54 protein-coding genes (2 of these 54 cut by a window edge) are annotated in these 57,671 nt (G+C 39.6%); 35 read left to right on the top strand and 19 right to left on the bottom strand.

The features are described 5' to 3' along the window. Positions 1 to 872 carry the 3' portion of a D-alanyl-D-alanine carboxypeptidase/D-alanyl-D-alanine endopeptidase gene (gene dacB / locus AC1ECF_RS12400; RefSeq protein ID WP_480389740.1) on the top strand. It extends 607 nt beyond the left edge of the window, so 872 of the gene's 1,479 nt are visible here — the last part of the coding sequence; its start codon lies beyond the left edge, outside the window; the stop codon is at positions 870 to 872. A gap of 76 nt (positions 873 to 948) precedes the next feature. Here the strand turns inward: dacB and AC1ECF_RS12395 are convergent, their stop codons facing one another. Continuing rightward, positions 949 to 1,692 carry a polysaccharide deacetylase family protein gene (locus AC1ECF_RS12395; protein WP_480389739.1) on the bottom strand — a complete coding sequence of 248 codons (744 nt, stop codon included), beginning with the start codon at positions 1,690 to 1,692 and terminating at the stop codon, positions 949 to 951. Positions 1,693 to 1,790: 98 nt separating this feature from the next. Next, positions 1,791 to 2,696 carry an AEC family transporter gene (locus tag AC1ECF_RS12390; RefSeq protein ID WP_480389738.1) on the bottom strand — a complete coding sequence of 302 codons (906 nt, stop codon included), beginning with the start codon at positions 2,694 to 2,696 and terminating at the stop codon, positions 1,791 to 1,793. Between the two features lie 156 nt (positions 2,697 to 2,852). Here AC1ECF_RS12390 and AC1ECF_RS12385 point away from each other — a divergent pair, with 156 nt between their 5' ends. Next, positions 2,853 to 3,413 carry an NADPH-dependent FMN reductase gene (locus tag AC1ECF_RS12385; RefSeq protein ID WP_480389737.1) on the top strand — a complete coding sequence of 187 codons (561 nt, stop codon included), beginning with the start codon at positions 2,853 to 2,855 and terminating at the stop codon, positions 3,411 to 3,413. Between the two features lie 112 nt (positions 3,414 to 3,525). Here the strand turns inward: AC1ECF_RS12385 and AC1ECF_RS12380 are convergent, their stop codons facing one another. The 3 genes from AC1ECF_RS12380 to AC1ECF_RS12370 all read right to left on the bottom strand — a co-directional run bounded on the left by AC1ECF_RS12380 (position 3,526) and on the right by AC1ECF_RS12370 (position 6,680). After that, positions 3,526 to 3,846 carry a hypothetical protein gene (locus AC1ECF_RS12380; RefSeq protein WP_480389736.1) on the bottom strand — a complete coding sequence of 107 codons (321 nt, stop codon included), beginning with the start codon at positions 3,844 to 3,846 and terminating at the stop codon, positions 3,526 to 3,528. A gap of 170 nt (positions 3,847 to 4,016) precedes the next feature. Next, complete coding sequence (locus tag AC1ECF_RS12375; RefSeq protein ID WP_480389735.1) at positions 4,017 to 4,217, bottom strand: hypothetical protein; 201 nt, start codon at positions 4,215 to 4,217, stop codon at positions 4,017 to 4,019. A gap of 291 nt (positions 4,218 to 4,508) precedes the next feature. Further along, complete coding sequence (locus AC1ECF_RS12370; protein WP_480389734.1) at positions 4,509 to 6,680, bottom strand: beta-glucosidase family protein; 2,172 nt, start codon at positions 6,678 to 6,680, stop codon at positions 4,509 to 4,511. A 584-nt stretch (positions 6,681 to 7,264) separates the two neighbouring features. Between AC1ECF_RS12370 and AC1ECF_RS12365 the strand changes: the two genes are divergently transcribed. After that, positions 7,265 to 8,743: an aldehyde dehydrogenase family protein gene (locus AC1ECF_RS12365; RefSeq protein WP_480389733.1), complete on the top strand. Its 1,479-nt coding sequence runs from the start codon at positions 7,265 to 7,267 to the stop codon at positions 8,741 to 8,743. 16 nt (positions 8,744 to 8,759) lie between these two features. Beyond that, positions 8,760 to 9,929, top strand: coding sequence for a saccharopine dehydrogenase family protein (locus AC1ECF_RS12360; RefSeq protein ID WP_480389732.1), 1,170 nt, complete (start codon positions 8,760 to 8,762; stop codon positions 9,927 to 9,929). 210 nt (positions 9,930 to 10,139) lie between these two features. On the opposite strand, the gene AC1ECF_RS12355 is transcribed toward AC1ECF_RS12360, so the two are convergent. Continuing rightward, positions 10,140 to 11,456 carry a short-chain fatty acid transporter gene (locus tag AC1ECF_RS12355; RefSeq protein WP_480389731.1) on the bottom strand — a complete coding sequence of 439 codons (1,317 nt, stop codon included), beginning with the start codon at positions 11,454 to 11,456 and terminating at the stop codon, positions 10,140 to 10,142. Between the two features lie 174 nt (positions 11,457 to 11,630). Here AC1ECF_RS12355 and AC1ECF_RS12350 point away from each other — a divergent pair, with 174 nt between their 5' ends. The 3 genes from AC1ECF_RS12350 (at position 11,631) to AC1ECF_RS12340 (ending at position 15,165) form a co-directional block, all read left to right on the top strand. Continuing rightward, on the top strand, positions 11,631 to 13,793 hold the full coding sequence (locus AC1ECF_RS12350; RefSeq protein ID WP_480389730.1) for a beta-propeller domain-containing protein: 2,163 nt from the start codon (positions 11,631 to 11,633) through the stop codon (positions 13,791 to 13,793). A 169-nt stretch (positions 13,794 to 13,962) separates the two neighbouring features. Further along, positions 13,963 to 14,706 carry a threonine/serine exporter family protein gene (locus tag AC1ECF_RS12345; RefSeq protein WP_480389729.1) on the top strand — a complete coding sequence of 248 codons (744 nt, stop codon included), beginning with the start codon at positions 13,963 to 13,965 and terminating at the stop codon, positions 14,704 to 14,706. Positions 14,707 to 14,718: 12 nt separating this feature from the next. Further along, the gene (locus tag AC1ECF_RS12340) at positions 14,719 to 15,165 is read left to right on the top strand and encodes a threonine/serine exporter family protein (protein ID WP_480389728.1); all 447 of its coding nucleotides are present in this window, start codon (positions 14,719 to 14,721) and stop codon (positions 15,163 to 15,165) included. A 14-nt stretch (positions 15,166 to 15,179) separates the two neighbouring features. Here the strand turns inward: AC1ECF_RS12340 and AC1ECF_RS12335 are convergent, their stop codons facing one another. Next, positions 15,180 to 17,216, bottom strand: a complete 2,037-nt coding sequence (locus AC1ECF_RS12335) for an EAL domain-containing protein (RefSeq protein WP_480389727.1) — start codon at positions 17,214 to 17,216, stop codon at positions 15,180 to 15,182. Between the two features lie 143 nt (positions 17,217 to 17,359). Between AC1ECF_RS12335 and AC1ECF_RS12330 the strand changes: the two genes are divergently transcribed. The 4 genes from AC1ECF_RS12330 (at position 17,360) to AC1ECF_RS12315 (ending at position 22,855) form a co-directional block, all read left to right on the top strand. Continuing rightward, a complete protein-coding gene (locus tag AC1ECF_RS12330; RefSeq protein WP_480389726.1) occupies positions 17,360 to 18,289 on the top strand; it encodes a DMT family transporter in 930 nt (309 codons plus the stop codon). A gap of 154 nt (positions 18,290 to 18,443) precedes the next feature. After that, complete coding sequence (locus AC1ECF_RS12325; RefSeq protein WP_480389725.1) at positions 18,444 to 20,174, top strand: ABC transporter ATP-binding protein; 1,731 nt, start codon at positions 18,444 to 18,446, stop codon at positions 20,172 to 20,174. After that, positions 20,164 to 21,978, top strand: a complete 1,815-nt coding sequence (locus AC1ECF_RS12320; RefSeq protein ID WP_480389724.1) for an ABC transporter ATP-binding protein — start codon at positions 20,164 to 20,166, stop codon at positions 21,976 to 21,978. The genes AC1ECF_RS12325 and AC1ECF_RS12320 overlap by 11 nt, the downstream gene beginning before the upstream one ends. A 10-nt stretch (positions 21,979 to 21,988) precedes the next feature. Next, on the top strand, positions 21,989 to 22,855 hold the full coding sequence (locus tag AC1ECF_RS12315) for a GNAT family N-acetyltransferase (protein ID WP_480389723.1): 867 nt from the start codon (positions 21,989 to 21,991) through the stop codon (positions 22,853 to 22,855). Between the two features lie 412 nt (positions 22,856 to 23,267). Here AC1ECF_RS12315 and AC1ECF_RS12310 read toward each other — a convergent pair whose 3' ends face one another. After that, positions 23,268 to 23,678, bottom strand: a complete 411-nt coding sequence (locus AC1ECF_RS12310) for an RND transporter (RefSeq protein WP_480389722.1) — start codon at positions 23,676 to 23,678, stop codon at positions 23,268 to 23,270. Between the two features lie 308 nt (positions 23,679 to 23,986). On the opposite strand from AC1ECF_RS12310, the gene AC1ECF_RS12305 reads away from it, so the two are divergent. Continuing rightward, positions 23,987 to 24,706: a glycerophosphodiester phosphodiesterase gene (locus AC1ECF_RS12305; protein WP_480389721.1), complete on the top strand. Its 720-nt coding sequence runs from the start codon at positions 23,987 to 23,989 to the stop codon at positions 24,704 to 24,706. Positions 24,707 to 24,763: 57 nt separating this feature from the next. On the opposite strand, the gene AC1ECF_RS12300 is transcribed toward AC1ECF_RS12305, so the two are convergent. After that, on the bottom strand, positions 24,764 to 25,309 hold the full coding sequence (locus AC1ECF_RS12300) for an N-acetyltransferase family protein (RefSeq protein WP_480389720.1): 546 nt from the start codon (positions 25,307 to 25,309) through the stop codon (positions 24,764 to 24,766). Positions 25,310 to 25,506: 197 nt separating this feature from the next. Further along, a complete protein-coding gene (locus AC1ECF_RS12295; RefSeq protein ID WP_480389719.1) occupies positions 25,507 to 26,526 on the bottom strand; it encodes a DUF2804 domain-containing protein in 1,020 nt (339 codons plus the stop codon). Between the two features lie 119 nt (positions 26,527 to 26,645). Here AC1ECF_RS12295 and AC1ECF_RS12290 point away from each other — a divergent pair, with 119 nt between their 5' ends. Next, positions 26,646 to 27,137 (top strand): amidase domain-containing protein, encoded by a 492-nt coding sequence (locus AC1ECF_RS12290; protein ID WP_480389718.1) that lies wholly within the window; start codon positions 26,646 to 26,648, stop codon positions 27,135 to 27,137. Between the two features lie 71 nt (positions 27,138 to 27,208). On the opposite strand, the gene AC1ECF_RS12285 is transcribed toward AC1ECF_RS12290, so the two are convergent. After that, entirely contained in the window at positions 27,209 to 28,060 is an 852-nt protein-coding gene (locus AC1ECF_RS12285; protein WP_480389717.1) for a DegV family protein, read from the bottom strand. 62 nt (positions 28,061 to 28,122) lie between these two features. Beyond that, positions 28,123 to 28,698, bottom strand: a complete 576-nt coding sequence (locus AC1ECF_RS12280) for a glycerol-3-phosphate acyltransferase (RefSeq protein ID WP_480389716.1) — start codon at positions 28,696 to 28,698, stop codon at positions 28,123 to 28,125. 149 nt (positions 28,699 to 28,847) lie between these two features. Here AC1ECF_RS12280 and AC1ECF_RS12275 point away from each other — a divergent pair, with 149 nt between their 5' ends. After that, positions 28,848 to 29,420: a nitroreductase family protein gene (locus AC1ECF_RS12275; protein WP_480389715.1), complete on the top strand. Its 573-nt coding sequence runs from the start codon at positions 28,848 to 28,850 to the stop codon at positions 29,418 to 29,420. 95 nt (positions 29,421 to 29,515) lie between these two features. Here AC1ECF_RS12275 and AC1ECF_RS12270 read toward each other — a convergent pair whose 3' ends face one another. Beyond that, on the bottom strand, positions 29,516 to 30,913 hold the full coding sequence (locus AC1ECF_RS12270; RefSeq protein WP_480389714.1) for a dipeptidase: 1,398 nt from the start codon (positions 30,911 to 30,913) through the stop codon (positions 29,516 to 29,518). A 128-nt stretch (positions 30,914 to 31,041) separates the two neighbouring features. On the opposite strand from AC1ECF_RS12270, the gene AC1ECF_RS12265 reads away from it, so the two are divergent. From AC1ECF_RS12265 to AC1ECF_RS12255, 3 genes are all read left to right on the top strand, one after another. After that, on the top strand, positions 31,042 to 32,307 hold the full coding sequence (locus AC1ECF_RS12265; protein ID WP_480389713.1) for a hemolysin family protein: 1,266 nt from the start codon (positions 31,042 to 31,044) through the stop codon (positions 32,305 to 32,307). 125 nt (positions 32,308 to 32,432) lie between these two features. After that, entirely contained in the window at positions 32,433 to 32,981 is a 549-nt protein-coding gene (locus tag AC1ECF_RS12260; protein ID WP_480389712.1) for an RNA polymerase sigma factor, read from the top strand. Positions 32,982 to 33,161: 180 nt separating this feature from the next. After that, the gene (locus AC1ECF_RS12255) at positions 33,162 to 33,497 is read left to right on the top strand and encodes a hypothetical protein (RefSeq protein ID WP_480389711.1); all 336 of its coding nucleotides are present in this window, start codon (positions 33,162 to 33,164) and stop codon (positions 33,495 to 33,497) included. A 566-nt stretch (positions 33,498 to 34,063) separates the two neighbouring features. On the opposite strand, the gene AC1ECF_RS12250 is transcribed toward AC1ECF_RS12255, so the two are convergent. The 3 genes from AC1ECF_RS12250 to AC1ECF_RS12240 form a co-directional block, all read right to left on the bottom strand. Continuing rightward, a complete protein-coding gene (locus AC1ECF_RS12250) occupies positions 34,064 to 35,623 on the bottom strand; it encodes an ABC-F family ATP-binding cassette domain-containing protein (RefSeq protein WP_480389710.1) in 1,560 nt (519 codons plus the stop codon). Positions 35,624 to 35,726: 103 nt separating this feature from the next. Continuing rightward, positions 35,727 to 35,909: an SE1832 family protein gene (locus tag AC1ECF_RS12245; protein ID WP_480389709.1), complete on the bottom strand. Its 183-nt coding sequence runs from the start codon at positions 35,907 to 35,909 to the stop codon at positions 35,727 to 35,729. A gap of 47 nt (positions 35,910 to 35,956) precedes the next feature. Further along, positions 35,957 to 36,961 (bottom strand): hypothetical protein, encoded by a 1,005-nt coding sequence (locus AC1ECF_RS12240; protein WP_480389708.1) that lies wholly within the window; start codon positions 36,959 to 36,961, stop codon positions 35,957 to 35,959. 103 nt (positions 36,962 to 37,064) lie between these two features. On the opposite strand from AC1ECF_RS12240, the gene AC1ECF_RS12235 reads away from it, so the two are divergent. The 7 genes from AC1ECF_RS12235 to AC1ECF_RS12205 all read left to right on the top strand — a co-directional run bounded on the left by AC1ECF_RS12235 (position 37,065) and on the right by AC1ECF_RS12205 (position 42,744). Beyond that, a complete protein-coding gene (locus AC1ECF_RS12235) occupies positions 37,065 to 37,829 on the top strand; it encodes an NAD-dependent epimerase/dehydratase family protein (RefSeq protein ID WP_480389707.1) in 765 nt (254 codons plus the stop codon). Between the two features lie 109 nt (positions 37,830 to 37,938). Further along, a complete protein-coding gene (locus tag AC1ECF_RS12230) occupies positions 37,939 to 38,505 on the top strand; it encodes an NADPH-dependent FMN reductase (protein WP_480389706.1) in 567 nt (188 codons plus the stop codon). A gap of 172 nt (positions 38,506 to 38,677) precedes the next feature. After that, positions 38,678 to 38,971 (top strand): GRAM domain-containing protein, encoded by a 294-nt coding sequence (locus AC1ECF_RS12225; protein ID WP_480389705.1) that lies wholly within the window; start codon positions 38,678 to 38,680, stop codon positions 38,969 to 38,971. A 114-nt stretch (positions 38,972 to 39,085) separates the two neighbouring features. Further along, on the top strand, positions 39,086 to 39,403 hold the full coding sequence (locus AC1ECF_RS12220; RefSeq protein WP_480389704.1) for a hypothetical protein: 318 nt from the start codon (positions 39,086 to 39,088) through the stop codon (positions 39,401 to 39,403). A gap of 126 nt (positions 39,404 to 39,529) precedes the next feature. Continuing rightward, a complete protein-coding gene (locus AC1ECF_RS12215) occupies positions 39,530 to 40,048 on the top strand; it encodes a sigma-70 family RNA polymerase sigma factor (protein ID WP_480389703.1) in 519 nt (172 codons plus the stop codon). Then, entirely contained in the window at positions 40,041 to 41,339 is a 1,299-nt protein-coding gene (locus tag AC1ECF_RS12210) for a DUF4179 domain-containing protein (protein ID WP_480389702.1), read from the top strand. Before AC1ECF_RS12215 ends, AC1ECF_RS12210 begins: the two co-directional genes overlap by 8 nt. Before the next feature lie 106 nt (positions 41,340 to 41,445). Further along, a complete protein-coding gene (locus AC1ECF_RS12205; protein ID WP_480389701.1) occupies positions 41,446 to 42,744 on the top strand; it encodes an arsenic transporter in 1,299 nt (432 codons plus the stop codon). 14 nt (positions 42,745 to 42,758) lie between these two features. Here AC1ECF_RS12205 and AC1ECF_RS12200 read toward each other — a convergent pair whose 3' ends face one another. Both AC1ECF_RS12200 and AC1ECF_RS12195 read right to left on the bottom strand, forming a co-directional pair. After that, positions 42,759 to 43,826, bottom strand: coding sequence for a mechanosensitive ion channel family protein (locus AC1ECF_RS12200; RefSeq protein ID WP_480389700.1), 1,068 nt, complete (start codon positions 43,824 to 43,826; stop codon positions 42,759 to 42,761). Between the two features lie 65 nt (positions 43,827 to 43,891). After that, positions 43,892 to 44,452, bottom strand: coding sequence for a TetR-like C-terminal domain-containing protein (locus tag AC1ECF_RS12195; protein ID WP_480389699.1), 561 nt, complete (start codon positions 44,450 to 44,452; stop codon positions 43,892 to 43,894). A gap of 151 nt (positions 44,453 to 44,603) precedes the next feature. Between AC1ECF_RS12195 and AC1ECF_RS12190 the strand changes: the two genes are divergently transcribed. From AC1ECF_RS12190 to AC1ECF_RS12170, 5 genes are all read left to right on the top strand, one after another. Then, positions 44,604 to 45,362, top strand: a complete 759-nt coding sequence (locus AC1ECF_RS12190; RefSeq protein ID WP_480389698.1) for an SDR family oxidoreductase — start codon at positions 44,604 to 44,606, stop codon at positions 45,360 to 45,362. Positions 45,363 to 45,929: 567 nt separating this feature from the next. Beyond that, entirely contained in the window at positions 45,930 to 46,649 is a 720-nt protein-coding gene (locus AC1ECF_RS12185) for a PspA/IM30 family protein (RefSeq protein WP_480389697.1), read from the top strand. Positions 46,650 to 46,709: 60 nt separating this feature from the next. Further along, a complete protein-coding gene (locus AC1ECF_RS12180) occupies positions 46,710 to 47,738 on the top strand; it encodes a TFIIB-type zinc ribbon-containing protein (protein ID WP_480389696.1) in 1,029 nt (342 codons plus the stop codon). After that, positions 47,732 to 48,490: a TPM domain-containing protein gene (locus AC1ECF_RS12175; RefSeq protein ID WP_480389695.1), complete on the top strand. Its 759-nt coding sequence runs from the start codon at positions 47,732 to 47,734 to the stop codon at positions 48,488 to 48,490. Before AC1ECF_RS12180 ends, AC1ECF_RS12175 begins: the two co-directional genes overlap by 7 nt. Positions 48,491 to 48,526: 36 nt before the next feature. Further along, the gene (locus tag AC1ECF_RS12170; RefSeq protein WP_480389694.1) at positions 48,527 to 49,516 is read left to right on the top strand and encodes an SPFH domain-containing protein; all 990 of its coding nucleotides are present in this window, start codon (positions 48,527 to 48,529) and stop codon (positions 49,514 to 49,516) included. Between the two features lie 109 nt (positions 49,517 to 49,625). On the opposite strand, the gene AC1ECF_RS12165 is transcribed toward AC1ECF_RS12170, so the two are convergent. Further along, on the bottom strand, positions 49,626 to 51,821 hold the full coding sequence (locus AC1ECF_RS12165; protein ID WP_480389693.1) for a DNA topoisomerase III: 2,196 nt from the start codon (positions 51,819 to 51,821) through the stop codon (positions 49,626 to 49,628). A gap of 211 nt (positions 51,822 to 52,032) precedes the next feature. Between AC1ECF_RS12165 and AC1ECF_RS12160 the strand changes: the two genes are divergently transcribed. The 6 genes from AC1ECF_RS12160 to AC1ECF_RS12135 all read left to right on the top strand — a co-directional run. Beyond that, on the top strand, positions 52,033 to 52,713 hold the full coding sequence (locus tag AC1ECF_RS12160) for a response regulator transcription factor (RefSeq protein ID WP_480389692.1): 681 nt from the start codon (positions 52,033 to 52,035) through the stop codon (positions 52,711 to 52,713). Further along, the gene (locus tag AC1ECF_RS12155; protein ID WP_480389691.1) at positions 52,697 to 54,115 is read left to right on the top strand and encodes a sensor histidine kinase; all 1,419 of its coding nucleotides are present in this window, start codon (positions 52,697 to 52,699) and stop codon (positions 54,113 to 54,115) included. The genes AC1ECF_RS12160 and AC1ECF_RS12155 overlap by 17 nt, the downstream gene beginning before the upstream one ends. Positions 54,116 to 54,247: 132 nt before the next feature. Continuing rightward, on the top strand, positions 54,248 to 55,120 hold the full coding sequence (locus tag AC1ECF_RS12150) for a peptidylprolyl isomerase (RefSeq protein WP_480389690.1): 873 nt from the start codon (positions 54,248 to 54,250) through the stop codon (positions 55,118 to 55,120). A gap of 303 nt (positions 55,121 to 55,423) precedes the next feature. Continuing rightward, positions 55,424 to 55,753 (top strand): metal-sensing transcriptional repressor, encoded by a 330-nt coding sequence (locus AC1ECF_RS12145; RefSeq protein ID WP_480389689.1) that lies wholly within the window; start codon positions 55,424 to 55,426, stop codon positions 55,751 to 55,753. 15 nt (positions 55,754 to 55,768) lie between these two features. Then, positions 55,769 to 55,978 carry a copper chaperone CopZ gene (gene copZ / locus AC1ECF_RS12140; RefSeq protein ID WP_480389688.1) on the top strand — a complete coding sequence of 70 codons (210 nt, stop codon included), beginning with the start codon at positions 55,769 to 55,771 and terminating at the stop codon, positions 55,976 to 55,978. A gap of 1,042 nt (positions 55,979 to 57,020) precedes the next feature. Then, positions 57,021 to 57,671, top strand: the 5' portion of a protein-coding gene (locus tag AC1ECF_RS12135; RefSeq protein ID WP_480389687.1) for a heavy metal translocating P-type ATPase. 1,752 nt of this gene lie beyond the right edge of the window; only the first 651 of its 2,403 coding nucleotides appear in the window; it begins with the start codon at positions 57,021 to 57,023; its stop codon lies off the right edge, out of view.

The raw sequence follows: 57,671 nt of genomic DNA, 5'->3' as shown, positions 1-57,671 counted from the left end.
AAGCGAAGCCTTCTTCAAATGGCAAGCCCACGCAAGTAAAACTAACACCAAAAACAGGGGTGTTAAAGGTAAAAAATCTATCTAAAACAGTCCCAAGAGGCAGTAAAAACACACTGAAGATAACCAGGAAGGTTGGAACCAATCAAGTTATTATTACTGGAAACGCACCAATCGGAACAGCTGGAAAAAAAGAATGGATATCTGTCACGGATCCTACTATGTATGCTTTAGATATTTTTAAGCGTGCGTTAACGGACAAGGGGATAAAATTTGTTACATATCCGATTATTAGTCCTGGGAAGGCTCCGAAGAATGTAAAGGTGCTTGCTTCACGTCGGTCTATGCCTTTAAAGAACTTAATGATTCCATATATGAAGCTAAGTAATAATACACATGCAGAAGTGCTTGCTAAGGAAATGGGAAGAGTAAAGTATGGGAAGGGTAGCTGGGGTAGTGGTTTAAGAGTTATGAGGGAATATATCGATTCTATTGGTTTGGATAGTAAAAAGTGGAGCTTTGAAGATGCTTCTGGATTGTCATACTCTAATAAGCTTACTTCCAATGAATTATCCGAGTTTCTTTATTTAATTCAAAAGGAGCCGTGGTATAAAACTTATTACAAGAGTCTACCGATATCAGGAAACTCAAACAGATTAGCTGGCGGAACGCTTCGCTATCGCTTAAACGCAGCCCCAGCGGCAGGAAATGTATTTGCAAAGACAGGCAGTCTGAAAAATACAAAGGCTCTTTCTGGCTATGCCCAAACAAAAGATGGAGAAGTTCTAATCTTTACAATTCTTACGCAAGATAATAAGGCTACTACCATTCCTTCCATTGATAGGATAGTGACAGCAATTACAAACCATAGATAAAAAAATACAACGGACTGGATTACGACAATTTCCAGTCCGTTGTTTATTGTTCGGAGAATTCACTCATAATGGTGTGTTATTTTTCCTCTAAAGGATTTTGGTTGAACGATTGTATTTCTACTAGCTCTGAAACCGTAACGAAACGGTATCCTTGTGCTTTTAATTCAATTAAGATTTCTTTCAGCGCCTTGACCGTTTGTGTTCTATTTCCTCCTGCATCATGGAATAACACAATATCTCCAGGTGAGGCACCCTTCAGAACCTTATTTACAATCTTTTTCACTCCAGGAGTTTTCCAATCCTCTGTATCTAAATGCCAAGACCACAAAACTACTCGATAGCCTTCTTCAATGGCGGTATTAATGATTTGGTCATTGTAAGCTCCAGCAACAGGTCTATAAAAAACAGGATACGTTCCTGTTATACCCTGGATAATATCATTCGTTTTCTTTAGTTCTTCTCGAAGCTCTGATGGAGTTACATGTAAAGGGTGAGAATAGGTGTGATTTGCTATTTCATGCCCTTCCTCTCCCATTCGTAAAATGAGATCCGGGTACTTCTCTGCACTTTCTCCGATAACAAAGAAAGTTGCCTTTGCCTCGTACCTCTCTAATAAGTCTAATACCTGGGGAGTATACTTTTCATGGGGGCCATCATCGAATGTGAGCGCAATGACTTTTTCTTCCGTGTTAATCTCCCACATTACATACCCATGTTCCTCGTAATATGGACGGCCTTTATCTGTGGCAAAAGCTGTGTAAGCAACAAATAAAAGCGATACAAAGAAGACAGCTATCTTGAAGAACGTGGATAACTTCAAGTCTGTTACCTCCTACCTAAGCGGAAATTTTCCGCACATCTTTCTTGTATTGTTTACACCTAGGTTAGAATTATGCAATGGAATAAAGGTTTTTGGTTTCACACTCCTAAGAAATATAAAAGCATAGGAATGGATAGAATACTTATAATAGTTGTAACAAAAGTAGTGAAGGACACAAGATCTGGTTCTGTCCCAAATTGAAGAGAAAGCATCGTTGTATTGGCTGCGCTTGGCATGGAAGCCTGTATGATAAAAACTGTTTTCACTAAATCCGAGACTGGCATGAAATACATAATTACGCCGGCTAATAGTGGTGAAGCAGCCATTCTGATCAGTGTGGCAGCTGTGACAAAACGATAATCCACTTTTTTTCTAGATATAACAGCTAGCTGCATTCCAAGTACAAGCATAACCGTTGGAATAGAAGCATCAGCAGCTAAGCTAATTCCTTCCATAATAGGTTTAGGTAGTGCTACAGAAAAAAGCTGTAGGCAAATACCAAAAAGTGCTGCATAAAGTAAGGGCATTCTTAAAACCCTATGTAATGCTTCCTTTGAACCAGTAGTGTTCTCTCCACCTAAAGAGGCAAAAAAGATTCCTACTGTATTCATCATTAGTCCATGTATAACCATAATAATGACAGCATAATCAAACCCGGCAGCTCCTAATGCAAACAATACAACCGGAGCTCCGTAATTACCACTATTCGGAAACACGCTAGATAGTACTAAGGCCGAAAATTGTGTTCGATTACTAGCCATCGCTTTGCTAATAGACCAAACAACTAGAAGAAGAAGGATTGTTAGAAGTACACAGGATAGGAATATGTATAAATAATCTAAGTCTAACTCGTTTGTATAGAACGTCCGAAATGCAAGAAAAGGGGACATTAAATAAAGGGCAGCGGTAGAGATAGATTTAATATCAAAGCCGATTATTTTTTGTCCAACAAAACCTATGAAGAAGATAATAAACACGGGTAAAATAATCAAAAACATATCCATAGAAAGCACCTCCAACAACAAGTAATGTTTCGATATTCGTAATACATTGATCACCTAAAACTATAACACAACGAGAACTTTTTACTGAAATAATTTTTAAAAAAGGAAAATTTGGGTAAATAATGAATGGTGTAGAATTATGGGAGGTGGAAGAGGATGAAACTAAAAATAGCAATTGTAACAGGAAGTGTACGAAAGGGTAGGAATGCTGAGGCGGTAGCAAAATGGATGTTTGATTTTGCGAGGAAGAGAAATGATGCTGAATATGAGCTGGTGGATTTGTTAGATTATAAGCTTCCTTTATTAGGGATGGAGGTACCACCAGAACAAGAGGAAAAGGCAAACATAGCAATCAAAACCTGGTCAGATAAGATGGCTTCCTTTGATGGCTACATTTTTATCACCCCAGAATACAACCATGCAGTGGGTGGAGCATTAAAAAATGCATTGGATTATCTAAATATTGAGCTAAACAATAAAGCAGCTGGTTTAGTGGGATATGGAAGCTTAGGTGGCGTTAGAGCACATGAAAACATGCGTTTAATACTAGGAGAATTACAAGTGGCAGATGTAAGGACAGCGGTAACCTTCTCGCTTATGACTGACTTTGAAAATATGATTGTTTTTAAACCAGCAAGCTATCATGACGGAAACGCTAATACGATGCTAGACCAACTGCTTGCATGGAGTAAGGCGTTGAAAACTATTAGAAGCTGATTTTGGAGTAGACTTACGGATAACTAGTTTTACAAAAGAAAAAATGTGAAAGCGAGCATGCTTTCACATTTTTGCTGTAAACTTACTCGTCCTATTGGGACGGTAAGAGCCTTTACTTTTCTCCTAAATGAGTCCATTTTGTTGGGCTACCGAACTTAGGGCAGTTAGGGAATGTTTCACCGGCTTCTAACGTTTTTTCATCCCCGTCTTCATCTACATAACGACCAGATTCTTTTACTTCCTCACCTGATTCATGAAAATGACCCTCGACATGTCTCCAGAAGGTGATTACTTCCGTATCAGGACAGGAAGGGAACTTGTCTCGCTCGTAAAGCATCCTCTTATGTCCGGAGTCACACATGTACTCTCCTGTTTCTGCTACAACATCATCCGTTGTGTACGCATAAGAATTATAATGCTCGTTCATAGGCATAGTAGTTTACCTCCTTAAAAAGAAGTGATATAAGTATTTACCCCATCCTTTAACATGCAAACGTCCGATGTAGCAGAGAACGCCGTTTTCCAGAACTAAAAAGCACTTATAATTCTCATCAAACGATTGAATCATAAGTGCTCCTCATTAGATTTATTCCATCTCCTAGGTTAGAAGAAAAAATAATAAATCAGTACGATAATTCCTAGAAAAATAGAAAGCCATCCTACCACTAGTTGCTTAAAATGGTATGCTGCAACAAAGCCTAAAACGATAGCTGCAATTCCAAACCATAAAGGATAGAAAAAGAATCCGACGATAGCTAAAATAATCCCAAGAATACCTACCCAAAGTCCAGCATTATTAGTCATGGAAATCCCTCCTTTTATAAAGTACAGAACATATAAAATCGTTCTTAAGGTAAGTATATGAAACGGGCTAGTACAGACTATAAGCAATATGCATAGTATTTCAGCGAATTCTCATTTTTTGTTGTTTTTCATAAGAAATAGTTGTTTTTGGTCTAGCTGAAGCTTTCCCTGGGTATGACATAGGAAAAACAGGAAGATTACAAATGAAAAAAGGTTTCCCCTAAGTAAAACTTAAGGGAAACCCTGGATCATTATATAGCTGTGGAGGACATTGTTCCGCCTATGGTTCAATTATTCAACAACTATCGTTGCTTTGTAAGGAGTATCTTCACTAGATGTACCTAGGTATACAGTGTAATCACCAGGTCTCACCACGAAGTCGCGTTTATAGTAATCCCAAACACCCATTGGATGATTCGTAGCTGTTGGGTCAATTGTGATTGTAATCTCGCGTGACTCGTTAGGCTCAAGGTGCACTTTTTGGAACCCGACAAGACGCTTAGGTGGTTGTCCTTCAACAGGAATTCCTAGATATACCTGTACCACCTCTGCACCAGCCACTTTTCCTGTATTAGTTACAGTTACATTTACATGGATTGGAGATTTACCGTCTGTTTGTGTTGGTGTAACTGAGAATCCAGAAAGCTCAAAGGATGTGTAAGATAGACCATATCCAAACGGGAATAATGGTTTAATGCCTTGAGATTGGAACCAGCGGTAACCCATGTTAAGACCCTCTGAATATCGAATTACAGGGAAGCCATTGCCTTCGTCTGTACCTGGATAACGTTCACGGTTATTTGCATATAAAAGATCTCCCTCAGATGCTGCGTAGGTAGTTGGCACCTTACCAGATGGATTCACAACTCCAAAGAGTAAGTCGGCAACAACGTGGCCATCTTCCGTGCCTTGGTTCCATGCTTCAAGAACAGCTTTAGCTTTAGAAATCCATGGCATCATAACCGGGCTGCTGTCTTTCATGACAACAACTGTTTGTGGATTAATATCCAATAGTTCATCTACCATGCGATTTTGATCATTCAACATGTTCGGGCTTGGCAAATCAAAGCCTTCAGAGGCAACTAATCCAGCCATTAGGATAACCAAGTCCGCTTTAGAAGCAGCTTCTTTTGCTTCTTCCAAGTTAGAAAGATCTTGAGCAACAGTCACCTTGCTGACTGACGCACTCGAACCAAGACCTTTTAATACGTCCTGCATACCTTCTACTGGTGGTACCGTGTAGAGTGGAACAACCTTGGATGAACCTCCACCGCCATTGCATGCGTCGTCTACAAACTCTGATTGACCAATGATTACAATAGAGCTATAAGCTTTCGGGTCAAGTGGAAGCATCTCTCCATCATTCTTAAGGAGAACTGCAGCCTGTGAGCCGATTTTGCGAGAGATAGCACCATGAGCTTTAGCGTCAATTACACCAGGATTGTATGGACGTTCAAATTGACCGAAACGGAACATTTGCGTGTAACGACGTACCAATGCGCGGTTAACTGTTTCAATTTCAAGGCTAGTGTCTTGAAGTGCATTCTTGACATTCGTTTCGTTTAACCATTTAGCGTCTGGCATTTCGTGATCCATTCCTGCGTTCAATGAAGCAGCAGCTGAACGACATGACCAAAAATCAGATTGTACATAACCTTCGAAGCCCCATTCGTCACGAAGAATATCATTCAGAATATAGCGGTTTTCGGTTGCATATACACCACGGACACGGTTGTAAGCACTCATAATTGCTGCAATATCCCCGTCTTTTACTAACATTTCGAATGGAAGCAGGTATAACTCGCGTAGAACGTGCTCATCTACTTCCACATTTGTACGGAAACGCTCGTACTCTTGGTCATTCACTACATAATGCTTACCCATAGCAATAACATCGTGGTCTTGAATTGCCTTTGTTACCTCGACTCCCATCACACCAGAAAGGTATGGATCCTCTGAGAAGTATTCAAAGTTACGTCCTGCAATTGGTGTTCTGTGCAGACAAACCCCTGGTCCTTCTAGAACATGCTGACCTAAAGTAGCTGTCTCAGAGCCAATGATATTCCCGTATTCACGTGCTAGCTCTGGATCAAAGCCAGCAGCAAGACCAATTGTCATTGGTAGCGCAGTTGCAGGAGGACTTGGATGTCCATCTCCCATGCCTACTCCAACTGGACCGTTGGTAATACGGAAACGAGGGATTCCTAACTCCTCTATACCTTTTACATGGCGTTGTACTTGGAGCTGTGCCATGAGCTTATCTTGTTCCTCAGGTGTCATAGCATTCATTTCATCCATTGAAGGCATGTCATAGATGTTGATTGTCGCCATGGAACCGTGGAGTTGAGCGATTTTTTGTTCTAATGTCATAGCGGCTACAAGTTTTTCGGCACGCTCTCGTGGGGACAACGATTTGTCCATCCATGGAAATTGTTCCATATTCGTGTTTTGTTGATTGGTCATGTTGAACTCTCCTTGCGCAATATTTTTACAATTGTTGTTTCCTTTTAAATCTAAAGCGCTTACAAATATCCAAACGTTGATCATATCATTTGGTTGTGAATCATTTTTAAAATAATATTATTTTTCTCAACCATTTTCTCGTACTATTTTTCGGGGAATAGCACAAATTTGACTAGTTCCTTACGAGGCGTACTAAGTTAAATCGATTGAAATGGAGTTATTAGGTAAGGGGAGTATGCCTTCCGTATCTTCACTCCTGAAGGGGGTAAGGAATAAATTTTCATCAGTGAACATACTTTTTACCTGCACCCTTTATTTTGTCCACTAAATTAGAAAAGTAACCAGTTATTCTTGGTAATCCCCTATTTTAAAGTAATTAATTTGTTGCATTAACATTTAATAAACTTCTACTGCCTATCGGCTCTTCTAAGCTCATGACCTGTTCCATCATTATTCCCACTTTCCCTCATGGTAAGTATTTGGATTTTTCCTATTTTTTAGTTTTTAGGGAGGTTTTTTAAAATTTTTATCGAATGTAGTAACTATGCAAACGTTTTCATTTTTTTGAAAGAGAGGTAAATAGAATGAAGTTAACGAATTTTATTAATGGGAAATGGCAGGATGAAAGTAATGCCGGCTATACTGCCGTACTTAATCCTGCGAATGGGGAACAGCTTGCAGAGGTAAGGTTGTCCACGAGAGAAGATGTTAATCTAGCAGTTGAGGCGGCGGTTAAAGCTCAAAAGCATTGGGCATTGGTACCGGCACCTAAGCGTGCAGATTATTTATATGAGATAGGTCGAATTATGAAAGAGAGAAAAGAGCATCTGGCTCAGGTGCTTACTAAGGAAATGGGGAAGGTAATAGAGGAAGGCCGTGGGGAAGTCCAAGAAGGGATAGATATGGCATTCTATATGGCGGGTGAAGGAAGAAGGTTGTTTGGAGAAACAACACCCTCAGAGCTAGCAGATAAGTTTGCTATGAGCGTGCGAGCACCTATTGGAGTAGTTGGTTTAATCACTCCTTGGAACTTCCCAGTAGCAATCGCTACGTGGAAATCCTTCCCTGCCATCGTTGCGGGAAATGCCTTCATTTGGAAGCCAGCGACCGAAACACCAATGATGGCTTATGAAATGGCGAAAATTTTCGAAGAAGTAGGATTGCCTCCTGGAGTTGCAAATGTGGTATTTGGCTCTGGTTCCGAGGTAGGTACCTCTTTAATTGAGCATCCAGACGTCAAGGTTATCTCGTTCACTGGCTCAACCGATACGGGAAGCAAGGTTGCTGAGCTGGGTGGTAAGCATTTAAAGAAGGTTTCCTTAGAGATGGGCGGAAAAAATGCTGTAATTGTGATGGACGATGCGGATTTAAACCTTGCGGTAGAAGGCATTCTTTGGAGTGCATTTGGGACAGCAGGGCAGAGATGTACGGCATGCAGTAGAGTCATCGTGCATAAGGATATTAAGAAGGACCTGGAAAATATGCTCCTTGAGCAAATGGAGAAACTAACCATTGGTGATGGTCTAGACGAATCCGTTAAAGTCGGACCTGTTATCAACAAAGCTGCACTTGAAAAAATCCATGGCTATGTGAAAATTGGTCAGGACGAAGGAGCTAAGCTTTTAACTGGAGGAAAAATGCTGGACGAAGGTGATCTAAGTAAAGGCAACTACTATGCTCCTACCTTGTTTACAGACGTAAAACCGACAATGAGAATTGCGCAGGAAGAGATATTTGGACCGGTTGTTTCCATCATAGAGGTAAGTTCACTTGAAGAAGCAATTGAAGTAAATAATGGGGTGAAGTTCGGTCTCTCTAGCTCTATCTTTAGTCGTGATGTTAATAAAATTTTTAAAGCACAAAGAGACTTGGATACAGGAATTGTCTATGTGAACGCAGGAACAACAGGCGCAGAAATTCATCTTCCTTTTGGTGGAACAAAAGGAACTGGGAATGGACATAGAGATTCTGGTGTAGCAGCTCTTGATGTTTACACGGAGTGGAAGAGTATCTACGTTGACTTTAGTGGCAAGCTGCAGCGTGCACAAATAGATACCGAATAAAAAAGGGGATGAGAGAATGAAGGTAGCGGTGTTAGGTGCTGGATTAATGGGAAAAGAGGCTGCTCGTGATCTTATCATGAGTCCAAATGTGGAAAAAGTATTTTTATGTGATTTAGATGTAGGCCAGGCAAGTTTATTTAAGGAAAAAATGCAAAATGCCAAAATTGAGGTATTAAGACTTGATGCAAATGATGAGGACAACCTTTTGGAAGTTATGAAGCAAGCAGATGTGGTAATCAATGCTTTATTCTATACCTTTAACGAAAAGGTGGCTAAGCTGGCAATTGAAGCTGGTGTTCATTCTGTTGATCTAGGTGGGCATATTGGAGGAGCAACGGATGTTGTTCTATCCTTACATGAAAAGGCTATAGAAAAAGGGGTTACACTTGTTCCGGATCTAGGGGTGGCTCCAGGAATGATCAATATCCTATCTGGCTACGGAGCTAGTAAATTAGACGAGGTAACAGATATTCATCTATATGTTGGGGGGATTCCGGTAGAACCTGAAGGCCTCTTTAATTACAATATCGTATTTTCGTTAGAAGGAGTATTTGATCACTACACAGATCCTTCGCATGTTATCAGAGATGGAAAGTTGCAAGAGATAGAGTCTTTGACAGAAATTGAGCCTATATACTTTGAGGAATATGGTGAGCTGGAGGCTTTTCATACTGCAGGGGGCACATCTACCTTACCTAAATCTTTCCCTGATGTAAAAACGATGGAGTACAAGACGATTCGTTATAAAGGGCACGCAGAGAAATTTAAACTATTGGTAGACTTGGGCTTAACGAATAAAGAGACATCGGTGAATGTTGGTGGAAATCAAGTAAGCGCTCGAGAAGTGCTAAAAGAGGTGCTCACACCTATGCTTCTCCTTGGTGACAAAGAGGACGCAGTGCTATTAAGGGTCATTGTAAAAGGAGTAAAAGACGGAGAAGATACAGTCTATTCCTATGAGATGGCTACTAAAAAGGATCCACTATCCGGTGAAACAGCAATGGCGAGAGCAACAGCAAACACTATCTCTGTTGTAGCTCAAATGATTGGGAACGGCGTCATTGCAAAGCACGGAGTATATGCACCGGAATTAATTGTCCCTGGCGACCTTTATATTAAAGAGATGGCTGCAAGAGGTGTAGAAATAAAAGAAACTGTTGCTAGAGGGGAAATAGTGGGACTTTGAATCTACGCTGATATGGAAGAAAAAATGAAGGGGGGGTGTCCCATAAGTAAAAAACTTATGGGACACCCCCTTCCTTCTTTGACAGATATCTGCTTGTACCATTGCTCCTGCGGTGGTCGCATCAAAATGCCACCATCCTCGTCGCAAAGGGGCCGTCTCAAAATGATTTTTCAGACGGCCCCTTTTTTGAGGGGAATGAATGATATTTAATTAGAAAAAGAATAAACCTAGGCTGATAATTAAGCCACTTAAAAGCAGTACAAAAACACAATAGCCCATGATGTCCTTTGCCTTTAGACCAGCTATTGCTAGTGCTGGCAACGCCCAGAATGGTTGAATCATATTGGTCCAAGCATCACCCCAAGCTATAGCCATAGCAGTCTTTGCGTAGTCTAAATTTAACGTAGTTGCAGCCTCTAGCATAATTGGAGCTTGCACGGTCCATTGTCCCCCGCCAGAAGGGATGAAAAAGTTTACAATTCCCGCTGCATAAAAGGTAAAGAGGTAAAACGTATGCTCATTCGAGATGCCTACAAAAGCATCAGAAACTACTTTTGCAAGTCCGGAAAATTGCATCATACCCATAATTCCTGCATAAAAAGGGAACTGAACAACAATGTCCCCTACAGTTTTGGCAGCATTTTTCACTGCATTTAAGAAACTTCTTGGTGTTCCGTGGAATAAAATCCCTAAAGTAATAAAAATTAAGTTTACAATATTTAAATTCAAATCAAATCCTTTTGTAAGGAAGTGATTAATTAAGTATACCAATCCCAATAGAGCAACTAGTATAGTAAGCACATAGCTGTTTTCGAGTCTTTGCGCAGGGGTTGGTTTTTCATTTGTTTTTCCCTCAACAACTTCTTCTTCCAATAGAGAAGGGTCTATCGCAAATGTATCTTCCTTGCTAGGCATCATCCATCTGTTCAGTAATGGAACGGATATAAATAGAACAATTACGATGACTAAGTTGTATGTAGAGAATAAAGTTTCTGTTGTTGGAATAACTCCCATTACACCTGCAAATGGATGTCCCTCTGTTGCGATAGATAATGGAATAGAGCCTGCTAATCCTCCATGCCAGATAATCATCCCTGAATAGGCGCTTGCAATAAGTAAGCGATAATCAACATTTTTAACCTTTGAAGCAATTTCCTTTGCAAATAACGCTCCTAACACTAAACCAAATCCCCAGTTGATCCAGCAGCCTATTAAGGAAACAACAGAAACTAATAGAATTGCAGAGCCAGGTGATTTGGCTGTACTAGCCATGGCACTTAGAACCTTTTTGAACACTGGACTGTTCGCTAGCACGTGTCCAGCTAGTAGAACAACAACCATTTGCATAGTGAAAGATAGCAATCCCCAAAAGCCATCTCCCCAGTAAGTTACCATTTCAAGCGGTTTCGTATCCGTTAAAAATATTCCGAGTATAAATACAAGTAGTGTCAATAGTGCTACAAAAATATACGGATCCGGTAAAAATTTCTCCATCACTTTGTTTGAAAAACGAGTAAGAAACTTCATTTTTCGCCCCCCTTATATTGATATACATCCCCTCCTATTCTATGATAATAGAATATTAGAAAATTCTCTATGGAATGGAAGTATTTATTTAAAATGTTAACTGGGCATTGAAACCTATTTGCGAAGTTAGCTGTCTAATGTTATAACAAGAGAGTCAGAGAAAGGAAGAAGATTATGAAAAAATGGATTATATCTCTTATTGCGCTATGTCTCGTTGGCTCCATTGGGATGTTTTATGTGACCAAGCAAAATGTAGATGCGGAAGGGATTGTATTATCAAAAAAAGTATTTAGTGCTACGTTTTCTGAGCCTGTTAGTGAACAGGATCTCCAAAATGGAAATGTGTATTTACAAGATATTAATGGAAAAAATATAGATGCTAACTTTGTACTTTCGAAAGACGGCAAGTCTTTGGAAATAGCTGATTTAGAGGACGATAACTATGTCCTGTTTGTAAAGAAAAAATATGGTATGGGGAAGAGTAGATACACGTTTACTGTGACAAATGAAATTCCGACCATTAATACCACAGACGAGTTAACAGCATACTTTGAAAAAGTAAGAAAAGCGAACGCTGAAAAAAATAGCCCTATGAAGGAAACGGAAGAGGGAACAGAATCTAGTGATGTTGGATTAGACTACTCTACAATTAATAATCTAGTAGAGGGTGTAGAAGCAGCGGATGTTGCGAAAACAGATGGTAAGCATATATACACATTAACTCAAGGGAAAGTGTCTATTGTAAACATTGAAAACCCTAACGATATGCAAAAGATTTCTAGCATCAGCTTTGATCAGGACTTCTATCCAAGTCAGCTTCTTTTAAGCGAAGATGTATTAATGGTCATTGGACAGAAAACATATTATCAAACTGTCCTTGTAGAAGATGAGAATGAGGAAGAAAAAGATGCGCCAGAGGAAGAAGAGCCTGAAACAATAGAAGTACCTTTAAAGCCAATGACGGCAGTTTACTTCTATGATATCTCTAATCCAAAATATCCTAGTCATAAAAGGGAAATGGCATCGGAAGGTAATTTAAATGAAGTTCGATTGAAAGATAAGACGCTCTATTTAGTAACTAATTCTACTCCTAGCTATTGGGATATGGAGGAAAAAGAAGATGTAGAGCTTCGTCCATATGTTTTTGATTCTAAAAGAGGAAAGAAAGCGAAGATTCTTGGATATGGCAGTATTGCAATCTTACCTAATTCTTTAGAAGGCAACTATACGATAATTTCTGGTTTAAATATAGAAGAGTTAGAAGAGAATAAAGTGAATATAAAAAGCTTCCTAGGCAGTAGCAATCAGCTCTATATGTCGAAAGAAAACCTTTATCTAACCACTCATCTAAACAAGTTTGAGAAGAGTAATGCTGGATTACTAGCTAGCACTCCGGAGGGTGTAGAAACAGAGGTTTATAAATTTGCACTAGATAAGGACTCAGTAGAGTTTAAAGGTTCTCACCGTTTGGAAGGTACTGTTTTGAATGAGTACGCTATGGATGAATATAATGGCTATTTCCGGACAGTGACTAGCAAAGGTGTTGAATTAGGGAATGAGGAGTCTTCAGCAGACAGCCTAGCAGAACAAGCCCCTGGAGAACATTTAGAGAATCGATTATACGTTCTTGATAAGGACATGAAGCCGATAAGCTCTTTAACAGGATTGGCAAATGGGAAGAAAATCAACTCTGCTAGATTTATGGGAGATAGAGCATATATGGTGACCTCTAAAGAAACGGATCCCCTATATGCTGTTGACTTGGCAAATCCAAATTCCATTCAAATGCTTGGGGAGCTTAACATCCCAGGTTTTAATAATTATCTTCATTCATTAGACAAGGATCATGTAATCGGATTTGGATATGAGACAAACGTGAGCTCTAAAGAAGGGGCAGAACAAACTATTCAGCTGGGAGAAATGAAAGTTTCGTTATATGATATTACAGACTTCACGAATCCAGTGGAAGTTGACTCAGTTATAATTGGTGGTCGAGGTACGTATTCGGCAGTTCACCATGATTACCAAGCACTTTTCCTAGATGAGGAAAAGCAACTATATGGTTTCCCTGTATCTATTTACAGCCAGACTCAGGGGAAAAACTATCACGATTTTCAACAAGAGGGTGCTATTCTGTTTGAAATAACTCCACAAAATGGTATTTCCCTAAAAGCAGAGCTATGGAACCAGTGGAAAGATTCGCAGAAACAGCCAAATTGGGATATGATGATTCAACGAGTATTGACTGTCGGGGATACTATTTTTACGGTTGGAGCAAATAAGATAAATAGCTACCGATACAATGATTTTGAAAAGATAAGTGACGTAACTTACTAAATATCTGTACTGCAATCTCCGGAAGTTAAGATTGGCTTAACAGGGGAGATTGCAGTTTTTTATTACAAGGATTTTGACTCTTTTAATTTCTCCGTTTTTAGGGATGTAAATGGTATAGTTAGATAAAACTATTGGTAATTAAGTGTGTGGCAAAGAGGAGGCAAGTACCTTGAATAAGGACTTTGATTTGACGGTTGAGTGCTGTTTGCTAGCAGGAAAGCTAATGATGGAAAGTGGCGCGGAGACCTATCGAGCTGAGGATACAATGGATCGGATGGCTCTTTCGCAAAATCTAACTGAATCTCATAGCTTTGTTACTCCAACAGGAATAATTTTTAGTGGAGATAACGAGGTGCCGTCTAGACTTGTGAGAGTTAATTCAAGGACAACAGATTTAGAAAAAATAGCCCTTGTAAATGCAGTATCTCGAAAACTTTCCTCCAAGGAGATAGATATCCAGGTAGCATATAAGGAATTAAAAAAAATAGAGCTAGAACATAAGATGTACCCATTTTGGATTCAAATAATTGGTGCATCCGTTGCTTCAGGTGCCTTTCTATGGCTTTTCGGTACAGATTTAATAGACGTGCCACATGCTATGGTAGCTGGAGGTGTGGGATATGCGGTCTCCACTTTATTGGAAGAAAAAACAAGAGTAAAGTTTTTTGCGGAATTTTTTGCAGCACTGGTGATAAGCGTAATAGCAATTTTATCTGTTACCTATGGGTATGGAAAGCAAATCGACCATATAATTATTGGCTCTGTAATGCCGCTTGTTCCGGGCCTGCTTATCACGAATGCAGTTCGTGATTTAATGGCAGGTCATTTCGTTTCTGGACTCTCCAAAGGGGCAGAAGCATTTCTAACGGCGTTTGCAATAGGAGCGGGAGTAGCACTCATATTATCGATCTAGGGAGGAATGACAATGTCGTATCTTGGAGAAGCCATTCTTAGTTTTATAGCAGCAACGGCATTTGGGATAGTATTTAACGCTCCCAAAAAGTCTCTTCCATATTGTGGACTAGTAGGGATGACAGGTTGGCTTGTAAAAGAATATGTCTTAGAATTCTCCGGAGACCAAATCATTGCATCTTTTTCTGGAGCATTCACCATCGCATTTGTTGCACATATAATGGCAAGGAAATTTAAAATGCCAATGATTATATTTAGTGTTGCTGGTATTATTCCGCTTGTACCAGGAGGCTCGGCTTATAATGCAATGAGAAATGTAGTGGAGAAGGATTATGGTGTAGCTGTAGAATTTGCGGCAATTGCTTTGATGGTTTCTGGATCCATAGCGATGGGGTTAGTTTTTGCAGAAATTTTAACGCAGATTTGGAAAGAAATGTTGATGCGAATTAAAAAAACGTGAGTAGGGAGGGTACCCTAGCTCACGTTTTTTTGATCCTCTATTAATAATTTTTCTATATCTTCTACAGAGGCTGGCTGACTAATGTAATATCCTTGTACTGCATCGCACCCCATACTTTTTAGCAAATTGTACTGCTCACTAGTTTCAACGCCTTCAGCTACTACCAGTACGTCTAAAGATTGACCGAACTGAATGATGCCTTGTACGAGCTTTTGCAGCTTTTCTTTTTGTATCAGTGAGGAGACAAACGTTCTATCTATTTTTAGTTTTCCTATAGGCAATAGCTGCAAGTATCTTAAGGAAGCATAACCAGTTCCAAAATCATCTAATGTAAAACCAACACCTTCTTGCTGTAAAGCCTGCATTTGTTTAATAATTGCTTTCTCTGCCTCAGCCTCTAAAGCGAACTTTTCAGTAAATTCTATCTGAATCCATTCAGCCTCACATTGATGTTTTTGCAAAGCAGTGTGTATTGTTTTTACCATATCTTTATCCCTAAATTCACGAATGGAAGAGTTAAAGCTTACCTTGACATCAAGCCCCTTTTTCTGCCAAACAGCTGCCTGTTCACAAGACTTCTCAAGGATAAATGTTCCGATTTCATTGATAAGGCCAGTTTCCTCTGCAATTGGAATAAGCTCGTCTGGACTGACAACACCAAGCACTTCATCCTCCCAGCGTACTAAAGCCTCTACAGTAGTAATTTTTCCATTCTGTAGATTTCGCTGAGGCAAGTACATTACTTGGAAGTTATTGTGGTTTAGGGCCTCTAACAAACGCTTTTCAATTTGGGATTTCCTAGAGAGCTTATGATGATCAGTTTGAGATAGGGTTGCTATCACGCCACCACCCTCTAATTTTACCTTTTGTAGCGTAGTATTATTTGCTTTCATTAGATGTAAATAGCTCTGTTGGTCCTCTGGGAATCTTGTGATTGCCCCGCTAACCGTTATAGGGATAAGCTTTCCTTCTATATAGATAGGGTTCTGTTTTAAGAAATGAACAAATCCTTCGATATACCAGTCACTAAGAGGACTGATAATAGCAAAATCATCTCGTCCTGTTCTGGCAATATGTGAATCCTCAAAATAAATTTTTAATCTTTTGGTGAACTCTACTAGAAGCTCTGCCTCAGGCTTATCTTCTAAAATTTCTCTTAAAGTATAAAAGTGATTTAGACTTAAGGTAACAAAGGAAAAGTGCTTATTATCTTGAATATACTCATTCACAACGCCTTCTAACCGGTGGCGAGTCATAAGTCCTGTCTCTGCGTCAATATATGCAATCTCTTCTAAGCGAGATTGTAGAAGCTTTTGCTCCGTGACTTCCTCTTCCAATAATAGATAGTAGAGTGTATTATTTTCAACATCTGTAATAGGCATAGCTATGAGGTTAACCCAATAAGTTGTTCCAGCCTTATTCATTTTCTCGATAGTACCATGGAAGTTGTTTCCTCTTTGTAGTTTATCCATGATGCTATCAGCCAAAGTTAAATGCTCATTTGTGTTAGGGAATAATTGCCAAAATGATTTACCTATAATGCGTTTAGGAGTCCAACCGCTTTGCTTTAAAAATAAATCATTTGCATGCATGATTAATCCCTCTTTGTCCATGTAAAGGACCATAAAGGATTCGGAAAGTCCTTTCTTTAACAACTGAAGTTCAAAAAAAGCAGAGCTTTCCACACTAATTGCTGAATGAAGGTCAAACTGGAACAACACAAGGTTTTCCTCATTAATCGTTATGGCTTTTACTATTAAGGAGGTCTTCGTTATTTCATTATCCTTAGAATGCATTATTACTGGATTTAAACTTATAGGATCTTTTTTACTAAACAGTGTTTTCCATTTTGCTGCTAAATGTCCATGTGTGTGCTCGGTAAAGAATGGAATCTTTGAGCCTACTAATTCTTCTGTAGTATATCCGAACTGTTTTTCTGCTTCTTTGCTCCACCAAATGATATGACCTTCGCTATCTGTCAAAAATGTTGGAAATGGTATATTATTCAACACAGCTTCACTTATATCTATCGTGTTTTCTTGAAGATACATCTTCACGCCCCCAATAAATTATCTATCTTGATTATATAGAATCTAGAGAAATTAGTCATTAGTCTAGAACAATATATTCATATTATTTTTAATGTTAGGGCTAAATGCTTATATAAAATTTATTAGAAAAGGAAGGATGAACGTTGGAAAGAGGAAAAGGGATCTTTTTAATTGTCATCGGGTCCATACTTTGGGGATTGTCTGGCCCAATGATGGAGTGGGTTTTGAAGAATACGGAGATGTCTATCTCTTTTTTTCTAACAATACGATTACTGGCAGCTGGAATGGGGCTTTTGACTTTCTTGCGGTTAAAAGGGGTTAAGATTATGACTATATGGACAGATCTTGGCTGGGTAAAGCAACTCCTCTTTTTTAGTGTGTTAGGAATGCTAGGTGTGCAATACACTTTTATAGCGGCTATAGAAGCAAGTAATGCGTCCATTGCTACATTGCTGCAATTCTTGGGACCTATTTATATCATTCTTTTTGTTTCCTGGAAAGCGAAGGTCTTTCCACCTAAGTACCAAGTGATAGGAATCATAGGAACCTTAGCAGGTTTGTTTTTACTATTAACTAATGCAAACCCTGCGCAATTATTGGTTAGTAAAGAAGCGGTTCTTTGGGGTATTGCTTTGGGAATTACTTTTGCCTTCTATACTGTTTATCCAAGTCAACTAATGGGCAAGTGGGGAGTACTATTGATAGTTGGTTGGGGAATGCTGGTCGGAGGCATGGTCTTAGCGTTAACGGGAACTATTTGGAGTGCGGAAGAGTGGAGCTATCTAGTAAGCTATCCGGTTAGCTTGGTTATTCCCGCTATTATTCTTATTGGGACAGTAGCTTTTATTATGTTCCTCTCGAGCATGAAGTACATAACTGCGGTAGAGACAAGTATCTTGTCTAGTATAGAGCCTCTGACAGCTATGATTGTCTCCGTGTTATTGTTTCATCAGGTGCTGGGGTTATGGCAATATACTGGCGTTTTCGTTATGTTGGTATTTGTCACTTGGCTTTCAATAGGAGGAGAACTAAAAAGGAAAACCAACAAACGGAGAAGGGGAAAAAGCAGTTAGCAACATTTTCTTACGGTTGACTCCTATGAAGATTTTGAAAACTCACAGAAAATAATTAGATTATTATATTTTTTCTATTTATTAGAAACTGGATATGGCATAATAGAGTTTACGAGAATTAATTCGAGATGCGAAGAATCTAGGAGTGTTTGTTGTGAGAACCATTTTTTCTTATTTAAAGCCATATAAATGGCTAGTAATTGTAGCTCTATTTTTAATGCTCATTGAGCTTTCGGTAGAGCTTATTCAGCCCTTATTAATATCCATCATTATTGATGAGGGAATCATTGCACAGGACAGAGGAACCATTATTTACTGGGGAGCTATCATGCTAGGCTTATCTTTTCTAGCATTTCTTGCAGGAATTGTGAATACCTTCTTAGCTTCACATGCAGTGCAAAGCTATGGGTATGATATCAGGCAGGCATTATTTAAACAGGTGCAAACCTTTACGATGACTGTTTTTTTGAGGTTCCCGACATCTAGCTTGATCACTAGACTGACGAATGACGTGACGATTACGCAAAACTTAATATTTATGGGACTCCGAATCATGTTGAGAGCTCCATTATTAGTAGTAGGAAGTATTGCAATGGCATTCCTTGTGAACGCAAAGCTTGCCCTTTACTTGGTGCTGGGCGCTCCATTCTTAGTTATATTCCTTTATATAATGAGTAGAAAGGGATTAAAGTTATTTGGAAGAGTTCAAACGAGTGTAGATAGAGTGACACGTAAGGTACAAGAAAGTTTACAGGCCATTCGACTAATCAAAGCATATCTACGAGGTGGCTTTGAAAGTACGAGGTTTGCAAGTGTAGCAAATAACTTAAAGGTTGATAATGTGACTGCTTTTAGAATTATGGAGCTTATCCTACCAGTCCTTTTATTCGTCATGAATATCAGCTTGCTGGCTGTTCTTTGGTTTGGTGCAAAGGAAATCCAAACGGACGGAGCACAAATTGGAGAGCTTGTGGCGATTGTTAACTATGCGATGAGAATGACGGGCGCTTTCTCTATGTTTTCGTTTATTATCATCTTCTTCTCTAGAGCAAAGGCCTCTTCAGAGAGGATAGAAGAAGTGCTGCTAATAAAAGAGGGAATAGAGGAAATCGAGATAACGGAGAAAAAATCTGCTCGTGGAACTGGAGAACTAGAGTTTCAACATGTTTCATTTACATATCCAACAACCGATACGCCTGTTTTAAAGGATGTTACCTTTAAGGTGGAATCTGGATCGAAATTAGCTATTATGGGAGCCACAGGTTCTGGAAAATCAACACTGTTTAGCTTGATCCCACGCTTTTTTGAAGCAACAGAGGGGAAAATCCTAGTTAATGGAGTAGATATAAAAGCTTGGCCGCTAAAAGAGCTAAGAGAAGTGATTGGCTTGGTACCGCAGCAATCTATCTTATTCACTGGAAGTATCGAAGAGAATTTAGGGTGGGGAGACGCTACAGCTGAAAGTGAGCTTCTACAAGAGGCGGCAATGCAGGCTCAAATCCATCAGTCTATTGAACAATTCCCAGATCAGTATCAAACAAGAGTGGGTCAAAAAGGAGTAAATCTATCAGGGGGGCAAAAGCAACGACTTTCCATTGCTAGAGCTTTAGTTAGGAAGCCAGAGATATTGCTTTTAGACGATAGCACAAGTGCTTTAGATGTTTCGACAGAAAATGCTCTTTGGAAGGCTTTGGAGAAGGAGCAAGCTACTATGCTCGTCATCACGCAAAAAATCCGAACTGCAAAAGGAGCAGACCATATTCTATTACTAGAAGATGGCAGGGTTTCTGCTTATGGAACTCATGAACAGCTCATGGAAGGTTCTTCTCTATATAGAGAGATAGCGGAATCACAGCAAGAGGGGGGCGAACATCATGAGCTTTAAGCCTTTCGGATATGAGCCAATATTAACAAAAGAAGATTTAAAGAAGAATAATAAAAAGAAGGTTGAGAAGGCATCAGACTGGAAGAAGGTATTGCTTAATATTTGGAGGCTTATTGATGAGCAAAGATTTTTGCTCATAATCGTTTTCTTGCTTGTCATTGTGAGCTCAGGCTTATCCTTACTGGGACCGTATTTAGTCGGCGTCATTATTGATACCCATATTACAGATAGAATGTTTGAAGGGCTGGGAAGTTTGATTGGCTGGTTAGTCCTGGTTTATGTATTCCTATCTGTAGCTATGTACTTACAAAGCTACTGGATGGTCGGTATAGCACAGCAAACAGTCTATCGATTAAGAACATCCTTTTTTGAACATCTTCAGAAGCTTCCGGTCTCCTTCTTTGATAAGCGACAGCATGGAGAACTGATGAGTAGAGTGACAAATGACATAGAAAACGTCAGCCAGACATTAAACTCTTCCGTCATCCAAGTATTCTCTAGTTTATTGACACTTGTTGGCACTACAGTGGTAATGCTGTATTTAAGTCCTTTATTAACAGTGATCACGCTCATTATTGTACCTTTCATGTTTTTTGCAATGAAGTGGATTACGAAGAGAACTTCCAAGCTTTACAAGGAACAGCAAAAGGCGGTCGGTGAGCTGAACGGAATGATTGAAGAAACGATTTCTGGTCAACGAATTGTCAAAGCCTTCTCACAGGAAGAGCGAATGCTAGAGGAGTTCTCAGAGAAAAATGAGCATCTACGAAAGACAGGCTATTGGGCGCTCTTATATTCTGGATCTATCCCTAAGGTGATGAACCTCTTAAACAATGTCAGCTTTACGCTAGTGGCAGCTGCGGGAGGGGTGTTGGCGTTCTACGGGCATATTTCTATAGGTGTTATTGTTATATTTACGGAGTATTCGAGGCAGTTCACTAGACCTTTAAACGACTTAGCCAACCAGTTTAATACAGTGCTTTCAGCGATAGCCGGAGCGGAACGGGTCTTCTCCATTATGGATGAAAAAGAAGAAGTTGATGAGGCAAAGCGTAACAAGGAATACAAACTGAAAGGGAATGTGACATTTGAGAATGTAACCTTCCGCTATAACGTAAGTGACGAAAAGCCCACTATCCATCAAGTATCCTTCCATGTAGAAGCTGGTAAAACAGCTGCATTGGTAGGAGCAACGGGAGCAGGGAAAACTACTATTATGCAGCTACTTGCACGCTTCTATGAAGCCGATGAAGGAAGAATCCTGATAGATGGAATACCAATTAGTGAACTTCCGAGACAGACGCTTCGTAGTCAAACTGCCTTTGTATTACAAGACCCTTTCTTGTTCGAAATGTCCGTGAAAGAAAATATTAGATACGGAAAGCTAAACGCTACAGATGAGGAAATTATAAACGCCGCTAAGGGAGCGAATGCTCATGATTTTATTATGAAGCTGCCAAAAGGATATGAAACCGTGCTTTCAGCAGACGGTGGAGAGATAAGCCAAGGGCAAAAGCAATTGCTATCCATTGCTCGTGCATTAGTAGCAGACCCTGCTATTCTTCTTTTAGATGAAGCTACCTCTAGTATAGACACAGTTACGGAGCTTAAAATTCAAGAAGCGCTTGAGAGACTAATGGAGGGTAGAACAAGCTTTGTTATTGCTCACCGATTGAATACCATTAGAAAAGCCGACTTAATATTTGTCATGGAAAGTGGGAAGCTGATAGAATCAGGTTCACAAGAGGAATTGTTAAAAGCAAAAGGGAAGTACTATAGCATGCTGACCAATTCCAAATTATAAGGAGGTCTGTATGGATATATCGATTATGACGGTGTCGTTACCAATAGACACAGATACAATAGAGGAGATTCGTCAATTAATGGCTGATTCTTCGAGGGAAGATCAAATTGACTATGAGAACATATTGAGCGTGGGAGACTTGACAGACTACGCTTTAAAGGGTTTTTGTGTCTTAGCCTACGAAGATGAGGAAGACCGCCTTGCTGGTGTGATAACTGCATTAGATCGAATGGCTACGTTAGATTTTGAATGGAGCGGGCTCGTATCGCCTTCTTTTCGAAAGAGAGGGATTGGCAATAAACTGCTAGCTGAATTTCAAAAGAATTTAGCCCTTAGAGGGGCACTTGGTGATTTAGCATTGACGGATGAGCATTCCATTGTAGGGCAACAAATGCTGATTTCGAAAGGCTATTCTATGGAATTCACAGAGCTGACAATGGCAGCACAGGCAATCGAATCGCTCGAGAATGAATTAAAGGTCGTTCCTTATGTAGATGAAGAAGCTGTTCTCATAGACATGTTAACTGATGCCTTCGGTGATACAGAGGAAGAAGTGAAACAGCTTATTACGGTGAATACGCAAGCGGCGAACAGGCAGTTATTTCTTGCTAGATTGGATTCGGAAGTAGTAGGTACCTTAACGATGGTGGAAAGTGATGGGAAGCTTTGGATTACGGCTTTGGCGGTTCAGAGAGATAGTAGAGGCAAAGGAATTGCGACTTCGTTGTTAAATTGGGCGAAGAATAGAGCGTATCAACTAGGTAAGCCATCTGTCTATTTAGATGTGGAGACGGATAGGGAAGATGCGCTAAATGTGTATCGAAAGGCAGGCTTCGAGATGCTGGAACATATTCTTTATTTTAGAAGAGTAAATTAAAGGAGCTGGAGATTGGAGTAATTTGAATGAAGAGCACTTATGATTCTATTCTAATATAAGAATCATGAGTGTTTTCTTATTTTTAGAACATCTGGTTCTTCGCTGGTCGGACGCTTTCCGCGGGCCAACAGGATGTTGGTCAGGAAAACGTTGTCACACGAAGTGACGTCCTTAGTTTTCCATCCCCCAAGGTAAGCCAGCACCCAACGCTATCGCGCGTGGTTGTGCTGTCTTACCTACCACCCTGCTCCCACAGGAGTCGCCGACGCTGCTCCGAACCAATTAGTGTATCCTACTAAAAATAATTAAACTAACCTGCGGTGTTAGTTCAATAAGAAAAAATGCTTTACCCCTTCTCGAAGTATAGCACCCGTTCGTGGAATAAGGTGTTTTTTCATACACTTCTAACCAGTTAAATCTTATTGGTCTTGCGACTTTCAAGAAAATATAAAGCTGCGTAAGATATTATTAAGATTACACCAGTAACGAATGCAATAAAAAAACCAAATATACCTAGAAAACCGACCCATCCGATCGTGAAGGTAAGGAAGAATAGTACATAACAAAAACCAACTATTATTATTGCAAAAGGTATGTTAAAAGGAAATAATCGTTTCCAACCCAAAGCTAAAAAAGAAGAAATTAAAAGTATAGCCACTGAAATAATTGTGTGTAAAAAGCCCCAATTGAATTCCGCACGAGACTGTTCAGTAGTGTCTGCATTTAAGTCATATAGAGTAATTGCTGCTGTGACAACACCCACCAATACAATGGTTGTGAAAATTACCCAGTTTATCGTTTTTAAATTATTATTATTTTTCATTTTACCCCCTAAAAAATTTATCTCTAACTTCATTTCTACATTCTTGTTTTAAACACCTTCTTCAAGTAAACTGCCCCGAAATAAGGGATTCAACAAAAAAGAGCGTTAATCCCTGGTTTGCTAATTGCATTTCCGAAACCATTGTTATTTGCTATTTTCTTCACTTGTTCCAAATCCGTTAAGTAATTACTCCTGCTTTTTATTTTTTGTAACAAATGCTAGTATATGGATAAGTGGCGTTTGTTAGAAATAGAAACAAACCTTTCTCAGGTAGAACGAAACGAAATGTTAGTTAGGAGGAAATTTTGATGAAAATATACGCACACCGTGGTTCATCTGGCACCCATCCAGAAAATACGATTGCTGCTTTTCAAGCTGCAGCTGAGCTCCCTGTACATGGCGTAGAATTTGATGTGCATATGACGAAGGATGGAGAATTGGTTGTTATTCATGATGAAAAGATTGACCGTACCTCTAATGGGAAAGGTTTTGTGAAGGATATGACTCTAGAGGAACTGGAGAAATTTGATTTTGGCGAATGGTTCTCTCCTAACTTTAAGGGCGAGAAAATACCAACCTTACGAGAAGTGTTAGATGTTTATAAACCGACGAATCATCATGTGAATATAGAGCTTAAATCTGATGTATTTCCTTATGAGGGCATGGAGCAAAAGGTACTAAGCTTGTTGGAGGAGATGGGGATGTCAGATCGAGTAGTCATTTCTTCCTTTAACCATGAAATGGTGCGAGAGGTGAAAAAGCTTGCTCCTCAAATAGAAACGGCTATCTTGTTTGTGGAGGTAATGATTGCTCCACATGAGTATGCGGATCTCATTTCAGCGGATTCACTACATGCGTTCTTCCCGACAGTATTAAGGCCGATGGGGAAGGAAGCAGTAGCAAGTGGAAAGAAAGTACGAGTTTACACGGTAAACGAGGAACAATATGTTGATTTATTAAAGAACGTTGGAATCGATGCAATCTTTACTGATTACCCGAAAAAGATTTACACATATCTGAATGAATAAGGAATGGCAATTGAGAAAAGGTATTTACAGACGCGAAGAGGTCTATAAATACCTTTTTTAATTGAAATAAGCTCCCATAATGAGCGTATTATAGTAATTACCATCAGATAGAAGTTTATCCTTTTTTAAGATTCCTTCTGTTTCGAATCCATATTTTTTATACAGTTGTATGGCAGATTTGTTCGTTTCTAATACTTGGAGAGTTATCTTTTTTAGACCGTTTGACTTTGCCCAAGCTAGGCAGCTTTGTAAGAGGTTTTTCCCTATCCCGTACCCCCAATAAGCTTGTAAAACACCAATACCAAACTCCACTTTATGGGCTAGCCTTTTTAAGGTAGAGCCTTCACATCGTGCATACCCTACAAGTTTGCCATTCATTTCCGCTACTAGCATTAGATTGTTGGGAGCATCCGTATCCGATTGAATCATGTACAAGAATGCGGCTTCGTCTAAAAATTCTTCCCCTTGTACTCTATCAAAGTTTTCTGTTTCTCCATCTAGCTGTAGTCGGAGAGCGGATAATTCCCTTGCGTCCTCTTCTTTTGCAGAACGGATTAAATATTCGTGATTCCAGGCTCTTACTAGATTAGCTTTAATTTTCATCTAAATCTCTGCCTTTTAGTTAGTTTTCTGTTTCTAAGTAAAATGTTTAGTCAGTGTATGATTACTTCAAGATCATTTTCTAAAAAAGAAAAGCTGGGCATCGGTAGTGACCCCTTAAAGTTAGAGTAAAAACTAACTTTTGGGGTGCAGCACCCATCTCGCCCAGCTTCTTCCCTCTTGTCTACTATATTGTCAGATTACCATCTTGCTTGATGCTCCTCTACACAGCCCAGCATTTGCTGGATATGAAGAGATGGTCCATCCTCTAACTCAATATATCCATCAAAGTATCCAACCATTTGATGGACCTCTGAGAAGATAAGGCGCAAATCGGTTTTGGCAATACGATGAAAGAAAGGAGTAAAAGTTAATCTAACATTGTTGGAGAATTTTGTTTTTATTGTCCAAGGTTCCATAAAGTCGTTGGAATTATACGTAAAAATAACATCCTCTGATATTTTCGTTAGGATACCATCGATTATTACTGCATTCTCTGTCATACCTGTCCCGTCTGTCCATTTACCACCTAAGTTAAGACCAACCCGAGTATTTCCTATTCTTTGAGAGGAAAATCCCCAATTCCAAACTGCCTCCCTTGGCCAGACTCCTCTTCCGTAATCGAGTACCGAAAAATTATCCTCCTCTTGAAAAGTGAAGGAGGAATCACCCATTTTAACAAAGCCCTTTGTTGGTAATAGATGATGTTTCGCAGTAAATTGGAATTGTTTTCTATTCCATGGTATGACGACATTTAGTGAATCCTCATCTGGATGGGTAATATGTAAGTCTGCATGTAACAGTTCGCCGTCAAAATCTGGGATGGTTACAGTCATATGAGTCGTATTCTGCATATATAAAAGCTGAATAGACATCTCTTTTGAATGAAGACGAACGCTTTCTAAGACATTAGATGGCATTGTTATTTTATTTCCTAAAGGAATAGTGACGGTTTTCTCCACATATCGCTGTGTTTCATAGTTTAGGAAATATACAAAACAAACAGCTGCATAATCTAAATGACTAATTGTTGCGGAAAAAAGGATTTCGTCACCGAATATGCACCAGTAATTCCACTTTTTCTTGCGCATGTAATGTCCCTTTAGATTACTTTCAATGATTGGCCGTTTGGCATATCCAATTGCTTTAGGATTTAAATTACCTTTTTCGTCGCATAGCAGAGTAGGTTCTACTATCTCTTTTTCTGCATGCTGCCTCATAAATTATCATCCTTTCTTGCAGGATAAATCGATCTCTGAAGACAATCTTCTGATTAATCTAATACTAGCATATATTTACAAAGAAAACATAAGAAAATGGAAAGGAGAAGTTGAAAAAATTGGCAACTTACAATAGAGCTGCAGCAGTTGAATATGCACAAACCTGGTGGAACAGCTATAATCCTAAATATCCTGTCTTCGATGTTGATTGTACCAACTATATTTCTCAATGCTTAGTTGCAGGAGGGGCTCCGATGCGAGGGCAGCCGAATAGAGAAAAAGGCTGGTGGCTAGGAAATAATACATGGAGTTTAAGCTGGAGTACACCACATTCTCTAAGATGGTACTTAGCAGAATCGACCAAAGGCTTACAGGCTACACAGGTGAGCTCTGCTTCGCAGCTAGTTCCAGGAGATTTAATTTTTTATGATTTTCAAGGCGATGGGAGATGGGATCATTCCACCATTGTCACAAGTGTGCGTGATGGAGTTCCTTATGTAAATGCACATACCAATAACAGCAGGGATCGATACTGGGAATATCAGGACTCGGCTGCTTATACTCCGAATATTAAGTATGTCTTTTTTCATGTTAAGGATAACTTTACCTGAAAAATATAAAGTACTTACGATTTTAGTATATTTCCAATCGTAAGTACTTCTTTAGGTTTTAGAACTGGATGTTAAGAAGGAAGGTGCCAAAGTACCGCAAGCGTTTCTTCTCCAGCATGGACTGCAAGGGAGGTGCTGATTTCTCCAATCGTAATTTTTACATCTGGCCTTTCTTTTTGAACGGCTTCCTTTATGAAGTTGGCTTGCTCAATGGCATTTGCATGCATAATATAAATAGTCGAAACACCATCGTCTACTGATACAATTGCTTTTTGAATTAAATAAAGGACCGCTTTCTTATATGAGCGGACTTTATCTAACTCTTGAAGTTCTCCGTTTTGGTTAATTTGAATGATTGGCTTTATTTTTAAAAGGCTGCCTAGATAAAACTGTGCGCTGCTTAGTCGGCCTCCTTTATAAAGCTGGGTAAGATTACCGATTAGTATATAGTTGCGAAACATTGTTGCTTTTTTCTTCAGTAGCGCTAGTATCTCTTCATAAGGAGTGCCTTGTTGTTGTAACCATAATCCTTCCTCTACTAAACAAGTAATACCAGCAGAGAGAGAGAGGGAGTCTATACAATCTACAGTGGCCTGAGCTATCTGTGCTCCTGCGACAGAAGCAGAAATAGTGCCGCTAAGACTATTAGACACATGGATGGCAATTATCTTCTCATATGATTCCTTTAGTTCATAATAAAGCTGGGCGAATTCCCCCGCTGATGGCTGAGAGGTTTTGACAGGATCTTTCCCAGTGCGGATTCTTTCATACAGTTCCTCAGATGTTAAATCTACCCCATCTATAAATTGCTCCTGACCAAAATGTATATTTATCGGAACAATATAAACGTCTGGGTGTGAACGTAAAAAATCATTTATATAAGCACTGCTATCAATAACCCATGCAATTTTCTTAGAGCACATTTTCGTACACCCTATCTACTAAAATTTATAAAGAACAATATGTACATAGATTTTTTAAAACTTTAAGTCGTACGTTTCCACCAGCGCTCATCCCATGATTCTAGTATATCTTTCCAATGCTTTATCAAAATGATGATGATGCCTATCGAGAGAGGGACTGCATGCTGATAAGCGGGTATAAACCAACTTATGATACCGTATGCGCTGAAGGCAAAAATCATACTAAGAGTGGCACTTCTTAACAAGGAAATTAGGATGATGAAGATAATCGCTATGATGCCGAACAAAGGGGGGTTTGTATAGATGGCAACCCCAATAAAGGTGGCAATCCCTTTTCCGCCTCTGCCTTTAAGCCAAATGGGAAACATATGGCCGATAATTACCATTAGACCGGCAATCACTATAACCAACTGTGAAAAACCTAGGAGGGTTCCAATGTAAAGAACGAGGACACCCTTTAAAGAATCGCCTAAGAAGGTGAGAATAAATGCCGTCTTTCCTAAAACAGCTCCAGCATTTCTTGCTCCAAGATTCCCACTCCGAGCTTGTCTTAAATCTGTTTTCTTCCATTTACCGATCCACCAAGCTGTCAAGATATTCCCGATGAAATAGCTGAGCAGCCAATATATCCAAACCATTTTCCACCTCCAAATAACCTGGTATATTTACTTTATTTTACACCAATTACGCATTGATTAGTTATGTAATTCTTAATAATCTTTTAATATTAAAAAGAAATTGGTATGATATAGGAATGACAAAAGGACACAAAAAGGGGTTATGTAAAATGTCTCAACAGCTCACGGTACGAGATGCAATTATTCAACGAAGATCGATTAAATTATTTAATGGTCAGCCAGTCGATAAAGAAACACTAATGGAAATTATGGAGGATTCCTTCTGGGCGCCTAATCACCAGCTTAGACAGCCGTGGAGATTTGTTGTTGCGTGCGAAGAAGGGCTACAGGAAATTCATGAGGTCCTAAAGGAATTCGCTATTCCGACATGGAAGGAAATGAGCGAAGAACAGCTGGAGAAGCAGATGAGAAAATTTACAACACCAGGTGGATATATCTTTGTGATTGTTCCAGAAGATCCTCGTCAAAAAGAACGCTTAGAGGACTATGCTGCAGCTAGCATTCTTGTACAAAATATTCAGCTGTTGGCATGGGACAGAGGGATTGGCTCTTGCTGGAAGACGCCAGGATTTTTAGATAATCCGAAATTCCGTGAACGACTTGGAATTAAACCAGGAGAACGAATTATCAGCATGCTACAAGTTGGATACTTTGATACTCTTCCACAGCCGAAACCACGAAAAAGTGTGGAGGAAGCAGTAACCTTCTTTGGGCAAGAATAACCTGAAAGATGAAGAAAACTTGCCATATAGATATAGAGAATGAATTACACCCTCATTGTTAGTCTTGTCTAACAACGAGGGTGCTTTATTCTTGTTTATTTTTTTAGTTCGTCTTTTGAAATCTCAGCTAGCTCAAAATAATAATCACTGATTACACGTAGCCCTTGATCGAAGTTCTCTAAATGGAAATGCTCGTTAGGAGCATGGAAGTTTTCTGTTGAAAGACCGAATCCCATTAGAACAACTGGTAGCCCAAGGATTTCATCAAAAGCAGCCACGATAGGGATAGAGCCACCACCTCGAGTATACGCTGTTGGCACCTTGTAAATTTTTTCGTAGCTACGACCAGCTGCTTGGATAGCAGGATGATCGAAAGGGGTGATGAAAGGTTTTCCTTTATCAAACTCCGATATCGTCACTTCTACACCAGTCGGCTTATGCTTTTCAACATGCGCCTTTAACTTTGCCACAATTTCATCGGGCTCTTGGTCTGGGACTAATCGACAGGTGATTTTTGCAGCGGCTTCGTTTGGTAGAACAGTTTTAATGCCCTCCCCAGAGAAACCTCCGTATATGCCGTTAATTTCAAGTGTCGGTCTTGCCCATACTCGTTCTAGATGAGAATAACCTTTTTCACCAAATAGCTCTTTCACTTGGAGCTCTTCCTTCAAGGCTTCTTCATCGAACCCTAGAGCTTGATAGGCTGCACGTTCTTCTTCTAATAAAGGACGGACGTTCTCATAGAAGCCGTCAACCTCGATTGTGCCTTCCTCATTACGGAAAGAATCTAAAATGGACACTAAGGCATGGATTGCATTTTGAACTCCTCCACCGTAAAGACCGGAGTGAAGGTCGCCCTTAGCACCTTTCACATCAATTTGAATTCCACAGAGTCCGCGAAGTCCATAGCACACTGCAGGCTGTCCAGGTCCCTGCATGCCTGTATCGGAAATGACAATTACATCCGCTGCAAGCTTATCCTTATTGTTTTCAATATATTCCTCTAAGTTTGGACTTCCTACCTCTTCTTCTCCTTCAATTAAGAACTTAACGTTTACCGGAAGTGTCCCCACTGTTTGAAGAACTGCTTCAATCGCTTTTACATGCATAAATACTTGTCCCTTATCGTCACTTGCACCGCGTGCGTATAACTTATTGTCACGGATTTGAGGGTCAAATGGCTCTGAATCCCATAGGTTTAACGGATCTACAGGCTGTACATCATAATGACCGTAAACTAGGATCGTAGGCTTGTTCTCAGCATGCAACCAGTCAGCATATACTACTGGATGACCCTTCGTGGAATAAATCGAGATGTTTTCTAACCCTGCTTTTTGAAAGGAATTCGCAAGCCATTCAGCACCCTTTTGCATGTCTGCTTTATGCTCCGATAGAGAAGAAACACTAGGGATGCGAAGAAAGTCCTTTAATTCTTCCAGGTGGTGTTCACGTTTTTCTGTATAATATTTTTCAATTAAAGGGGAATTGCTCAATAGAATACCTTCTTTCTAAAAATTTCGTCAATGGAAATAGTATAGCATAAGTTTTATGACAACTAAAATGCGAGTATGCTATAGTAAGAACAAGAGATGATGAACGTTAAATTATGGGAGGATTTATATTGTACATAGAATTTGTACTATTAGCTATTTCCATTTTAGCTTCTGCCTTTTTATCTGGAAGTGAAACAGCGCTTTTAACCGTTAACAGGACCAAGGTCCAGCTTCGAGCTGAGCAAGGAGAAGTGGCAGCAGCTAAACTATTTGCCCAGTTAATGAAGCCGGACCGAATGATTGTTACTATTTTAGTAGGGAATACCATTGCGAATATTTCCATGACTGTATTAACCATTATAATAGCTGAGCACTATGGATGGAATATTTGGTGGTCAGTTGCTGGGATAGCGACATTTATTATTTTGGTTTGTGAGGTGCTTCCAAAAACCGTTGCTGCAACATTTTCGGAACGAGTGGTCTTTATAGTTGCTCCCATGATTCGTTTCATCGTAGCAATTCTAAAACCATTCATCTTTGTAATAGCAGAGCTGATCAACTTGGTTATACGCATAGGCACCAAGGGGGCAGTGAAACAACCAACGATTACGAAGGAAGAGCTGTTATCCATGGTGGACTTAGCTTCCACTGATGGTACCTTTGAAGTGGAGGAATCCGAAAGAATTCGAGGTATTTTAGATTTCCCGCACAAGGATGTATCTGATGTGTTATCCACTCATCGAACAGAGGTAGTTGGAATTCCGATAGAAGCTACCTACGAGGAAGTAAGAGATGTTGTTTTGGAGCATTTTTATACGAGATATCCTGTCTTTGAGGAAAGCTTGGATAAAATTGTAGGAATGCTCTACTCCAAGCAGCTAATTGAATGGTCCATGACTCCTGACAAAACATTGGCAGATATTATTGATAAAAAGCCTCTATTTGTAGCTCAATCAATCAGTGTAGAAAAGGTTTATAAGCTTATGTTAAACAAACGGAAGCATATGGCGATTGTGCTGGACGAATACGGAGGCACACTTGGGATTGTTACTCATGAGGACCTGCTTGAGGAAATGATTGGCCAGGACATAGAGGATGAAACGGACGACGATGAAGAAATTCTTATCTATGAGAATATAGATGACCGCCTTGTTTGCGCAGGGCGTCTAGAAATAGAGGATTTAGAAGAGTTATTTGGAGTCGATATCGTAACAGAAAATGAAACGGTTGGTGGCTTTATCTTAGAGAAGCTCGGACACGTGCCGATGGAAAACGAACGCTTTATATTTGAAAATCTTTTATTTGAAATTAATGAAATGGATCGAAATCGAATTGTACGCTTAACTATCACCAAAATAGAAGAAGCAAAACTTCCGGAAACGCAAGAGGCCTAGACCTTTTGCGTTTCTTTCAGCTATCTTACACGTTTGTAATATAATTGAAAGGGAATCCGATAGTGAGTAAGGTTTCCGTTTGGCATTATATATTTATAAGATTTCACCAAGCGGAGGAAAAAATCATGCAATTAACTGTAGAAGCAATTTATGAGGAATATAACCGTTATATATATTATTTATGCTTAAAATTAACGAAAAGCCAAACCGAGGCAGAGGACCTCATGCAAGAGGTATGGATGAAGGTAGTCAGATACGAATCTTACATGAAAGAAGTGGACCATCTAAAAGCGTGGTTAACGACTATCTGTATGAACACGTTTCGAGACAAATATCGTAAACAAGTAAGAAGAAGTAAATATGTTGCCCATCAGCCAGAGCACCTAGATATTTCATTATTGGATTTAATTGCCTCTGATGTTTTGTCAGTAGAGGAGCAGCTGGAGAAAGAGAATGTTGGAGAAATCATTCGAGAAAAGGTTTCAGAACTCGATACAATTTATCAAAAGACCGTAATGTATTTTTATGTTCACCAATACTCTCTAATGGAAATAGCGGAAGTCATGAAGGTATCCATTGGAACAGTAAAATCACGCCTGTTCCGTGCTAAACAACGCTTAAAGGAGCTAATCCTGAACGATGAGCTTGCCAAGGAGTCATTAGTAATAGCATAAGCGAAGGTACCGTCTGAAAAGTCATTTTGAGACGGCACCTTTGCGACGAGGATGGTGGCATTTTGATGCGACCACCGTAGGAGCACGCTATATAGCAGATATCTATCAAAGAGGGAGGGGGTGTTTCATAAGTTTTACTTATGGGACACCACCTTTTTACAACTAGGGGGAACAACTATTGTGTTTGAACTATTAGTAGGTGCCTTGTTATGGGCGGGGCTCGTTATTTTCTTTCTTACTCCATTTAAGAAAGAAGGAGGAGACTCATCCTGGGAGGACAGTCTATGGAAAATAGTCTCTCAAAGAAAGGCTGTACTGGTACCTCTCATGCTAGGTATTACACTATTTGTCATCTGGTTTTATCATGCTGATATCATATTTTACTATGAGATACATGGGGAAACTTTAACCTTTGATCCTATGAAACGTGCATGGTTCTACATGGCTGCCTTAGTAATATACACGTTACTTTTATGCTTGTTAGTAATCTATAGAAACGTAAAAAGGCTCGCTTGATGCGAGCCTTTTCTTTATGGTTTTTTGGATTAGGATAGGAATGGTGGTGGCATAGGCTGATGTCCGCTGGAAAGGTCGTTGGAGTTACTCTCGGATAGCAGGTCATTACTCTCGTTTAGAGGAATATTACTCTCGGTTAGCCGCCTTTTATTCTCGGATAGAGTAGAAATACTCTCGTTTAACGGGTTTACTCTCGGTTAGGAATTGGTTACTCTCGTATACCTCCAATTTACTCTCGGTTGGAAAACCGATTGGAAATTAGAAATAGAGGATGGGACATTATAGGGTTTTATTCCTGTAAAAATTTATTGATCAAATTTTAATTTTAGTAGTATCAACAATTGGTTCGTAGCAGCGTCGGCGACTCCTGCGGGAGCAAGGCGATAGGTAAGACAGCACAGCCACGCGCGTTAGCGATGGGTGCTGGCTTACCACGCCCCCGCGGAAAGCGTCCGACGCAGCGAAGAACCTATACGTATTAAGTAAGAAAGCCCCTATGATTCTTGTTATCAAGATGAAGAATCATAAAGGCTTTTCGCTTGTTTTGTCTCAAACTTGTTTCTAATTTATTCGGCTGTTCCTTTTGTGAACCATTCTTCGACATTCCAGACCTTTGTTGCGAGACCTTCGTAGAATTCTGGCTCGTGGGAAACGAGGACGATGGTGCCTTTGAATTCCTTCATGGCACGTTTTAATTCCTCTTTGGCATGGATATCTAAGTGATTGGTTGGTTCGTCAAATACGAGCCAGTTGCTTTCTTCCATCATCAGCTTGCATAGTCGTACCTTTGCCTGCTCTCCACCACTAAGGCTTGAGAGAGGACGAGAAATGTGCTCGCTTTTTAGGCCTGTGCGAGCTAGGGCAGCGCGCACCTGATTTTGCTCCATGCTTGGATAAGATTCCCAGATGGATTCGATTGGTGTGATGTTCCCAGGCTTTACTTCTTGCTCAAAGTAAGAAGGAAAGAGGAAGTCGCCACGTGTCACCTTACCGCCAAGTGCCGGAATTTTTCCGAGCATTGTTTTTAATAGGGTAGATTTCCCGATTCCGTTCATTCCGACTAAAGCGATCTTCTCGCCACGTTCAATTGTAAAAGATAGTGGCGGCAATAAAGGCTTGTCATAACCGATTTCTAAATTCTCTGCTTCTATTACATATCTTCCAGAGCTACGTGATTCCTTGAAGCTAAATTCTGGCTTAGCAGCAGTTTCTGGTCGATCAATGCGTTCAATTCGATCCAGCTGCTTTTGACGAGATTTCGCTCGACCGGTTGTGGAGTATCGCGCTTTATTTTTCGCAATGAATTCCTCTTGCTTCTTAATGAATTCCTGCTGCTTTTCATAGGCATCGATATGCTGTCTTTTATTTAACTCAGCAAGCTCTAAGAATTTTTCGTAGGATGCCGTGTAACGAGTCAACTTAGAGAATTCCAAATGGAAAATGACATCCACAATTCCGTTCATAAATTCTGTATCATGCGAGATTAATAAGAATGCATGTGGATAGTTCTTTAAATAATTGGATAACCAGTTAACATGCTCTTCGTCTAAATAGTTAGTAGGCTCGTCCAATAATAAAACCTTAGGCTTCTCGAGTAATAGTTTTGCTAATAAAACCTTTGTTCGTTGACCTCCAGAGAGAGCCTCTACAGGGCGGTCCAGTCCTATTGCATCTAGTCCTAAACCACGGGCAACCTCTTCAATCTTCATGTCTAATGTATAGAAATCACCTGCATCTAACGCATCTTGGATATCTGCCATTTTTTCTAAGAGGACTTCCAACTCTTCTGGTGAGGCTTCTGCCATTTGAGCAGCAATTTCATTTAGTTCCTCTTCTTTTTTATAGAGAGGAAGAAATGCATCCCGAAGAGTGTCAAACATAGAACGGCCAGGTTGAAGACGAGTGTGCTGGTCCAGGTAACCATAATGAGTACCAGGTAGCCATTCCACCTTCCCTTGGTCGTAAATAATTTCACCTGTTAATATATTCATCAATGTTGATTTGCCGACCCCATTAGCGCCAACTAGACCAACGTGCTCACCTTCAACTAAACGAAAAGAAACGTCTTTAAAAAGGGTGCGGTCACCGAAAGTATGTCCTAAATTTTCTACTGTTAATAAGCTCATTATATTCCTCCAAAAAGAAAACTCGCTAAATGTAACGTGCAAAAGCCCTGTCGTTTAAGAAACAACAGGGTAGCCTAACTAGAAGCTTGGAGATGTGCACACATTACATCTCAGCGAGTTGCTTGTTTAAAACTGCAAGGTCTTTTTCCATGTCAGCTAGTCTACGTTCTGCATTTTCTACTTGTGATGGATGACCATTCGACTCTAATTTCTCTAAGTCTCCCTGTAATCGAACATAATCCATTTTTAATTCTGCAATTAATGCTTGTATTTCAGATTTTGTCATGACGTTTCACCTTCAGCTTTTTGGAACATTGTAGCATAAAAAAGTACTTAATGGACAATTTCTTCTCCTGCTTTTTTTGTCTCGATGGCTTGATGAATACTATTTACTACCTCTTCCAGATTCCCGCTAAAGTCAAAATGCTTTTGACGGAGCTTATAAGCGTTTCTTCTATTTTCATGGAGGATAATCTCCATCACGGCGTTTTGTAAATAAGATTGTTTAATTTTCCTGCCCAGCCCAAGGTTTGCAAAGCCATTAGCCTCCACTGGGAAGCCGTAATTTACTTCCTCCTCATGCGCGCATAGGACGATGCAAGGAATCTGAAATTGAGAAACTAGATAAGGGAAATAAGAGCCTGAGCTTATCACAATATCGCTAGAAGGTAAAAATGCTTCCGGCTCGTTTGTGGATATAATGTTAATGGATTTTCTAGTGAGGGCAAAGCGTTTTAATTCAAATATATCATGCTTATACTGTTCATCTACTAATACACTGATTCGCAAAGGAATATGTAGCTGTACAAGATGTCTGAGCGTTCGATATGTTAAATTCTCTGGATCCTCACTTGGAAAAGCTACCACAATATGCGGTGGCACTTCTATCGTGCTATTATTCTTGTAGACTATCTTATCATTAGGTATATAGCCGGTCGGACCGTATACGTAATTTTCCTTTGAAAGTTCCTTGGGGCTTTCAAATAAGGATTGAAAGACTATGTCTGCTAAAATGCCACCTTCTCCATGATCGTCAAAGTGAATGTAGGTACAATCTGTTTTTCTTATACGCGTTAGAAAATCTTTTTCAGAGTTACCACAGTCATGAATGATACAGTCTGGGTCAAATGAATGAATCTCGTTTATTAGTTGGTTGTTCGTATGATAAACAGAAGGGATTATCTGTTTTCTTTCAAGATATTGAATAAGGCTTGTATTGCTGTTAGGCACAAATAGTTTAGATTCTTTCATATTCAGTGCTGGGATTAATAAACTTGCCCGCACAGCGGGATATAATCCACGATGTGGAAATGTATTTAAAAGATAGGCTAGTTTCATGTTTCATCATCTTCCTTTCCGACATATTCTTTTTATTGTATGGGTGTGGACAGGGGTATATGACAACAGATTAGAGGAAAGAGCAAAAGGGGGAGAAAGAAATATGGGAAAGAGATCGGCGATTATCGTTGGTGCCACTGGTCTAACAGGGAGCTTTTTGGTAAAGGAGCTTTGTGAAAGTGAGGAGTACGTGGCTGTATCGGTTATAGCTAGAAGACAGTTGGAATATACACATCCTAAGCTAGAGGTAAAAATACGGGACTTCGATAAGTTAGAAGAAGATGACTTGGATATTGCAGATGATCTATTTTGCTGTCTTGGGACGACAATAAAGAAAGCCAAGACACGAGAAAATTTTGAAAAGGTGGATTTAGCATATCCGCTTCAAATTGCATCGTTAGCAAAGAAACGTGGTATTCCAAATTTTTATGTGATTTCCGCTGTTGGAGCGAGCAAAAAATCATTAGCCTTTTATAGCAGGGTCAAAGGAAGGATGGAAGAGGAGCTGATTGCTCTTCATCTACCTCATTTAGCGATTTTTAGACCAACACTGATAACAGGTGAGCGAGGAGAATTCCGCTTAGGCGAAAAAGTATCCGAGGGCCTTTTCCGAATACTCAATCCTATCCTCCTGGGACCCCTCAAGAAAGCACGGTCTATTGAAGGAGAACAGCTTGCATATGCAATGTATCACTACGCGCTTCATGGCAAAAAGAAGAAGGTTGTATACTATAGAAGCATCGATATCCTAAATGCTAAAACGATGAAAGAGAAGGAAGAGGAGCCTATTCCTCGTGAAGAGCTATTTAACTGGGAAAAGCGAAAGGATATTTTTGTCGAAGAGGAAAAAAACAAGGAGAAAAAATAAACGGAGTGACCTTTCAGTCTAAAGAATGAACTTTTACAAATTGTGGACTTTTTTCTATTAGGGCACAGTTTTTTTGATATAATAAGGTTCGGATAAAGGAGGTTCTGTTATGAAAATTCTATTAGTAGACGGAACAATTATCGGGACAAAAACAGGGGTTATCTTAGACCAATTGAAACAATATATAGAAGAAATAAATACAGAGCATTCACTAGAAATTATAAAGCTTTCGAATTATGAGCACCAGTTCGTAGATGGTCGTCCTTTTCAGGAATATAACGATGATATGAAATTGCTTGTGAGTAAGTTTGACCGTGCAGATGGCTTTGTGATAGCAACACCAATCTTCCAAGGATCAATTCCTGGGGTTTTAAAGAATACGTTTGACTTCTTACACCCTAAGTCTATGCGTTATAAGCCTGTTTCTATCGTAGCTCATGGTGGGACGTATCAGCACCATTTAGTGGTAGAAAATCAGTTAAAGCCAATTCTAGACTACTTTAAATGCTTGGTTACACCAAACTATGTCTATACACATGGCAGCCACTATGACGAAAACAATGTCATCATTGATGAGGATGTGCACAACCGTTTGAAGGAGCTTGCACGTGTATTTGTTCAATATGTGGAGATGAGCAAGGAGCTTACAAAAGAGGCGACTACTCGAATTCAATAAGTAAAATTTAGGCACTGCATGATTGCAGTGTTTTTTTATTTGTCCTATAAGAAATACGGATACTCCATAATATGTTAATATAGGATAATTATCGAGAATTAATCTTGGGGTTGTAGTCATTCAGTTACTAATTATAAGTAAATGGATCCTTATGGAAGGGGGGAGAGTAACAATGACAGAAAGGGTATACTTTCACATCCCTGCAAATTTGTTGGATGGTGCTGCAATTGGAGGCAAGCTGAAAATAACTGACAGTGAGCTAATTTTCACTCCTCATATAGTTAATATACAAAGGGAATCTATAAAGATTAACATTGGGGAAATGAAAGAAGTGCAAAAAAGCAACAGCCTATTTATTGTTCCAAATAGTATGACCATCACTGGAAAGAATGAGAAAAAGTATAAATTTGTAGTGAATGAGCGAGACAGATTAATAGACCACTTAAATCAAGCGATTAGTGAGTAGATGTAAGAGTGTTTTTACGGGGAAAATTTTTGTCATCGTGAGATTCTATGTTTAATTTCGAGTTAAGTGGTTGCTATGTAATTATGCGGGGGATGAAAGGGTGAATTTTAAAAAATGAATCTGGTTATAGAAAAGGATAAAAGAGGGAACAAGCTATTAAGAATACTTTTGTATGCAATTTACATTGTATTAATCGTGGGAGCCATCCAATTTTTCTTTAATAAAAACCATTCCGATGACCACTATGGGACCATATCATTGTTAGCATTTTGGGTGCTACGGAGTTTGCATGAAATGTTGCTCTCTTTTTGGGGTGGAGACAAAAAATATGTAGCTTTTCATTTCTTGCTTGCAATGGTGGCATGGACCTTCTTGATTTATGTAGCGTTTTTTAACGCTAAAACCGAAATCGCTCATTCTAGGGATTGTTAGTCACTCAATTTGGAAATTGTATAACGGAAAGCTATAAATGCGTCCACTTTTGAAAAAAATTATTTTCAAATGAACTTTTTTCCGATTTCTGTGTCTAATAGTTAAACAAACAAAAGGGGTGTACCGGTGGAAGAGCGAGAGATTGCAAGTAAGGCAATAAAAAGAGACGAGCAGGCTTTCTTGCAATTAATGCAGGTTCATAAAGCTGCTCTTTACCGAACTGCATATGCATTTTTCCGAAACGAACATGAGTCGGTGGAAGCGATGCAGGAGGTAACGTTTAGAGCCTATCAAAAAATTCATACGGTCAGGGAACCGCAGTATGTAAAGACCTGGCTAGTTCGTATCATGATTAATTATTGCCAAGATCAGCTGAAAAAGAATAAGCGATATATATCTAATGAAGTTCTGCAGGAGTTAGGGTACAGCGAAGAGGGCCTATCCTTAGAAATAGAAGAAGCTATTTCTTCTTTATCTCCCTCGGAGCAGCAGCTCATTCATCTAAAATACTTTCAAAATACAAAAATTAAAGAGATAGCGGTAATAGAAAAAATTCCTGAGGGAACCGTAAAATCCAGATTAAACAAGGCTTTAAAATCCTTAAGGGGCTTTCTATCAGAGAAGGGGGGAGCGGGTCATGTTTGAAAAGGAAGAGAAATTGCTAAATGAATCGAAGGAACGGCTTGAGCGAATACCAGTCCCAGATGAGCTGGTAACTGCCGCTATCCAAGAGGGTTATGTAAAGGCACGTCATAAAAAGAGAAAGCGCCAAAGAATCAGCTGGGCAGTCTCTATAGCTGCAGTCCTTATGCTTACCTTTGTGACCTCTATAAGAGTTTCTCCGGCCTTTGCAAGTGCTGTTGCTACTATCCCTTGGCTGGAGCCATTTGTGGAAATGATTCAGTTAGATAAAGGCTTAGAAGAGGCAATCGAAAATGAATACTATGAAACGATGGGAATTAGCCAATCAAAGGACGGCTATACGTTTACGCTAGATGGGGTAATCGTGGATGAAACAGGTGCAGAGATTTTTTATTCATTGAAGGAGCCAGAAGGTGAAGGAACAAGTAACTTGGAGAAAATCATGTTTAAGAACGGTTCGGAGGATTTATTGAAAACCTCTAGCTATGGGTACGATCATCGCGCGGAAGAAAATAGTTCAAATAAGATTAGTGTGAACTTTAAAGAAGAGAAAAATTTAGCCTCCAAAGAGTTTACCTTAGATATAACATTAGATAATGCTAAGCAAACAAACTTTACTATTCCATTTACTTTAAAAAATGATATTAAAGAGGGGAAAGTCTATGCAATAAACGAAGAGGTTGAAATCGACGGTCAAAAAATAAAAATAAAAGAAGTGACAGTTAACCCGCTTCGCGTCGGGATCACAATACAAATCAATCCGCAAAACGACATGGAAATATTGACTATTGAAAATATGAGGCTAGAGGATGAGAATGGAGAGATTTGGGGCTCCATACGAAATGGGGTAACTGCTTTTGGTGGCTCACAAGATAAAGAAAGAACGTTCTTTTTACAAAGTAACTATTTTAGAGAGCCAAAGGAGCTATATCTAAAAATTGATAAGGTGCAGGCTTTGCCTAAGGAGGAAAGTTATTTATTGGTTGACCTCGAAAAGCAAGAAGTGTTAAATAAAATGGTGAATGATAAGGTAGAGATTTTAAAAGTTACTTCCAATGAATTAGAGTATCAAATTAATTCTACGGAGGATTTTAACTACACTTTGTTTTCCTCAGGAATAGATGCTCAAGGAAATACGGTGGATGATACATCGTCGTCAACAGTTTACAAGGATGATTATGTAACTGTTGGAACAATTTATTTTGAAACCCAGAATATTGTGAATCCAATTAAGCTGCCTTTTAGCTTTTATCCAAATTATTTAGAGGGTTCGGCTTCTATTAGAATTAAATAACAAGAAAGGCTGCCTGTTCAGGTGGCTTTTTTGTTTGTATAGCATTTACTAACTCGCCGTTACCCCTTATAGTTATAGTGTTTGATACATCAATGGAGGTAATCATGTGGGTTCTACTTTTTTAGCAATAATTATTTTTATTATCACCCTAGCACTCGTCATCTTACAGCCTAGAAAACTTGGTATCGGTTGGTCTGCATGTGGAGGAGCTATTGTTGCACTTTTAGTGGGAGTGGTAGATTTTCAAGATGTACTAGATGTAACGAGCATTGTATGGAATGCCACCCTTGCATTTATTGGGATAATCATTATCTCTCTCATACTAGACGACATTGGATTTTTTGAATGGGCTGCTTTACATGTGGCACGAATGGCAAAGGGAAATGGCCTTCGCATGTTTATATATGTGACGGTGCTTGGTGCTATCGTTTCTGCGTTATTTGCCAATGATGGTGCAGCATTGATCCTAACTCCTATCGTGTTAGCGATGGTTCGGAATTTGAATTTTACGGAGAAGATGATTTTTCCGTTTATTATAGCGAGTGGGTTTATTGCAGATACTACTTCTCTTCCATTCGTCATTAGTAATCTGGTGAACATCGTGTCCGCAGACTTCTTTGGGATTGGTTTTGTAGAATATGCTTCAAGAATGATTGTGCCGAATTTCTTCTCCTTGGGAGCAAGTATCTTGGTTCTTTACTTATTGTTCCGAAAAAGCATCCCGAAAAACTATGATGCAACAAAAGTGAAGGCACCAATGGAAGCAGTTAGAGACCGAAAGCTATTCAAATTATCCTGGTACATCTTAGCTGTCTTACTAGTTGGCTATTTCTCCAGTGAATATATCGGTGTACCTGTTTCCTTTATTGTTGGGATTATTGCTATTTTCTTTGTCCTAGTGGCTAGAAGAAGTCCGGCGATCGAAACGACGAAAATAGTAAAGGGAGCACCGTGGAATATTGTGTTCTTCTCCATAGGGATGTATGTAGTAGTCTATGGATTACAAAATGCTGGATTGACTTCGCTTCTTGCCAAGGTTATTCAAGCAGCTGCAGACCAAGGCTTATTTGCAGGAACTATGGCAATGGGCTTTATCGCTGCAATTCTTTCCTCGGTGATGAATAATCTGCCTACTGTGATGATTGATGCGTTAGCCATTGCGGAGACTTCTACCACTGGGGTAATGAGAGAGGCTTTGATTTATGCGAATGTCATCGGCTCTGATTTAGGGCCAAAGATTACGCCAATCGGTTCTCTAGCAACACTATTGTGGCTGCACGTTTTATCATTAAAAGGAGTAAAGGTCTCCTGGGGGACTTACTTTAAAGTGGGCATCGTTCTGACCGTTCCAACACTCTTTATCACATTGCTTGGTTTATATATTTGGCTGGTTGTCATCACTTAAAAAAGACGTTGATGTTATTCAACGTCTTTTTCGCTTTCTATGTATACTTTTCGGCTTTGTACTGCAACTGAAACGTCAGCACGGTGAAGAATTTCTAGTATGTTAAAGTTAATATCCTCTTTTATTTCTAAGAACTCTGCCCAAACAGTTGTGTTCGTGAAGAAATAAAGGAAGATATCATAGCCATTGTCTTTAAACTGGTCGAACTTCACAAAGATTGTCTCAGGGTGTACTCCTGGATGGTGGCTGACAAGGTCTTTAATTTCGGAGACTACCTGTTTTAGTTGGCTAGGTGTAGTATCTTGAGAAACTCTGAGCGTAAAGTTAATCTGACGTTTTCCCATCTTGCTCCAATTGGTGATAGGACCGTTAGCAATCGTCGCATTAGGCATCGTTACTAGTGCTTGAGAAAAGGTTCGAATTCTTGTGCTTCGAAACGTGATTTCCTCTACTGTTCCTTCTACATCTGGGGTTAAGATCCAATCCCCTAAGGTAAAGGGCTTTTCGATAATAATGGTTAGTCCTCCTAATAAGTGAGAAAGCGCATCCTTTGCTGCGAAGGCAATTGCAACGCCACCTAGTCCAAGGCCTGCTACAAATGTACTGACGCTATATCCAAACTGATCAGCAATCATAGAGAAGGCAATTACTATGATAATGAATCTGATTGTTTTGGAAATGAATGGTATCAGCGCATCGTCGATTCCAAGATTATATCTGACCTTCATTTTATTGAATAACACGGACGTTTCGGCAGTTAAATTGTATACTCCCCAGGCAAGCAAAATAATATAAGATGAGCTAATAAGATTTGTGAAGAACTTGTTATGCTCATTAAAATAAGGAAAGAAATTAGCTGCCGCGTAAATCCCTGCGATGATAAAAAACCATTGAAACGGTTTTTCAAAGGAAAGAAAAACATTATTTAAGAAGTCGGTAGGCGTCTTCTTACTAAGTTTTAGAAATAAATTAAAAATATATTTGGTGAATAAACCTCTTAACACGAGGAAAATTAAGAAAATACCAATGGATATCCCCAGATTGATCCAAAAGGTATTTTCTAAGAATACTGTCCAATTCATTTATACAAACCTCCTAAAAAGCCATCTTAACAAAGATAGTTAAAGAATCTAAGCAATATGCCCTCCTAATTGAGTAATTTTGAAAAAGAAAGTAGATAAGTATTCAGTTCATTTACTGGAGTGGAAAAATCTTTCTGACTCCATTCTATAAGAATTCCCATAATAGCGTTGGTTTGATAGCTTGCAAGAAATTCTAGCTGCTCTGGCGGGAATTCATCTTTAATTTCACTAAAAGAGTTCAACATTAACGAACGCACGATAGAAAACAGCTTGTAATAATATTTAATAGGGGTAGAGCCGTCAAACATAATTCGATAGAAGTTTTCATACCTTTTTATATGATGAAAGATCTTAATCATATCGGCTTCTAATTCCTGGATATGAAAGTTTGTTTGATAATAGGGCTCTTCGTAAGATACTCGTAGATCTTCTACAATTTCTTCAAAATAGCTTTCCACTACTCCATGGACATCTCTGTAGTGTAAATAGAAAGTCCCTCTATTTATATTGGCATGTCTGCAGAGTTCGGCGATATTAATAGATTCTAGGGGCTTTTTCTTTAATAGAGTTAAGAGAGCATTTCGTAAGCTTTCTTGCGTTTTTAGAATGCGTAGATCTGTTTTCATATTTCCCTCCATAACTAATGAACAGTATCTATAAGTATGTCTAGTAATGAACAGTTTGATAGTTTTGTGTTGTTTGTATTCTTTCAACTTATCTAGTATAATTTTAATTGAACACATGTTCAATAAAATGTTCTCTTGAGGAGGCAAAACAATGAAATTACAAGACAAAGTAGCTATCGTAACAGGTGCCGCATCTGGTATGGGAAAAGCAATTGCAGAAGGTTATGCAGCAGAAGGTGCTAAGGTTGTCGTATCAGACATGAACCTGGAAGGTGCGAAAGCGGTTGCAGAAGCTATTACAGCAAATGGTGGAACAGCATTTGCAATAGACACAAACGTAACGAAAGACGAAGACTTAAACCGTTTATTTGATGAAACGATTAACACATACGGTAAATTAGATATTTTAGTAAACAACGCTGGTATTATGGATGGCATGGAACCAGTAAATGAAATTTCGGATGCACGCTGGGATATGATATTCGCAGTAAATACAACATCTGTTATGAAAACAATGCGTAAAGCGACAGACCTGTTCTTAGAGCAAGGTAGCGGTGTCATTGTCAACAATATCTCTGCTGGTGGACTTTATGGAGGCCGTGCTGGAGCAGCATACACAGCTTCTAAGCATGCAGTAGTTGGTTTAACAAAAAATACAGCATTCATGTTTGCTGACAAAGGAATCCGTTGTAACGGTATAGCTCCAGGAGCAGTAATGACGAACATTTCAGCTTCTATGACAAATATCAGTCAATACGGCGCTGGTAAACAACAACTTGGTATGGCATTGAACCCACGTGCTGGACAACCAGAAGAAATTGCGAAACTTGCAATTTTCTTAGGCTCAGACGATGCAAGCTTTATCAATGGTGTAGTAGTAACTGCTGATGGCGGCTGGACTACTTACTAATATAAGATTTAAACCACTGAAGGATTCCTTCAGTGGTTTTTTTCGTTTATGGGATGTTGCTTGGTGGGGATAGGCTACGGAGTTACTCTCGTTCGATGGGGTGTTACTCTCGGATAGAGAAGGTTTACTCTCGTTTAACCGGAGTTCTCTCTCGGATAGACCAACTTTATTCTCGTTCGGGCGATTTACTCTCGTTCGACCATATTTTATTCGCGGATAGCCAGAATTTACTCTCGGTTAAGAATGGTGGTGGGGCAAGGCCAATGTCCGCTAGGGTAAGTTGTGGCGTTACTCTCGTTCGATAGGAGGTTACTTTCGGATAGGGGAGGATTATTCTCGTTTAACCGGAGATATCTCTCGGATAGCCAAGATTTACTCTCGAATAATTCACGCTATATTTTTGTATAGGTGAAACCTTTAGGAGGATCCCTCGTATAACATGTATACCTTCTAAATGGAGGATTTTCTGTTGTGGTGCATCACTCAGATTTTATATTTAGAGACAATACAATTATAGTGTTAATAGGTAGTAAAAGTTAAAATCATTCGATAAAGGGAGAGTTTGCAATGGAAATTTTAAGAAGATTTCGCGATATTATGTCAAGCAATATTAATGCCTTATTAGATAAGGCTGAGGACCCTGAAAAAATGATCGATCAATATTTACGTGATTTAAATAAAGACCTAGGAAAAGTAAAATCCGAGACTGCAACCATTATGGCTGCTGAAAAACGTGCGACTCGTGAGCTTGAGGAGTGCCAAGCTGATATTACAAAGATGCAGAACTACGCAGTGAAGGCTCTAGAGGCGGGAAATGAAAATGATGCTAGAAAGTTCCTTAGCAAAAAAGCCGAGTACACGGCGAAGGAAGCTGATTTAAAAACAGCGAAGGAGCTTGCTTCTGCAAACACTGTACAGATGAGACAAATGCATGACAAGCTTGTTTCCGATATCGGAGAGCTGGAATCAAGAAGATCTATATTAAAAGGGAAAGCTTCTGTTGCTAAAACGCAAAAGAGGGTAAATGAATTTACTTCCTCTATGGGTGGAGCAAGTCGTTCTATGTCTGCTTTTGATAAGATGGAAGCTCGGATCAACCAGGAGCTTGATGAAGCAAATGCATTGGCGGAGCTAAATAAAGGAGCTGGAGAGGACATAAATGACCTGGCTGCCAAATATGATACGGATTCTAAGGTAGAGGATGAGCTTGCAGCGCTTAAAGCTCAAGTGAATGTAGATGATGAGCTGGAAGCACTGAAGGCTCAAGTCAATTCAAAAGAGCAATAGAACTATTTTTAGACTGCAACGGTTGTTGCAGTCTATTCAATAGAAAGGGAGAGAATGAGGATGATCATCCAATATAAATGTCCGAACTGTGGAGCTGATATGGAGTTTGACAGTACTTCAGGTATGTTATCCTGCCCGAGCTGTGGAAGAAAAGATAATATTGATACATTTTCTGAGGAGAATATAAAGGCAGCGTTCTCGGAGGATGAAGCGAAGCAGTATAATTGCAATAACTGTGGAGCGGTGGTCATTACAGATGCAGATACGACTGCTACCAGCTGCAGCTTTTGTGGTGCAGCGGTTGTACTTGGAGACAGGCTGACAGGAGAATTGGCTCCGGCCAAGGTTATTCCCTTTTCTATCAATAAGGAGCAGGCTATGGAGGCCTTTCGGAAATGGTGTAGAAATGGTCGACTAACGCCTAAAGGATTTATGTCTGCTGACAGGATAAAAGGGATTACGGGTATCTATGTGCCTTTTTGGATGTACGATTTGGACAGTTCAGCAAAGGTTAGTGCACTTGCTACAAGGGTGAGGACCTATACGAGAGGCGAATATATTTACACAGAAACAAAGTTTTATGATGTGTATCGAGATATTGACCTCAGCTATGTAAAGGTGCCGGTTGATGCATCTGAAAAATTGGATGATGTGTTAATGGATAAGCTGGAGCCGTTTGATTACAGCAACTTAAAAGATTTTAAAACTCCCTATTTAGCTGGATATATTGCGGAAAAATACAATTACACGGATGACGAGTTATTACCAAGGATCCAAGAAAAAGTAGAACCATACATAGACAACTACGTTAGATCTACGATAGCTGGCTACTCCTCCGTGAATTACAAGACAAAACAAATTCAGACGAATAAGAAGAATGCCTATTACGTTCTGCTGCCAATTTGGATGGTTTACTATGATTATGGTGACAAGGAGCACATTTTTGCGATGAATGGGCAAACTGGTAAGGTAGTAGGGAAGCCACCAATCAGTGGGGCGAAGGTCGCTGGCTGGTTTAGTGGTATTGCTGCAGCATCCTTTGTTGTACTGAAAGGAATTTCGCTTGCGATGGGAGGCGATTTGTGGTGAAAAAATATGCTATAACGCTGCTTACTTTTATTATTCTATTTATTCCCTTTGGGGCTACCAAGGCTTTAACGCCAGAACGCTATGTCTTTGATGATGCGGGAATATTATCTTCGCAAGAAGTAGAGCTGTTGGAGCAGCTTGCAAAGGAATATAGCGTTAAGAATGAGACTGATTTTATCATCATTACTAGAGATGGTGGACAACAATTACAGTCATACATGAGCGACTTTGCGGATGAATTTGCTGTAGGCTATGGAACTGAACCAAACGGTAGTGCAGCTATGGTTGGTATAGATGTGGATAAGGAAAATCGGGATGTTGTATTAATGGGTTTTGAGAAGGCTGAAGAATATCTAGATAATAATAGGATGGCTCAAATACAGGAGATGATAATTCCAGCTTTATCAGAGGGAAGGTATTATGATGCTTTCCAACAATTTATCCTAACTGCCGATGAATATATGCAGACCTTACCGGAATCCAATAATATCCTGCATAAGTGGTGGTTTCAAGTAGGGGCTGCCTTGCTTATTGCTTGTATAGTAGTCGGCTCTATGGTGTATAACTCTGGTGGAAGGGTAACAGTAAATAGCCATACCTATCTTAATCAAAACAATGTAAGAGTAAATAGTAAGAGAGATGTCTTTGTTAATCAGACTGTCACGAAAGTTCGTAAGCCTTCCAATAAAAGTGGTGGGGGAGGCGTAACAGGTGGTGGAAGATCGTTTAGTGGAAGCAGTGGGAAATTCTAATGCCTTCTTAAATGTGTAAGAGAAAGGAATGAGGAAATGTCTTTTTTTAGAGGTCAGTTTTCAGATGTAGTCGAGTGGAAAGAATTTAGAGAAGATATGATTTTTTGGAAATGGAATAACTCCGAGATTAAAAAAGGAAGTAAGCTGTTTATTCGTCCAGGTCAGGATGCGATATTCTTTAATAGCGGCCGTATTGAAGGGATATTTGAGAATGAGGGCGAGTATGATATTGAGTCTCAAATCATTCCTTTCCTTTCTACTTTAAAAGGATTTAGATTTGGGTTTAATAGTGGGATGCGTGTCGAGGTTCTCTTTGTTAATACAAAGGAATTTACAGTGAAGTGGGGAACGAGAAATCCTATTAATATCCCGACTCCACAGCTTCCAGGAGGCATGCCAATCCGTGCAAATGGAACCTTTAACTTTAAAATAAACGACTATGTGGCGCTAATTGACAGGGTTGCAGGAGTGAAAAACACCTATGTGGTGGAGGACGTAAAAATCCGAATTACGTCTATTCTGGATCAGCTACTTATGAAATGGATTAGCCGTGAAGGAAAGGATATGTTTAATTTACAAGCCAATGCTTCAGATATAGCTAAAGGTATTCAAGATGATTTAGATATGGAAATCATGGATCTCGGGATGAAGATTACGGGCTTCAACATAATGAGCTTTAATTATCCACAGGAAATCCAAGATATGATCACGAAAAATGCTTCTCATGGCATGATTGGTGATCTGTCTAAATATCAGCAGGTTTCGGTGACGGATGCGATGGCATCGGGTAAGCTTTCGGGCTCAGGTGCCGCTTCCGATATGGCTGGTATGATGATGGGGATGAATATGGCGAATGAAATGATGAAAAACATGAACCAATCTAATCCTTCGAATTCGTCCAGTAATCAACAATCAGGCCAAGCAAATCCACCAAGTGGAGGGCAAATGCCGAATTTCTGCCCGAACTGTGGACAAAAAACGACGGGTGCAAACTTCTGTCCGAACTGTGGACAAAAGTTGGTATAACAAAAAGAGTGTAGACGGAATAACATGTCTACACTCTTTATATTTTTTATGTCAGGAACGTGCTGATGCTGCATTTTAAGTATATCCAGCTCCAGCATTTGCGCTTTTCTTATTTGTCGTCTAGTTTTAAACCCTTTAGTAGCTCTGCAAATGCGTTATTCACAGGCTCTTCTTGTTGTTGCTGTTTCAAGTATTTTTGAACAGTACGTTTATCCACTTTTCCACTGCCTTCTTTTTTACGGCGAGCCTCAAAGGCAGATAATTTTTCGCGATGTCCACATTTACATGTGAAGATTTGGCCCTCGCCTTCACCTCGAAGCTCCATTTTCTTTTTACATTGTGGGCAGCGTGCGTTCGTCACACGTGCTACATTCTTACGGTGACCACATTCACGGTCCTGGCAGACAAGCATTTTGCCCTTTTTGCCGTTTACCTCAAGCATTGGTTTTCCACAGTCCGGGCAAGATTTAGTGGATATATTATCATGCTTATATTTTTTATCACTAGATTTAATATCTGCAACAATTTCCTTCGTGTGCTTCTTCATTTCATTAATAAAAACTTCTTTTTTCAGCTTTCCTTTTGCAATTAACTCTAGCTTTTGCTCCCATTCTGCCGTTGTAGCAGGTGATTTTAACTCATCTGGGACAAGGTCAAGCAGCTGGCGACCTTTAGAAGTAATATAGATATCCTTGCCACCACGCTTTTCAATTAAAAAGGAGTTAAATAACTTGTCTATAATGTCCGCTCTTGTAGCAACAGTCCCTAATCCCCCGGTAGACTTTAACGTTTCTGCTAGCTTCTTATCATTCGTTTCCATGTATTTCGTTGGATTCTCCATTGCTGACAGCAGCGTAGCCTCTGTAAAACGTGCAGGTGGCTTTGTTTGGCCAGAGGTTTGCATAATGAGCTTCGTCTTTAACACTTGTCCTTTTTCAATGCGTGGAAGGATTTGTTCCTTCACATCATCAGATGCATCGTCGTCATCAAAGCGGTTTTCATAAACCTCTTTCCAGCCTGCTTGAAGAATGGTTTTTCCTCTAGCAATGAATTTTTCTCCATTGATTGTAGCTTGTAATGTTAACTGTTCATATTCGTGAGGTGGGTAGAGAACTGCTAGGAATCTCTTTACTACTAGGTCATAAATTTTTCTCTCTTTGTCTGTGAAAGCGGAGAAATTGACATAGCCTTCTGTGGGAATAATTGCATGGTGATCTGAAACCTTGCTATCATCCACAAATGCTTTTGTTGCTTTAACTGGCTTAGCTAACAGCTTGTTGGCAAGCGTACGATATTCTCCAACAGCACATGCCTTTAAGCGCTCTGGAATTGTACTAACAATATCAGAAGAAAGGTATCTTGAGTCCGTTCTTGGATATGTCAGTACCTTATGCTGCTCGTAAAGCTTTTGCATGATGTTTAATGTTTCTTTCGCTGAGTATCCAAACATTTTATTCGCATCACGTTGCAGCTCGGTTAAATCATAGAGAGCAGGTGCATAGGATTTTTTCGCTTTTTTATCGATAGAAACGACTGTAGCGTCTTTCTTGCCAAGCCCTTTAACGATGTCGTCGACTTTCTCTTTGTTAAAGCTTCGGCTATTTCCATTCCCGTCCTGCCAGGTTAGCTTTAAGTCATTTTCTGTTTGTGCTTCAATTCCATAATACGTCTGAGGCTTAAAGTTTTTAATTTCATCCTCACGTGCAGCAACCATCGCGACAGTAGGGGTCTGAACACGTCCACAGTTCAGCTGGGCATTAAATCGCGTAGTAAGTGCTCGGGTAGCGTTTAAACCGATATACCAATCTGCTTCTGATCTAGCAACTGCGGAAGCATACAGATTTTCATATGCCTTACCTGGCTTTAGATTTTGAAAGCCGTCCTTAATTGCTTTGTCAGTGACTGAAGATATCCACAGACGTTTCACTGGCTTATTTATCTTTGCCTTTTCAATTATCCAGCGGGCAACAAGCTCTCCTTCACGTCCTGCGTCAGTCGCAATAATAATTTCATTTACATCTCCGCGAGTCAGCTGGCTCTTTACCGCGTTATATTGTTTCCCTGTTTGCTTCATCACAACTAATTTTAAGCGCTCTGGAAGCATAGGAAGGTCCTCTAAATTCCATGTTTTATATTTCACGTCGTAGGCTTCTGGGTCAGCTAAAGTAACTAGATGTCCAAGCGCCCAAGTGACGATATATTTATCTCCTTCTAAAAAACCGTTTCCTTTTTTCGTGCATTTTAGAACCCTAGCTATGTCACGAGCTACGGAAGGCTTTTCAGCAATTACAATACTTTTTGCCATCGATTAACATCCTTTCATCTTACCTTATGATAACTATAGCATATTGGCTTGTTTCGTTTATAAATCTTTGATTACTGATAATTTCACTCACCTGTATTCAGTAACAGAGAACAATATGTTACATACTGCTCGACATCATCCTGACATAATTGGATAGTATAATGGCGGGAAAACTATACTAACAATAAAAATAGAAGGATCGGATCAATAAATGGCAAAGATTTTGATTGTGGAGGACGAGTTTGCTATTAGTCAAGTGCTCAAGGCTTATTTAGAAAAGCATCAATTTGAAGTGATTCAATGCTTTTCAGGGGCAGATGCCATAGATACCTTTAATCAGGAAAACCCCAAACTAATACTTTTAGATGTGATGCTTCCTGGGAAAAGTGGGTGGACCATTCTAAAGGAGATACGTAAATATAGCGATTGCCCGATTATTATGCTGACTGCTCTGGGAGAGGTTCAGAATAGACTGGAGGGCTTTGAAAAGGGTGCAGATGATTATATTCCAAAACCATTTGATGGAGAGGAAGTAGTTGCTAGAGTGAGAGCAGTACTCAAACGTTCCCAAATGGAGGAGAGCTCTAAAAAGTCGTTTGGTTGCATGCAGGTTGACTTTGAAGGACATGCCGTTTACCTAGCAGGAAGACTAATTGATTTAACGCCTAGAGATTTATCCTTACTGTTATTTTTAGCAAGACATCCAAATAAAACATTTACTCGAGACCAGCTCATAGAGCATGTATGGGGCTGGGAGTATGAGGGAAGTGACCGAGCAGTGGATTTAGCAGTGAAAAGACTTCGCAAGGCATTAGCTGAATGGCCATCAGAAGATGGAGAAATTAGGACATTACGAGGATTGGGGTATCAGTTCCATGTCACGTCCTATTAAACGCGTTTCTCTTTTGGCTTACTGGACAAGGAGCTATGTATTAACTTTACTTATAGGATTACTACTTGTTTCTTTGATTTCTGCGTTGTGGATACGCCATACGACAATCGAGTATCGATTAGATATGATGGAATTTATGGCGGATGAGATGGTGCATCGGTTAACGCATGCAGACAATTCTTTTTCCGAGAGCATCATTCCTCCGGAGGGAATTAATCGAGAGCATTTCAGGTACCGAGAGATTGAGCCGATCATGTATTTAGTCAATATGGAAGGGAATATCGTATCAACGAATCGGCCTTTTCCCATAAGGAATCCAGGGATGTTTCAAGGACAGCTAGAGGATAATGAAGACACCCAAATTTTCACTTCTACGGAGGATCAACAGGACTATTATGTAGTGAAGAGAAAAGTGGAAATAGGCGAAAAGCAAATTGGCTGGGTGCTCATGGTGGAATCCAAGGATAGACTGACAAAGATTGATCGGGAATATGGGCAGCTTGCCATTTTAATTATCACGCTTGGAATACTGGGCTGGGGAGCTATTTATTTTCTATCAAGGAGACTATCTCGACCTATCAAACAAGTTGCAGTAGCTGCTCAGAAGGTACAAGATGGCGATTATGAGATAAACCTACCCGCTCATATAAAGGAAAAAGAGGTCTATGAATTGGTATCCTCCTTTAAAGAGATGACGAGTAGACTGGAACAGCTTGAAAAAACACGGACAGAGCTGTTAGCAGGGGTTACGCATGAATTAAAAACTCCTGTAACCGCGATAAACGGTCTGCTGCAAGCCATACAGGATGGTGTGGTAACCGGCAAGGAAGCAGAGGACTTTTTACAGTTGGCACTGAAAGAAACAACCAAAATGAAAACAATGGTTGGTGATTTACTAGCTTTTAATTCATTTGCAGTCGATGCAGTCCCTGTTCAACTAAACAGCTATTCTGTCAATCAAATCATTCAAGACGCTGTTTTACATTGGAACGCGGCACATGATAGGGAGCCGAAGCCAAAGATTGACCTGTTGATAAAGGATACCGAGGTACAAGCCGATCTTGTACGAGTGCAACAGATTATTAGTAATCTACTCACGAATGCAGAGCAGGCTGCCTCAGGTCCAGTGGCTATCTCCTTATTGCTTCAAGAAGCAGACTCCGTAGTTTCAGTTTTTATTAGAGATACAGGAAGTGGCATCCCAAAAGAAGAGCAAGCTTTTATATTTGAACGATTTTTCCGTGGAGAAAATAAAAAATACGCTATTCGAGGTCTTGGGCTCGGCTTGTCATTAAGCAAAATGATGGCTCAATCAATGGGGGGAGATCTTTTCTTAGTGGAAAGCTCTCCAGAAGGGACCTGCTTTGAGCTTCAGTTAAAGAAGGTAGAAGGGGAAAAGTAAATTCTTTTAACACCATGAACCAAGCGTTCATGGTTTTTATTGTTGGAAAAAATGGTGGTTTCCTTGACATCTTACTGACACATAGAAAGTTTATAGTGTGAATTGTAATAGATGATGGAAAGGAACTTAGAGATGAAGACAAATTTGAAAAGACAATTTGCCATGGTCGGGATAGCTATTACGGTGTTGGTGACTGGCTGTTCTAATGGTACTTCCTCAAGCGTAGCAACAGTAAACGGTGAAAAGATATCGCAGGATGAATTAAATGAAGCAATGCTGAGCCTTTATGGGAACGAAGTATTAAATACATTAATTTCAAATAAAGTAATCGAGCTTGAGGGAGAGAAAGAAAAGATAGAAGTGACAGAAGAGGAAATACAAGCCGAGCTGGATGAGTTAATCGAGATCTATGGAGGAGAAGAGTCCTTTCAAGCAATTATAGAATCTAATAATCTAAGCGAAGAAATGTTCCGTGAAGATATTCGAATTTATAAGCTAACCTCGAAATTGATGGAAAAGGAAATAGACATAACGGACGAAGATATTTCCACCTATTTTGAGGAAAACAAATCATCCTTTGACCAACAGGAGCAAGTAGAAGCAAGTCATATTTTGGTTGAGGACGAAGCGACTGCGAAAGAAATAAAACAAAAGCTTGATAATGGAGACGATTTTGCAGAGCTTGTAAAAGAATTTTCAACTGATGTGGCCTCTGCAGAAAGTGAAGGAGAGCTTGGATATTTTGCAAAAGGCGATATGGTAGAAGAATTTGAAACAGCAGCTTTCGGAATGGAGATAAACGAAATTAGTGACCCTGTTAAAACCGAATATGGATATCATATTATTAAGGTAACAGATAAGAAAGAAGCAAAAGAAGCTACTCTTGAAGAAGTGAAAGAGGAAGTAAGAGAAGTAATTCTCGAAAGTAGAATAAATGAGGAATATTCTTCTTGGCTAACTGCCCTTCTGGAGGAATATGAAATTGAAAACACGTTAGAAATATAATAATAATGGCCTCTCTGAGAAATCGGAGAGGTTTTTTATATGGTATTAGTTCGGCCAATAGAGTGTTAATGTTGAGAAATTTGGCGTTACATAAAGGAATCGAGATTAATATTTTTTGCCTACTTTGATTTTTGTCCTACTTTTTTGGGGAAGAGAAACTAAAGCAGTATAAATTCTTATTTTATTGAGAAATTATAAATAAGACATTCTGTCCCTATATAATCTGATAATTTAGAGGACTTAAATCTTGCATACCCCTATTAGGTATAATATGATGGAGATAGAGGATAGGAGGTTGATTGCTTGGATAATGTATTAGATGACAGCACTTTATTAACGGAAGAGTTGTCTTGTAGGAAAAGTCACCATCCGGACCATGTGAAAAAGGACCTGACCAACCGTTTAAATCGTATTGAAGGCCAGATCAGAGGAATAAAGGGAATGGTAGAAAAGGATGTTTATTGTGATGATATTATTACCCAACTTTCAGCTACCCAATCAGCATTAAATAGCGTGGCAAAGGTTCTTCTGCAGGGACATCTTAAGGGATGTGTGGCAGATCGACTGTCTGAAGGTGATGAAGAAGTGTTAGATGAGCTTTTGGTTACTATACAAAAATTAATGAGAAAATAATAGGAGGAATCGTTTATGTTAAATCAAGTTACATTACAGGTACAAGGAATGTCATGTGGTCACTGTGTAAAGACTGTGGAAACAAATGTAGGAGGCCTAGATGGCGTTGAGCAAGTAAAAGTATATCTGGAATCCGGAAAAGTAGACGTTTCCTATGAAGAAAACAAAGTGTCTCTTAATAAAATCAAGGAAACAATTGATGAGCAAGGATACGATGTTCTATAAAATTTGAGAGCTGGAATAAATGAATCCCTTTTATTCATCAAGAATAGAAGGGATTTCCTCTCGTATTGGGGAATTGAGTTTGGGGTTACTGGTGGCTTACTTTCGAATTGCCGGCTGCTGGATTTATTCTCGGTTAGGGAGACAATACTCTCGTTTACTTGGGATTTAATCTCGTTCGGGGGAACTTTACTCTCGGATAGACAGCTTTTATTCTCAAAAAGTCGATTTACTCTCATTCGGAGGTATTTATTCTCGGATAGCCAGGATTTACTCTCGGATAGGATGGTAGGGAGTGCATGGCCAAAGTTGGCTTGTGTCACTTGATAATCGGCTGCTGGGTTTATTCTCGGTTAGAGAGACAATACTCTCGTTTACTCGGGATTTACTCTCGTTTGGGGGAACTTTACTCTCGGATAGAGTATTTTTATTCTCAAAAAGTCGATTTACTCTCATTCGGAGGGGATTTACTCTCGGATAGCCAGGATTTACTCTCGGTTAGGATGGTAGGGAGTGGGAGTGCATGGCCAATGTCCGCTTGTGTCGCCGATAGCCGGCTGCTGGGTTTACTCTCGGTTAGGGAGACAATACTCTCGGTTACTCAGGATTTACTCTCGTTTGGGGGAACTTTACTCTCGGATAGATTACTTTTATTCTCAAAAAGTCGATTTACTCTCACTCGGAGGGGATTTATTCTCGGATAGCCAGGATTTACTCTCGGATAGGATGGTAGGGAGTGCATGGGCAATGTCCGCTTGTGTCGCTAGATAGCCGGCTGCTGGGTTTATTCTCGGTTAGAGAGACAATACTCTCGTTTACTCAGGATTTACTCTCGTTTGGGGGAACTTTACTCTCGCATAGAGTACTTTTATTCTCAAAAAGTCGATTTACTCTCATTCGGAGGGGATTTATTCTCGGATAGCCAGAACTTACTCTCAGTTAGCTGAACTTTAATCTCGAATGAGCAGGCAATGAACAGGCAGAGGTGCTTGTATTTTTTATTCAAATTTTTATACCCCCTACCTGTATAGGAAAGGTGATGGCAATGAGCAATCAAGGAAAACAAGCGAGCTTCAAGGTTACAGGGATGACCTGTGCGGCATGTGCAGCTCGTATTGAAAAAGGGTTAAATAGAATGGATGGCGTGCAGGAGGCAAATGTCAATCTGGCGCTTGAAAAGTCTGTAGTGCAGTATGACCCAGAAAAGATAACCGAACTAGAGCTAGAAAAGAAGATACAAGATTTGGGCTATGATGTGGTGAAGGAGAAAAAAGAGTTTGCTATAACGGGGATGACCTGTGCAGCGTGCTCAGCTCGAATAGAAAAAGGGCTAAATCGAATGCCTGGAGTTTCTCGAGCGTCTGTCAATCTGGCGTTAGAGCGTGCAACGGTTGAATTCAATCCCTCTGAACTCTCTGCTGCTGAGATTATTCAAAAGGTAGAGAAGCTCGGTTATGGAGCGGTGGATCAATCAGAAGAAAAGGAAACAGTAGATCATCGTGAGCTAGCAATACAAAAGCAACAAAGGAAATTTATCTTTTCATTAATCTTATCATTACCATTGCTATGGACAATGGTCGGTCATTTTTCGTTTACCTCCTTTATTTACATGCCGGATATCTTAATGAATCCATTTGTTCAAATGGCATTGGCAACGCCAGTACAATTTATCATCGGCTGGCAGTTCTATGTAGGT

Source organism: Psychrobacillus sp. Z3-81 (assembly GCF_056620325.1).
This window is presented reverse-complemented; position numbering and strand designations above follow the sequence as displayed.

Bases quoted from the DNA above. Each gene is read 5' to 3' on its own strand.
- AC1ECF_RS12390 (WP_480389738.1), bottom strand. From the start codon at position 2,696: ATGGATATGTTTTTGATTATTTTACCCGTGTTTATTATCTTCTTCATA.
- AC1ECF_RS12385 (WP_480389737.1), top strand. From the start codon at position 2,853: ATGAAACTAAAAATAGCAATTGTAACAGGAAGTGTACGAAAGGGTAGG.
- AC1ECF_RS12380 (WP_480389736.1), bottom strand. From the start codon at position 3,846: ATGCCTATGAACGAGCATTATAATTCTTATGCGTACACAACGGATGAT.
- AC1ECF_RS12375 (WP_480389735.1), bottom strand. From the start codon at position 4,217: ATGACTAATAATGCTGGACTTTGGGTAGGTATTCTTGGGATTATTTTA.
- AC1ECF_RS12370 (WP_480389734.1), bottom strand. From the start codon at position 6,680: ATGACCAATCAACAAAACACGAATATGGAACAATTTCCATGGATGGAC.
- AC1ECF_RS12365 (WP_480389733.1), top strand. From the start codon at position 7,265: ATGAAGTTAACGAATTTTATTAATGGGAAATGGCAGGATGAAAGTAAT.
- AC1ECF_RS12360 (WP_480389732.1), top strand. From the start codon at position 8,760: ATGAAGGTAGCGGTGTTAGGTGCTGGATTAATGGGAAAAGAGGCTGCT.
- AC1ECF_RS12355 (WP_480389731.1), bottom strand. From the start codon at position 11,456: ATGAAGTTTCTTACTCGTTTTTCAAACAAAGTGATGGAGAAATTTTTA.
- AC1ECF_RS12350 (WP_480389730.1), top strand. From the start codon at position 11,631: ATGAAAAAATGGATTATATCTCTTATTGCGCTATGTCTCGTTGGCTCC.
- AC1ECF_RS12340 (WP_480389728.1), top strand. From the start codon at position 14,719: ATGTCGTATCTTGGAGAAGCCATTCTTAGTTTTATAGCAGCAACGGCA.
- AC1ECF_RS12335 (WP_480389727.1), bottom strand. From the start codon at position 17,216: ATGTATCTTCAAGAAAACACGATAGATATAAGTGAAGCTGTGTTGAAT.
- AC1ECF_RS12320 (WP_480389724.1), top strand. From the start codon at position 20,164: ATGAGCTTTAAGCCTTTCGGATATGAGCCAATATTAACAAAAGAAGAT.
- AC1ECF_RS12315 (WP_480389723.1), top strand. From the start codon at position 21,989: ATGGATATATCGATTATGACGGTGTCGTTACCAATAGACACAGATACA.
- AC1ECF_RS12310 (WP_480389722.1), bottom strand. From the start codon at position 23,678: ATGAAAAATAATAATAATTTAAAAACGATAAACTGGGTAATTTTCACA.
- AC1ECF_RS12305 (WP_480389721.1), top strand. From the start codon at position 23,987: ATGAAAATATACGCACACCGTGGTTCATCTGGCACCCATCCAGAAAAT.
- AC1ECF_RS12300 (WP_480389720.1), bottom strand. From the start codon at position 25,309: ATGAAAATTAAAGCTAATCTAGTAAGAGCCTGGAATCACGAATATTTA.
- AC1ECF_RS12295 (WP_480389719.1), bottom strand. From the start codon at position 26,526: ATGAGGCAGCATGCAGAAAAAGAGATAGTAGAACCTACTCTGCTATGC.
- AC1ECF_RS12285 (WP_480389717.1), bottom strand. From the start codon at position 28,060: ATGTGCTCTAAGAAAATTGCATGGGTTATTGATAGCAGTGCTTATATA.
- AC1ECF_RS12280 (WP_480389716.1), bottom strand. From the start codon at position 28,698: ATGGTTTGGATATATTGGCTGCTCAGCTATTTCATCGGGAATATCTTG.
- AC1ECF_RS12275 (WP_480389715.1), top strand. From the start codon at position 28,848: ATGTCTCAACAGCTCACGGTACGAGATGCAATTATTCAACGAAGATCG.
- AC1ECF_RS12260 (WP_480389712.1), top strand. From the start codon at position 32,433: ATGCAATTAACTGTAGAAGCAATTTATGAGGAATATAACCGTTATATA.
- AC1ECF_RS12250 (WP_480389710.1), bottom strand. From the start codon at position 35,623: ATGAGCTTATTAACAGTAGAAAATTTAGGACATACTTTCGGTGACCGC.
- AC1ECF_RS12245 (WP_480389709.1), bottom strand. From the start codon at position 35,909: ATGACAAAATCTGAAATACAAGCATTAATTGCAGAATTAAAAATGGAT.
- AC1ECF_RS12240 (WP_480389708.1), bottom strand. From the start codon at position 36,961: ATGAAACTAGCCTATCTTTTAAATACATTTCCACATCGTGGATTATAT.
- AC1ECF_RS12235 (WP_480389707.1), top strand. From the start codon at position 37,065: ATGGGAAAGAGATCGGCGATTATCGTTGGTGCCACTGGTCTAACAGGG.
- AC1ECF_RS12230 (WP_480389706.1), top strand. From the start codon at position 37,939: ATGAAAATTCTATTAGTAGACGGAACAATTATCGGGACAAAAACAGGG.
- AC1ECF_RS12225 (WP_480389705.1), top strand. From the start codon at position 38,678: ATGACAGAAAGGGTATACTTTCACATCCCTGCAAATTTGTTGGATGGT.
- AC1ECF_RS12220 (WP_480389704.1), top strand. From the start codon at position 39,086: ATGAATCTGGTTATAGAAAAGGATAAAAGAGGGAACAAGCTATTAAGA.
- AC1ECF_RS12210 (WP_480389702.1), top strand. From the start codon at position 40,041: ATGTTTGAAAAGGAAGAGAAATTGCTAAATGAATCGAAGGAACGGCTT.
- AC1ECF_RS12200 (WP_480389700.1), bottom strand. From the start codon at position 43,826: ATGAATTGGACAGTATTCTTAGAAAATACCTTTTGGATCAATCTGGGG.
- AC1ECF_RS12195 (WP_480389699.1), bottom strand. From the start codon at position 44,452: ATGAAAACAGATCTACGCATTCTAAAAACGCAAGAAAGCTTACGAAAT.
- AC1ECF_RS12190 (WP_480389698.1), top strand. From the start codon at position 44,604: ATGAAATTACAAGACAAAGTAGCTATCGTAACAGGTGCCGCATCTGGT.
- AC1ECF_RS12185 (WP_480389697.1), top strand. From the start codon at position 45,930: ATGGAAATTTTAAGAAGATTTCGCGATATTATGTCAAGCAATATTAAT.
- AC1ECF_RS12180 (WP_480389696.1), top strand. From the start codon at position 46,710: ATGATCATCCAATATAAATGTCCGAACTGTGGAGCTGATATGGAGTTT.
- AC1ECF_RS12170 (WP_480389694.1), top strand. From the start codon at position 48,527: ATGTCTTTTTTTAGAGGTCAGTTTTCAGATGTAGTCGAGTGGAAAGAA.
- AC1ECF_RS12165 (WP_480389693.1), bottom strand. From the start codon at position 51,821: ATGGCAAAAAGTATTGTAATTGCTGAAAAGCCTTCCGTAGCTCGTGAC.
- AC1ECF_RS12160 (WP_480389692.1), top strand. From the start codon at position 52,033: ATGGCAAAGATTTTGATTGTGGAGGACGAGTTTGCTATTAGTCAAGTG.
- AC1ECF_RS12155 (WP_480389691.1), top strand. From the start codon at position 52,697: ATGTCACGTCCTATTAAACGCGTTTCTCTTTTGGCTTACTGGACAAGG.
- AC1ECF_RS12150 (WP_480389690.1), top strand. From the start codon at position 54,248: ATGAAGACAAATTTGAAAAGACAATTTGCCATGGTCGGGATAGCTATT.
- copZ (WP_480389688.1), top strand. From the start codon at position 55,769: ATGTTAAATCAAGTTACATTACAGGTACAAGGAATGTCATGTGGTCAC.